The organism is Kribbella sp. C-35 (assembly GCF_046549195.1).
Lineage (GTDB): Bacteria > Actinomycetota > Actinomycetes > Propionibacteriales > Kribbellaceae > Kribbella.
Genome location: NZ_JAJPWG010000001.1, coordinates 722,164 through 777,072 on the forward strand (window position 1 = coordinate 722,164; position 54,909 = coordinate 777,072).

Below are 54,909 nucleotides of genomic sequence, written 5' to 3' on the forward strand. Positions count from 1 at the left end.
AACAGCGACGCGACCAGTACTGCGATCAATCGGCGCACGGCTACTGCTTCTCTCCAGCAACGGCGCGACGAGGCCGCAGCCCGAAAGCCAGACCGAGCAGCCCGACCAGCAGACCGGTACCGCCCAGCCAGCGCGCCACCGTGTCCGAAGAATCGGTGGCCGCGGCGACCGGCGTGACCGCCGCCGCCAGCTTCAATGTCGGCGCCGGATGCTCGGCCTCAGCGCCGTCCTTGGCGACGTCGGCCCACTTCACCACCTCACCGTCGCTGTACGTCTGATCCGCCGGGAAGCTCAACGCATCCACGCCCTCGGGCAGTTTCCCGACCGACAGCGAGAACTCGTCGAAGTCGTTCGGCGGGATCCCGGCCGCGGTCGCGGTCCAGGTGACCGTGGTGATCGCCTTGGTCAGCGTGACGTCACCGACCTTCACCGCGGCCGGCAATTTCTCTTCCTTCTTCTCCACCTTCCATCCGTCCTTCACCTGCGCACCCACGTGCGCGAACGGATGGTCCTTGGGCAACGAGACGACGAGCTTCGTGGTGCTGGTGTTGTCCGACTCGGTCGGCACCCGGAACACCAGCTTGGCGTACCCGCCGGGCTTGGCGTCCGGTGACGACACCGTGACGTGCGCCGACGCCGAACTCGCGGCGCCGATCACGACGAGCGCGGAGGCCGCGACGATCGCGCCGGCGCGCAGGACGAATCTCTTGGGCATGAGAGAACCTTTCAAGGCATACGAGTAGTCCGGCGCGATCGGCCGGCTCAGAAAGCTGCAGTTACTCGTACGCCGGGGGCCCGCGGCCGGAGGTGCTCGTGCCGAGTCGGGACCCGATCAGGATCCACGACGAGAAGATGCCGCTCGCGGTCGCAACGTGTCGCAGCGGACGCAGTACCGGTAGCTCCGGAAGCAGTCTCGCGAACACCCGCCGTACCCGATGGACCCAGCGGTGCGCCTGGCCGATCGCGAGGACGCCGGCCAGCAACGCACCCAGGTGGGTCGCCGTCATCAGCAGGCTGCTCGCGATCGACATCCCGTGGTGCATGGTCACCGAGTCCAACGCGACATGCACGAACAGCTGCACCCCGGCCAGCACCAACCCGGTCAGCAGCAGCTCCCCCGCCAGGTACTCGCCGAGCAGCCAGCAGACACCGGCCAACGCCACCAGCGGTGGTACGACGCCCAGGGGCACGCCGCCACCCCCGACGAGGGCGTGACCGACCACCGCCACCGCGACGCTCAGCGCCGCGACCGCGGACGTCGTCCGGCTCTCGGTCACGGGAAAAAGTGTGCCGTAGTCGTGCAACCATTCATGCAGCCCACCACGTTTCACTCGGCATGACTGGGGAGGGCCGCGGGTGAGACCCGAGACGGAGCAGGACTACGTCGAGTTCGTGACGCACCATGCCAACTCTCTGTGCCGGACCGCTTACCTTCTGTGCGGGGACTGGCGGCGCGCCGAGGACGCTACTCAGGAGGCCCTGATCCGGCTCTACCGGGTCTGGGGCAGGATCCAGCGCAAGGGCGCCGTCCGTGCGTATGCGCGGAAGGTCGTCGTCTCCACCACCCTCGACGGGCTCCGCCGGAAATCCAGCCAGGAGGTCGTCGGCGGCGACGAGTACTTCGCCAACGAGGCCGAGGCCGACGTGTTGGGCATCGTCGAAAACCGGCTGGTGATCACCAAGGCCCTCGCTGAGCTGCCGCCCCGCCAGCGAGCGTGCGTCGTACTGCGGTACTTCGACGAACTGTCCGTCGACGAGACCGCGATCGCCCTCGACTGCCGCCCCGGAACCGTGAAGAGCCAGACGCTGCGCGCCCTGGAGAAGCTGCGCGCCCATCCGTCCCTGGCCGAGCTCTCCGACCTGGTGGGGATCAGATGACGGGCGACCTGAAGACCTTGATGGACAAGGCGACCGAGCGCGGTACGTCGTTCGCGCCCGACGTGACCGAACTGGTCGCGGCCGGCCGACAGCGGACCCGGCGCCGTCGCGCCTTGCTGAGCACAGCCATGGCCGTAGGCACCGCGACTGCCGTGGTCGCCGTACTGCTGGTGGGCCGGATCGCAGACTCCCGGACGGACCCGCAGCCCGCGACCGTCGCCCAGCCCGCGGCGAGTACCGACCTGTGCGCGAAGTCCGACGCCTTCTTCGAGACCGTGAACAACGATGCCTGGCGGCGGCAGGTGGTCGCCAACTGGACCGACAAGGTCGTCGAGGTGACCGATGCCGACGGCGCGATGACGGTCCGCCGGTCGCCGGACGGGTCGCAGTACGCGTACTGCGTGGCGGGGGTGCCGATCCAAGGGCAACCGCTGGGTGGGTTCGGCTCGGTGCTGCTGAACGTCGGCATCGTCAGACGCGAGGACCAGATCCAGCGCTACTGGAGCATGGGGTGCGGCGACGCACCGGTGGACAGGAATCTCGATCAGCCAAGCTGCAGGGGTGTGCGCTACAGCTACGCGGGCCGGGTGCCGGAGGGAGTCACCCGGATCGCGTTCACCGGCCTCCTGCAGCGCGCCGACGCCACGATCAAGGGGGGCTACTGGGTACATCGCGTCTATACCGACGACATCCGGAAGGGAAACTCCGACCCGATCTACATCACCATGTACGACGCCACCGGAAAGCAGGTCTTCCAAGAGCGGTACTGACGTCCTGCGATGATGTGCGGATGGACGTAGCTGTGCTGGAGATCGGGGGAAGCCACGTCACGGCGGCCGTGGTGGCGCCCGGCACGTGGGACGTGACCGAGGTGGACCGGGCGAAGCTCGAGTCCCAGTTGGCGGCCGAGAGAGTGGTCGAGCAGCTCGCGGAGACGGCCCGGAAGTTGCCGCTGGCAAACGGTCTGGCGGTCGCGCTGCCCGGTCCGTTCGACTTCGCCACCGGGGTCGCGTGGTACCGCGGGCAGGGCAAGTTCGACCAGCTGTACGGGTTCAACCTCGGCGCTGCCCTGAGCAACGAACTGGGCATCGACCGGGTGCTGTTCATGAACGACGCGGAGGCGTTCGCGGTCGGCGAGTGGACCGCGGGCGAGGTCCGCGGGGTCGAACGCTGCGTCGGCGTCACGATCGGCACCGGCATCGGTACGGCGTTCCTCGCCGACGGCCGCGTGGTCCGCGAGGGCGACAGCGTCCCGCCGGGCGGTGAGCTCTACAAGACGACGTACGCCGGGAAACCGCTGGAGGACTCGATCTCCGCGCGCGCGATCCTCCGCCGGTACGCCGAGAGCACCGGAACCGATGCCCCCGGCGTCAAGGAGATCGCCGACCAGGCCCGCACCGGCGACACCGCCGCGCAGGAGGTCCTGACAGCGTGCTTCACCGACCTGGCCGCCGCCCTCCACCCGTGGCTGGACCGCTTCGGCGTAACGCAGACGGTCCTCGGCGGCTCGATCTCCGGCGCCTTCGACCTGGTCAAGTCAGTCCTCGACTTCCCCGCCTCCGCCACCCAGGACACCGAGCACTCGGCCCTCGTCGGGGCGGCCGCTCATTACCTCCGCTCCTCATGAACTGTCGGCGACCCCCGCTACGGTCGGTGGCGTGAAGATCGCCTCACCCCGCCTACGGGCGCAACTCGAGTCCAGCCTGCCCGACGAGATCGAGGATGAGGAGCGGTTGCTCGATCTGGGGGTGGAGGACGTGGATCTGAGCGATCTGGAGGCTGAGCACGTCGAGATCAGCGGCTGCCGGTTCACCCGGAGCAAGCTGGCCGGGTCCGACCTGGAGAAGCTGATCCTGGTCGACGCCGAGCTCACCCAGTGCGACCTGGCCAACTCCCGCTGGTCCGACGCGGCCCTGACCCGGGTCGCGATCACCGGCTCCCGGATGATCGGGTTCGCCGGACCGGGCGCGAACCTCCAGCACGTGACGGTCCAGGACACCGTGCTCGACTTCGCCTCGTTCCGGTTCGCGAAGTTCTTCAAGGTCGAGCTGACCGACTGCCGGCTGCAGAGCGCCGACTTCGTCTCGGCCGACCTGACCGGCGCCGTGTTCCGGCGCTGCGACCTCTCCGGCGTGGAGTTCTCCCAGGTCAAGGCGGCCAAAGCGGTGTTCGTCGACTGCACCTGGGACGGCGCCAAGGGCCTCGCCTCCCTGTCCGGGGCGACCGTGGCGGCATCCTCCCCCATCGACACACTGGCCTTCACCAGCGCGGTCACCGTCGCGGCAGGCATCACCCTGGCGCATCCGGACGACCTGTCCGGAGCGTGATCCGGCCCACGTAGGAGTACGACGTACGCCGGATAAGGTGGGCCCGTGACTGACTCGACGATCATCTACACCCACACCGACGAGGCTCCGGCGCTCGCCACGTACTCGTTCCTCCCTGTCGTCCAGGCGTACGCCGGCCAGGCCGGTGTCGGCGTGGAGACCCGGGACATCTCACTGGCCGGCCGGATCCTGGCGGTCTTCCCGGAGTACCTCAAGGACGACCAGCGGATCGCGGACGCGCTCGCCGAGCTCGGTGAGCTGGCCAAGACGCCCGCCGCGAACATCATCAAGCTGCCGAACGTCTCGGCCTCGGTCCCGCAACTGAAGGCCGCGATCGCCGAGCTGCAGTCCCAGGGCTACGCGCTGCCGGAGTACCCGGACGAGCCGAAGACCGACGAGGAGCGGGAGATCCAGGCCCGCTACGACAAGATCAAGGGCTCCGCGGTGAACCCGGTGCTGCGCGAGGGCAACTCCGACCGCCGCGCCCCGGCCTCGGTGAAGAACTACGCCAAGACCCACCCGCACCGGATGGGCGCCTGGACCGCCGACTCCAAGACCAATGTCGCCACGATGGAGAACGACGACTTCCGCGCCACGGAGAAGTCCGCCGTGATCGAGTCCGCGGGCTCGCTGCGGATCGAGCTGGCCGGTGACGACGGCACCACGACGGTGCTGCGCGACTCGGTCCCGGTCCTGGCGGGCGAGGTCGTCGACGCGTCCGTCCTGCACGTGGCCGCGCTGCGCGAGTTCCTGACCGCCCAGGTCGCCCGGGCCAAGGCCGAGGACGTGCTGTTCTCGGTGCACCTGAAGGCCACCATGATGAAGGTGTCGGACCCGATCATCTTCGGTCACGTCGTCCGCGCCTTCTTCCCGAAGACGTTCGCGCAGTACGGCGACGTACTCGCGAAGGCCGGCCTGACCCCGAACGACGGCCTCGGCGGCATCCTGCACGGGATCGCGAGCCTGCCGGAGGGCACCGAGATCAAGGCCTCCTTCGACGCCGAGCTGGCCGACGGCCCGAAGCTCGCGATGGTCGACTCGGACAAGGGCATCACCAACCTGCACGTCCCGTCCGACGTCATCGTCGACGCGTCGATGCCGGCCATGGTCCGTACGTCGGGGCACATGTGGGGCCCGGACGGCGCGGAGCACGACACCCTCGCCGTACTGCCGGACCACAGCTACTCCGGTATCTACCAGGTGGTCCTCGACGACTGCCGCGCGAACGGCGCGTTCGACCCGGCGACCATGGGCTCGGTGCCGAATGTCGGCCTGATGGCGCAGAAGGCCGAGGAGTACGGCTCGCACGACAAGACCTTCGAGGTCCAGACCACCGGCACCGTCCGGCTGGTGAACGAGGCCGGCGACGTCGTCCTCGAGCAGGCGGTCTCGGCCGGTGACATCTTCCGCGCCTGCCAGACCAAGGACGCCCCGATCCAGGACTGGGTCAAGCTGGCCGTCAACCGGGCCCGCGCCACCGGCGACCCGGCGGTGTTCTGGCTGGACGAGACCCGTGCGCACGACGCTCAGATCATCACGAAGGTGCAGAAGTACCTGTTCGACCACGACACCGAGGGTCTGGACATCCGGATCCTGGCGCCCGTCGACGCGATCAAGTTCTCGCTGGAGCGGATCCGCCGCGGCGAGAACACCATCTCGGTGACCGGCAACGTGCTGCGTGACTACCTGACCGACCTGTTCCCGATCCTCGAGCTGGGCACCAGCGCGAAGATGCTGTCGGTCGTCCCGTTGATGGCCGGCGGCGGCCTGTTCGAGACCGGCGCGGGCGGTTCGGCGCCGAAGCACGTGCAGCAGCTGGTCAAGGAGAACTACCTGCGCTGGGACAGCCTGGGCGAGTTCTTCGCACTGGCCGCGAGCTTCGAGCACCTGGCCCAGGCGACCGGCAACGCGCGGGCGCAGGTCCTGGCCGACACGCTCGACCGGGCGACCGCCACGTTCCTGAACGAGGACAAGTCGCCGACCCGTCGCGTCGGCGGGATCGACAACCGCGGCAGCCACTTCTACCTGTCCCTGTACTGGGCGCAGGAGCTGGCCAAGCAGACCGACGACGCGGACCTGGCCAAGGCCTTCGCCCCGCTCGCCGAAACCCTCGCCGCGAACGAGCAGACCATCGTCGCCGAGCTGATCGCAGTCCAGGGCACCCCAGCCGACCTCGGCGGCTACTACCAGCCCGACCCAGCCAAGGCCGCCGCAGTCATGCGCCCGTCCAAGACCTGGAACGACGCCCTGGCCACGCTCTAACTAACACCCTCCGCAGCTCCCGGTGCCCGCTAGGGCGCCGGGAGCTGCTTGTTGTGCTGAGGAAATGCGTGGCCGGACCACCGATCACCTTCCTACACTGGCGACCATGACAGCTTCCCGTTCCGTGCTTGCCGCGCAGGCGACGGACTTCCCCCGATGGTTCCAGGATGTGATTGCCAAGGCCGAGCTCGCTGACAACGGGCCGGTGCGGGGGACCATGGTGGTACGACCGTACGGGTACGGGATCTGGGAACTGTTGCAGGAGGCAATGAATCGGCGGATCAAGGCGACCGGCGCGCAGAACGCGTACTTTCCGTTGCTGATTCCGGAAAGCTACCTGCAGCGCGAGGCCGAACACGTCGAAGGTTTCAGCCCGGAGCTCGCAGTCGTGACGCATGCCGGCGGCAAGCAACTCGAGGAGCCCGCGGTCGTCCGGCCGACCTCGGAAACCGTGATCGGCGAGTATCTGGCCAAGTGGATCCAGAGCTACCGGGACCTCCCGCTCCTGCTGAACCAATGGGCGAACGTGGTCCGCTGGGAGCTCCGCCCGCGACTGTTCCTCCGCACCACCGAATTCCTTTGGCAGGAAGGGCATACCGCCCACGTCTCCGCCGAGGACGCCCGCGCCTACGCGACGAAGATCCTGTACGACGTCTACCGCGAGGTGATGGTCGACGTCCTGGCGATCCCGGTCGTCGTCGGCCGCAAGACGCGGCGGGAACGGTTCGCGGGCGCGGTGAACACGATGACGCTCGAAGCGATGACGGGTGACGGCAAGGCCCTGCAGATGGGTACGTCGCACGAGCTCGGGCAGAACTTCTCGCATGCGTTCGACATCGGATACCTGTCGAACGAGGGACGGCGTGAGCTCGCGTGGACCACGTCCTGGGGCAGCAGCACCCGGATGGTCGGCGGACTGATCATGGTGCACGGCGACGACGCAGGCCTCCGGGTCCCGCCCGCGGTCGCTCCGGTGCAGGTCGTCGTACTCGCGGTGAAGGATGAGGCGATCGCGGCGGCTCGCGGTATCGCCGACGAGCTGACGGCGGCCGGTCTGCGCGTCACCGTCGACGACCGCGCCGACCAGCCGTTCGGACGCCGCGCGGTGAACTGGGAGCTCAAGGGCGTCCCGATCCGCGTCGAGGTCGGCCCTCGCGACCTCGCCGCCGGCAGCGCCACCGTCGTACGACGATTGCGCGACTCGGCCAAGACCGCCGTCGATCTGACCGAACTCACCGCACACGTCGTCACCGGCCTCGAAGCGGACCAAGCACACCTCCTGGCCGAAGCAACCGCCCGCCAGACTGCCCGCATCACGACCGTCTCCACAGTCGACGAGGCAATCGACGCCGCCGCCACCGGCTGGGCGCGCATCCCGTACGACGCCGTCGGCGAGCAAGGCGAGGACCGCCTGGGCGAATCCGGCATCACCGTCCGCTGCCTACAACGCCCAGACGGCTCACTCCCGGTGAACGACGACGAACCCGACCTGGTGGCGTACGTGGCCCGCTCGTATTAACGGGCCAGGTATCTGCGGACGTCGTCGGCGACCTGGGAGCGGTAGCGGAAGCCGTATTTGCGGAGGATCGCGCTGAGGTGGGTCTTGACGGTGTTGAGGCTGACCCCGAGCTCGGCCGCCAACTGATCGTTGTCGAGGCCGTCAGTCAGCAGGACGGCGACGGCCTGCTGTGCCTTTGTCAGGCTGGTGAACCGGCGCTCGGGGCCCTCGTCGGTCTCCATCAGCATCTCGATCAGCTCGGACTGGATGTGCTCGGCGGCGTCGACGATCCGCTCGAGATGCGTCTGTACGGCGGCACTCACGTCCGGCTCGTCCAGCGCCTCGGCCGCGATCTCCCGGATCGACGCGACCCGGTGCGTCAGGTACTCCATCACGTGGTCTGACGTCAGCAAATTGGGGCCGACGTCACCCGCGGGCAGCCGACGCAACGACTCCCGGTCCTCGCCCTCACGGGTCAGTACCCGCTCCACCACCTCGCTCAGCCACTCGAACGCCCGCACCGCGTTGTCGTCGTACGACCCGCGCTCGTAGCTCTGCATCGAGAGCATCCCGAACAGCTGATCGGGCCCGTCCTTGGTCGGCCGGAAGATGGGCACCGTGACCGCGTCCTCGGACCGCCGCCGCAGGTCCCCGACCGGTACGCCGGCGTGCAGGGTGGAACCGTTGTCGTAAGCGAACCGGTACGTGTGCCGGTGCTTGATCAGCCAGGCGGTCTGCCCGTTCGGCCCGAAGATGTGGGTGTCCGGGTTCGCGTACTCGCCGTCGTCGTACCCGTACGGGAACCGCACCCGGCTACTGCCCTGCAAGAACCCGACGAAGAAGGCGTCGACGCGCGCGATCTTCCCGGCGACCACCCGGACGTAGTCGTACAGACCGTAGTGGTCGGACCGGAACAACGCTTCGATCTTGTGGTACGCCTCGCGCAGAATGATCGCGGTTTCCGCATCAACCCGCAGCGGGGCGCCTCTGTCTGCGTCCACGACGCGGGCTCCCCACACACATCTCTGCTGTATCGATCACTCGACTATCGCGCTGTACCCAGCGAATTGCCAGTGATGCAGCAGAACATGTGTGAAAACGGGGTCGCAGGTGGTGCCTCCGGGTTCCCGAGTCGCCCTCCCAAGCCTCGGCCGAACCCCTGCACCACCCGCGACCACGAGCAGGACACCTGTGACTGTTGAGCCCCCGCGTCGATCGGTCCCGCCGCCCCCGGCGCGACCCCGACCCCCCTACGGATGGTTCGGTGCCCTTCCTCCCCCTGTTGACTACACCGTGCCACCGATCGCGGTCCGTGACCATCGCCCGCCGCATGATCTTGCCGGGCCTGCGGTCTCATCCGCGGGATGAGGTTGTTGTATACGATTACAGCCAGCTGGTGTCGAGCGGTTTGCCCTCGGCGTACCCGGCGGCCGTCTGCAGGCCGACGACGGCGCGCTCGTGGTACTCGGTCAGGTTGGCCGCGCCGACGTACGTGCAGGAACTGCGGATGCCCGAGACGATCGAGTCCAGCAGGTCCTCGACGCTCGGGTTCTCCGGGTCCAGGTACATCCGGGCGGTCGAGATGCCCTCCTCGAAGATGCTCTTCCGGGCCCGCTGGAACGGCGAGTCCTCGGCGGTCCGGGACCGGACGGCGCGGGCCGACGCCATCCCGAAACTCTCCTTGTAGATCCGGCCCTGGCTGTCCCGGTGCGGGTCGCCGGGCGACTCGTACGTACCGGCGAACCAGGACCCGATCATCACGCTCGACGCCCCCGCGGCCAGCGCGAGCGCGACATCACGCGGATGCCGTACGCCGCCGTCCGCCCAGACGTGCTTGCCGAGCTCGCGCGCCCTGGTCGCGCACTCCAGTACCGCGGAGAACTGCGGACGCCCGACGGCCGTCTGCATCCGGGTCGTGCACATCGCGCCCGGTCCGACGCCGACCTTCACGATGTCCGCGCCGGCATTCACCAGGTCGGTGACACCTTCGGCGGTGACGACGTTCCCGGCCACGATCGGCACCTTCGGGCCGAGGGCGCGAACCCGTTCGACGACCTCGACCATCCGCTCCTGGTGACCGTGTGCGGTGTCGATGACGAGGACGTCGACACCGACGTCCAGCAACGCCTTCGCCTTCTGCTCGGCGTCGCCGTTGATCCCGATCGCGGCGGCGATACGGAGCTTGCCGCCGGCGTCGAGGGCCGGTTCGTACAGCGTGGCGCGGAGAGCGCGCTCACGGGTGAGGATGCCGACGATCCGGCCGTCCGTGTCGACGACCGGCGCGAGCCGGTGCCGACCGTCGTGCAGCTGGTCGAACGCCGTCTCGGGGTCGATGCCGTGGGGAACCGTCAGCAGCTCGCGGGACATGACCGCGTCCAGCTGGGTGAATCGGTCGACGCCGGAGCAGTCAGCCTCCGTCACCACGCCGACCGGCCGCCCCTGATCGACGACGATCACCGCGCCGTGGTTGCGCTTCGGCAACAGGTTCAGCGCCTCGCCGACGGTCCCGGTCGGCGGCAGGGTCAGGGCGGTGTCGTGGACCGGATCCCGTTCCTTGATCCAGGCAACCACGTCGGCGACGACATCGACCGGAATGTCCTGCGGAATCACCGCGAGACCACCGCACCGCGCGATCGTCTCGGCCATCCGCCGCCCCGACACCGCGGTCATATTCGCCGCAACCACCGGGATCGACGCCCCGGTCCCATCCGCGGTCGCCAGATCCACATCCAGCCGGGACGCCACCCGCGACCGGTTGGGCACCAGGAACACGTCGCTGAAGGTCAAGTCACCCGCCGGCTCCCGATCATGATGAAACCGCATACCAGACCCCTTCCGCCCGTGTACAAACCTGACCAGCCTAGCGCCGTCACAGCACGTGTTCGGCTGTGAACGCCAAGAGATCCTGGGCGGGTCGGAGATCGAGCGGAGTGGTGCGCCCTGGGAGTTCGGCCCGGATCTCGGTGGTGGGGTGGTAACGGCGCAAGAGGTCTTTGGTTGGGTACGGCGCCAGCGTGTGGGGGGCCGCGACATGCAAGGTGTGCGAGCCGCCCGGCACCTGCAACGCCAGTACTGCCGCGCGTGCGGCGTCTCTTGTCTCCAGGTAGGACCACAGGTCGCGAGCACCGAGCGCTGGGTCGACGGCGACCTTCTCGGCATGGTCGTTGAGGCGTTCGGTGAACCCGCCGACGAACGGGTAACGCAGCGCGACCACAGCCATGCCGTGGCGCCGGGACATCATCGCGGCGGTCTGCTCGTCGGCGAGCTTCGACAACGCGTACGGGTCCTCGGCCTGGCTCGGCACCCGCACGTCGAGCGGCACGTACGCCGGGCTGAGCGGCTCGGCCGCGAACGGCAACCCGTTCGCGGCCAGGCTGCTCGCGACCACAGCGTTCCGGACCCCGGCCCGGCCGGCCTCCTCCAGCACCGTGAACGTGCCGAGCGTGTTCTCCCCGAACACCTCGTACGGCGTTCCGCGGTGCGGCGCCGGCCGCGCGGCGAGGTGGATGACACCGTCGACCTCCGCCATCGCGGCCCGCACCGCGGCCACGTCGCACACGCTCCCCTCGACCACCCGATCCGCCTGGAACGCCGTACCTGGTAGGACGAGGGCGGTCACCGCGGTACGGCGTACGCGCAAAAGGTCCACCACCGCATGTCCGATCCGGCCGGCGGCTCCGGTGACGAGGACGCGGTTCACGCGAGCCGGAGCTGCTGTTCGGGCTGCGCCGACAGTCCGCGGTACAGCCTCGGGGCACCGTCGAGCGTGAGCTTGATCCGCGATCCGGTGAGCGTTCGGCAGCGGCCGATGCAGTCGATCTCGACCAGCTCACCACCGCGAACGACGACGTTCGTCTTGGTCGGCCAGTCGTCCTCCCAGACTTCCGGGTGCGGGTAGTACGCCTGGCCCTCGGTGTGATCGACGTTCAGCAGATACCCGTCCTTCCGGCTCCACAGCATCGAGAGCGGTCCGTCGGGCGTCATGAACAGCAGCCCCTGCAGGTGCCGCTCGATCTTCGAGAGGTCCAGCCAGCGCACGAACTCGGCGTCCTCGAGCACCCGTGTCCCGGTCGCGAACGCCAGCAGCGACGGTTTCGCCGACAGGTCCCGGTTCATCAGGCCGAAGTGGTACTCCGGGTTCGCCGGGTCGGCCTCCTGCGGATGGTGGATCGTGGTGTCGTGCAACTGGTACCAGTTCACGCCGTCCACACCCTCGGCCTTCGCCAGCGCCATCGTCAGCAGCACGTTCTCGGCCGCCTGCCGCATCGTGTCGTTCCACCATTGGTTGGGCCGGGTGCACGCGTACGCCTCGGTCAGCCACAGTTCCTTGTCGCCGCCGTACTCGCGGATCCGCCGCTTGGCCTCGCGGACGCCGCCGAGGAAGTTCCAGTAGCTGCCGTTGGACCCGGTGACCCACTCGTCCGGCGTCGGCGCGTAGTCCGGCGTGAAGTTGCCGCGGCCCGGGTGGAACGCGAACGCGTCGATCAGGTCCCAGCCGCCGTGCGCGTGGAAGCTGTCGACCCAGTTGACGTCCATGCCGCCGAGGCCGTTGTTCATCACCTTCACGTCGTACCCGACCTCGGCGAGCCGCTCGACCACGGGCCGCAGACCGTCGCGGATGTACTTGTCGGCGTACAGGCCGGACATCCACGGCTGGTTGCGCTCGTTGTCGACCTCGAAGTACCGGGCGCGGGCGTCCACGACGACGTCGACCAGCTCCGCGGCCCACGTCTTCGCCTGCTCGGGCGTCGCGTCGAACACCACGTCGCCGTGCTGGATGTTCGGCGTGATCCCCATCGCCTCCAGTTCGGCCGGCGGGATGCCGGGGGCGCCGTTGTAGGCGATCCGGACCGACGCGACACCGATCTTCTGCAGCAGGGTGGCGACGTCCGCTTTGCTGGGCTTGAGCAGCCAGGGGTAGTTCGCGATCCCGAACATGCCGCCGCCTCGGTAGGTGTACGACGGAAGCACTGCGAGCGTGGTGCGTGCGAAGGCTTCCGTGTTTGCTGTTGTCGCCTTCACCTCGATGAAGGCGACGCCCTGTTGACGCAGTGCCGGTACGACGATCTTGTGCTCGGCGCTCCGGCCGGGGGCCGGTGTGAGTACGGTCGATCCGCTCGTGAGCGTCGTACCGTCGAAGTCGCGCGCGAACCAGCTGAGTTTCACTGGTCCTCCTGCTACGACTTGGACGTTGACCGGCATCGCGTGGCCGGTCTCGTACCAGAGGTTGAACGGTTGGTCGGTCCAGATGTCGATGCCGACCGGGCGGCCGACGGCAGCAGCGTTCACCTCGCGGAGGTTGCCGAGTACGAGGTCCGCCTCGTGCCGCAGTACGCCGAGTGCGTCGTATGTGCCGACGATGTGCATCCAGGACGCGGTCGTCCAGTCCGGGCGGCTCGACGCGAGCCGGAAATACGCCTTCGTGTCGGCCCAGGTCTCGGTGTAGACGATGCCGTCGTTGGTCTCGTACGGCACGCCGCCGCCGGCGTCACGGTTCCACCGGGTGACGGCGGTCGGGTACTCCGCGGCGGTCGGGCTCACCACGGTGCGGCTGAACTGCGAGTTCAGGTACATCTGGTTCGAACTGGTCGCGTCCCAGCGCATGTGCAGGCGCCGCGCGGTGACGTCGAACGTGCCGGTCACCGTGATCGTCTTCGCGGCGGCACTCATCACGTAGTCCACCCGGATCGCCTGCCGGCCGTCCGGGAGCGTGACCAACGACGGCGTGCCGCCGAACGTGCGCTGGCCGCCGAGCACGGTGTCCTTGACCTGGAAGTGCGCGATCCGGATTCGTTCGGTCCCGTCACCGACGACAATGGTTCCGTCGGTGAGCGCGGTGACCGTGATGCCGTCCGCGGTGATCGTGTACGCCGTCGCGGCCTGGGCAATGCCCGTCGGGAGCAGGCCGCCGGCCACACCGGCTGCGACGAGCGATCCGGCGACGAAGGTCCGCCTGGTTGGTTTCATGGGATGACTCCAGTGGTCTTGAGAGGCAGGGCGAGACCGATGAAGATGCGCGCTGCACCGTCGAGGGTGACGGTGACCTGCGAGTTGCTCGCTTGATGGGTGGCGACGTCCATGCCGAGGCAGTTCAGCTCACGGACGGACGTGGTCGCGGCCGGCGTCGGGACGGTGACGTTCGTCTTCGTCGGCCACAGGTCTTCCCAGGGTTCGGGGCTGCGGTAGTAGGCGGGGCTCGTGTCGCTGCGGCGGTCCGCGTCGTCGTTGAGGATGTAGCCGTCTTTGCGCGACCAGAGCAGATTCACCTTGCCCGTCGGCGTGTTGAAGACGAGGCCGAACAAGTCCGGATCGCTCAGGTCCGCCGAACCGGCGAAGGTGGACTGGTCGAGCCAGCGGGCGGCGGTCGCGAACGCCAGCAGTGAGGGCTTCGCGCCGAGGTCACGGTGCAGCAGCCCGTGGTGGTACTCGACGCTGTCCGGATCCGCCTCCATCGGCTGCTGCTGGATCGAGTCGTTGAGCGTGTACCAGGTGACGCAGCTGACGCCGTACGCCTTGGCCAGCGCGAGCTGCAGTAGAACGTTTTCCGGCGCGTTCCGGTACGTGTCGGTCCACCAGCGGTTCGGCAGCGTTCCCGAGTACGCCTCGGTGAGCCAGAGTTCCTTGGTGCCTTTTATTGCGGTTGCCTTCTTCAGCGTGCCGAGGAAGTTCCAGCGGGTCTCGTTCGTCCACGGCTCCGTTGGCGCGTAGTCCGCGGTGTAGTTACCGCGACCCGGGTGGTACGCCAGTACGTCGACGTGATCCCAGCCGCCCGCGGCGACGAAGTCCTGCACCCATTGCTCGGGGTATCCGGCCAGGCCACACGTCATCACCTTGAACGTGGCGCCCTTGGCGGTCCTTGCCAACGTCAACGGCCCGAGCACCTCGTTGACGTACTGCGCGGGCGTCTTGCCCGCCGCGGTGAGATTCAGCTCGTTGCCGCACTCGTAGTACTTCGCGTCGGAGTAGGTGGCGCGACCGACCATGTCCTCGGCCCAGGCCGTGCCGTCCACGCCCCACGGCAGGTCCCGGGCGAGCTGCATGTTGTGCAGGAACCCTGCGCCCTCGAGCGCGGCGACGGTCGGACCGGGCGAGGCGGCGTACCCGTTGTAGGCCTTGTACGCCGTCCGGATCCACTTCATGCCGACGAGCTTCATCAGCCCGAGTACGCCGGCGCTCGACGGCTCCTCCAGATAGGCGAAGTTCCCCATTCCGAACATGCTCAGCTCGGTGTCGCCGTAGGTGTACGTCGACAGCACGGAAAGCGTTGTTCGGGCGAACGCGGCCTCGGTCGAACCGTCGTACACGACCGCCTCGACGAAGCGGATGTCCCGGGCGCCGAGCGTGACGGAGAAGGTGGCGTTCCACACGCCGCGGGCGCCGACCGAGCCACTCGTCGTACCGCTGGTCGACCCGCCGCTCCAGTCCCGTGCGACCCAGTCGACGCGCACGGTGCGAGTGGTCAGAGCCGCGTTGACGACCTGCAGATTGACGGTCTTGGAGCCGCCGGTGTTCCAGAGATTGAACGGCTGGTCCGTCCACAGGTCGATACCGAGATCACCGTCCCGGGCGATGACCCCGGCCGAGTGCGGCCGCATCACCCCGAGCACGACGGTGCTCTCCAGGAAACCGTCTTCGTCGCCGACCGCATGCACGTAGCCATTGTTGCTAAAAGCAACCGTGCTCTGCGGAAACCGTATGACTGCACGGTTGTCGGACCAGCTGTAGGAATAGCAGACGCCGTTGGTCGTCTCGAACGGTACGCCGCCGCGCAGCGCGCCGGTGTCCGGATCACGATCCCGGTTCCACAACGCCACCGGATCGAAGTGCTCGGTCGCCGTACCGGTCACAACCCGCGCGACCCGGAAACTGTCGACCCGCAGGCCCGCTACCCCGGTCACGTCCCAGCGGATCCGCGCTTTCCGCAGGCCGACCGTGAACGTGCCGACGACCTGGCCGAGCGGCGCGGTGTAGGTGATCACGAACTGCTGCGCGCTCTTCGGTTCGACGTTGGTGATCCCGGTGGTCCGCAGGACGACCTTGTCGTCGCCGGTCCCGTACGCGTACTCGAACGTCGTCAGGCTGAACCGCTGCACCCCGCCGCCGTCGAGCACCTTGACCTCACCGGTGTCAGGTGCCGCGATCAACGTGATGGTGTTCGCCGTATCGGTGATCTGAACGTCGGCGGCGTACGCAGGGCTCGTGGTGGCCCCGGCGGCGGCTGCGGCCACCGCGCCGCCGAGGACGGCTCGTCGGCTGATCATCCCTTCACCCCCGTGAAGCCGAGCCCGGCGACGACGTAGCGCTGCAGGACCAGGAACACGAGCACCGGCGGAGCGAGGGCCATCGCCATCGCGGCGATCAGTTCGTCGAGCGGCGCGGAGTCGACCAGATTCGCCAATGCGACACTGATCGGCTGCAGCTTCGGGTCGGAGATCACCACGAGCGGCCAGATGAACTCCTTCCAGGAGTGCATGATCGCCAGCAGGCTGATCACCGCGATCACCGGCCGGCTCATCGGCAGCACGATCTTCGTGAGCAACTGCCAGGTGCCGGCGCCGTCGACCTTCGCGGCGTCGTACAACTCCTGCGGGAGCGCCTCGAAGAACCGGGTCGCCAGCAGGACGTTGAACGCGTTCGCGCCGGCGGGCAGCCAGATCGCCCAGTAGGTGTCGAGCAGGCCGACGTCCAGCACGGTGAGGAACAGGCTGACCAGCGAGACGGTGTACGGCACGAACATGGTCGCGAGAATGGCGCCGTACACGTAGCGACCGATCCGCGGGCGGATCACCGCGAACGCGAACCCGGCGGTCATTGCCACCAGCAACTGCACCGCCCAGGAACCGATCACCACCGTCACGGTGTTGGCCAGGTAGCGCCCGACGTGGAGCTCGGTGAACGCCCGGGCGAAGTTGCCCAGCTCCGCCTCGGCCGGCCACAACCGGAGTGGATGCGTGATCATCTCGGTCGGCGGCGACACCGCACCCTTGACGGTCCAGTACAGCGGCCCCACCCCGATGGCCAGCAGGACCAGCAGCGTGAGTACCTGGACCGCCCGGAGCACGAACGCCGTACCCGGCCTGCGCAGGTCGTTGCTCGACGTGAACGTCGTCATCGGCTCGCTCACTTGGGACTCCAGCTTCTGGTCAGGCGGAGGTAGACCGCGGACAGCACAGCGAGAACGATGGCGAGCAGGACGGACAGCGCAGCGGCCTGCCCGTACTGGCCGTCCTGGAACGCGTACCGGAAGATCAGCAGCAGCACGGTCACCGTGGCCTCGTCCGGACCGCCTTGGGTGAAGATGTACGGCTCGGTGAAGACCTGGATCGTGCCGATCAGCTGCAACAGCAGGAGCAGGCCGATCACCGGACGCAGCTGGGGCAGCAGCACGTGCCAGATCCGCCGCCAGATCCCGGCGCCGTCGGTCTCGGCCGCTTCGTAGAGCTCGGCTGGTACGCCGGTCATCGCGGCCAGGTAGATGAGTGCGGCACCGCCCATCCCGGCCCACGTCGCCTCGAGCACCAGACTCAGCATCGCGGTCTGCGGCGACTGCAGCCACGGGTACGGGCCGAGTCCGACCAGACCGAGCAGCTGGTTGAACAGACCGGATCCGGGATCGTAGAACCACTTCCAGAGCAGGATCGCGACCACCGGCGGTACGACGACCGGCAGGTAGACGACGACGCGGTACACGCCGGCGAAGCGCCGTACGGTCGACATCACTGCCGCCAGCACGATCGGCGCCGGGAAGCCGATCACCAGACCGAGGCCGACGAACAGCAGGGTGTTCGTCATCGCCTTGCCGACCAGCGGATCGGTCAGGACCACCTGGAAGTTCTCCAGACCGACCCAGACCGCCGGGTCGACCAGGTTCGTTTCCTGGAACGAGATCAGCAGCCCGCGCAGGATCGGCCACCAGGAGAACAGCCCGAAGACGACCAGGGCGGGCGCGAGGAAGATCAGGCCCAGGAGTTCCCGGCGCAGGCCGGCCCTCCGCCGGGAAGCGGCCACCACCGGCTCGGCGGTGGAGGCCGGCCGCTCGAGCAATGCGGTCACTTCTGCTCCGCGGCGAGCATCTTGTCCGCGTCCGCCTGCGCCTTGGTGAGCAGTGCGTCCACGTTCGCGTCCTTCTTGGTGAGCACGGACTGCACCACGGTGTCGAGGATCGTGTAGAGCTTCTGCGCCGCGACCGGCGGCTCGGGCTTCAGCGTGAGCTTCGGCGTACCGTCCAGCCACGGCTTGAAGTGCTCGAGCTCGACGTTCACGTACGGCTTGACCGCCGCGTCGATCTTGGCCTGCTGCGCAGTGCTGAACATCGGCAGCGTCGGTACGCCGACCGCGGCCTTCGGGTCCTTGGCCAGCTCCTTCGCCCGCTCGGCCGCAATCGTCGGCTCGTACTGCGCCTCGGCCTGAGCGAACAGCAGCCACTTCACCGCCGCGTCGACCTTCTCCTTCGGCACCGACGCCGGGACCATGAACACCTCCGCGCCACCGAGCGTCGCGTTACCGCCGGCCTGCGGCAGCGACGTGACGCCGTAGTCGGCCGTGTCCTTCATCCCGAACTTCGTCTTGGCCAGCTTGTACGTGCCCGGCGTCCCCATGAACATCCCGACCTGACCGGCCGCGAACTGCTTGACCACGTCGTCCTGGTCCATCAACTGGTTCTGGCCCATGGAGTTGTCCGTCCAGCGCATCGCCTTGAGCAGCTCAAGTGACTGCTTCGTCGCCTGGTCGTTGACCGCGGCAACGACCTTGCCGTCCCGCTCGATCTCCATCGAGCCGCCATGCGTGTAGGTCAGCATCGTCAGCTGCCAGCCGCCGGTGTTGCCTTTGGACTCGTGGACGAACCCGGCCTTGCCGGTCTTCGTACTGATCTGCTTCGCGGCCGCGCGGACCTCGTCCCAGGTGGCCGGCGGCTTGTCCGGATCCAGCCCAGCCTGTGTGAACAGCTTCCGGTTGTAGACGAGCCCCTGCGCGAACGGCGCCTGCGGGATGCCGTACACCCGGCTCGAGCTGTCACTGAGCGGCTGCAGGACCTGCGGGTTGAACTCCTGGTAGTGAGCCCACTGCTTCAGCTGGTCGGTGATCGGCTGCACGTGCTTGCGGGCGATCAGGCCTTGCGGCTCGGTCAGCGGAACCTGGATGACGTCCTCGATCGTCTTGCCGGCGAGCTTGGCCGAGAACGTCAGCGGATCCCAGCGGTTCTCGGTCCCTTCGATCGTGATGCCGGGGTTCTTCGCCTGGAAGTCCTGCACCAGCCGATGGAACTGGGCCAGCGCGGCGGTGTCCGTCGGCGCCGGCATCCCCTGCACCCGCAGTACCACATCGCCGCCGCTCCGGGCGTCGTTCTTGGCAGGAGTGAGTCCCGCGCAGCCGGTCAGTACCAGCCCGGTCGCGGCCGCCACCAGGGCAGCACGAACACGCATGGGTGTAGCCATTGAATGTCTCCAGGAAGGATCGGTACGGCGGGGCGGCTCGCCGTACTGTGGTGGGTCCTGCTCGGGTCAGGCGCGAATCAGGCGCGGTGTGGCGCGGGACCTGTGGAGGCGCGCGGAATCAGCCGCGAGCCGACCTCGACGGACTGCGGCTCCGAGCCGTTGATGGTTTCGACGATCAGATCGGCGGCATGGGTGGCCACCGTCTGCGGCGAGATCCGGATCGTGGTGAGGGCCGGGATCGACATCGCGGCCAGCAGCGTGTCGTCGATACCGATCACGCTGACCTGACCGGGAACGTCCACCCCGGAATGGGCGAGTTGGTGCAGGACGCCGATCGCGACCAGATCGTTGTGCGCGAGGATCGCGGTCGCGCCGTTCGCGACGGCCAGGGTCGCCGCATGCAGACCGGTCTCGAAACGCGGCTCGTACGGACCGAGCTCGACGACCGAAAGCCCTTGCGCGTCGAAGGTCTCTCTTATCGACTTGCCCCGCAGGTGCTCCGGGCGCGAGCAGTTGACGAAGACACAACTGGTGTGACCGAGTGCCCGCAGGTGTTCGGCGGCCTGGCTGATCCCGGGCGTCAGTGAGATCTGCAGTTCGGGGATGCCCTCGACCTGCCGGTTGACCAGGACGAGCGGAACCTCCGCAGCCAGCTCCCGCAGCCGGCCGTCGGACAAGGTCGATGCCCAGAGCACCAATCCGTCGACCTTCTTCACGATCGCGTCGATGGTCTCCAACTCGTCGGCTTCCCGCTCGTCGCAGTCGGCGACCAGCAGCGTGTAACCGTGGTTGCGGGCCCGGGCCTGCATCGCCTTGACGATCGGCGGGAAGAACGGGTTCGCGATGTCCGGGACGACGAGCCCGAGCGACTCTGTCCGGCCGCTGCGCAGCGTCCGGGCCGCCGGGTCGGGCCGGTATCCGAGCTGCCGCGCGGCGTCGGCGACCCGCTGCCGGGTCGCCTCCTGCACCTGGTCGGGCGCGGTGAAGACCCGGGACACCGTCGACGGGGACACCCCCGCCAACTGCGCGACTTCCCTGACCGTGGCGGCCATCGCGGATCTCCGTTCTGTCCGGGGCTGGATGTTGAAACATGTTTGCAATCGATGCCGAACGTGTCAACAGCTTGTTTCAGACTGATCTCGACAGAGTCGTGCTTCACCGACTAGCTTCGGATGACAACGTTCCTGAAACAGATCAGAGGGCAGATGAAGATCACGGGCTGGGAAGTACTCACGCTCCCCGACCGGGGCGACGCGATGATGCTCGTCGCGGTCGACACCGACGAGGGCATCCACGGCATCGGCGAGGTCGGCCTCCGGTCCCGGCAACAGGCTGTGGCCGGCGCGCTCTCGCATCTGGGCAGCCTGGTGCTCGGCGAGGACCCGCTGCGAACCGAGCACCTGTGGCAGCTGATGTTCCGGTCCGGCTTCTACCCCGCCGACCGGGTGATCGCGTCGGCGATCGCGGCGATCGACGTCGCCTTGTGGGACATCCGCGGCAAGGCGTACGGCGTACCTGTGCACGAACTGCTCGGCGGGCAGGTGCGTGAGTACGTGCCCTGCTACGTCCACCTGGGCGACGGGACGGCGGACCGGCCGCGGTTCCTGGAACGGTGCCGGACGCTGGTGGCCGACGGTTGGACGCACCTACGATTCTCGGTACCGCACGACGGCGACGTCCTCGACGAGCGCCGTACGCTGCGGGAAGGGATCCGGTTGTTCCACGAGGTCCGGGACGTCGTCGGCGACTCCGTCGAACTGATCCTCGACGTACACACCCGGCTCGATCCGCCCGAGGCGGTCACCCTGTGCCGCGAGATCGAGTCCGCCCGCCCGTACTTCGTCGAGGACGCACTCCGCGCCGAGCACCCCGACTCCTACCGGATGCTGCGCGCGCGAACCGGCGTACCGCTCGCGGCCGGCGAACAGTTCGCCTCCAAGTGGGAGTTCGCCCCACTGATCGAGAACGAACTGATCGACTACGCCCGCGTCGACATCGCCATCGCCGCCGGCCTCACCGAGTCCCGCAAAATAGCCGCCGCCTGCGAAACCCACCACATCAAACTGGCAACCCACAACCCCTTGGGCCCGGTCACCGCGGCATCATCGCTGCACCTCAACCTCACGGCACCGGTCACCACCATCCAGGAACACCAATCAGACCCCGACCCCGAACTAGCGTCGTACTTCACCTTGCGCCCAGCCGTCGTCCCCGGCCGGGTCCTCCCGTCAACCACCCCCGGCCTGGGCGTAGACGTCGACCGCGACCGAGCCCGCGCCAACTCCATTCCACCCCGTCCTCTCCCCACCCTCCACCGCCCCGACGGCTCCTACACCAACTGGTGAAGGGCCTACGACGACCGGGCCGCAGACCAAGACCGCGGCGCTCGGTGGGGTGTCGATTACCGCGACCGGCACCGTCGACCGGATCGAGTGGTCGATGGGTGCGGGTGACACCGTCACATGTAAGGGCGCCGGCACCGCGTTCACCAGAGCGATGGCGGCCGGCAAGTCGCTCAAGGACATGCCGTCATCACCGACGTGCGGCTACAAGTACACCAAGTCCTCGCGCTGCGAGAAGTCCGGCAGCTACAACATCACGGCAACGGCGTGCTGGACCGTCCATTGGACCGGCGGCGGTATGCAAGGCGACATCCCACTCGACTTCAGCCGGTCCATCCCCCTCCAGGTCACCGACCTGCGACCGGTCCTCGTGGACCCGGACGGCGGGTCGGAGAAGCCGTCGACGCCACCCCGCACCTGCAGCAACTGAAGCGAAGGACAGGCAACTCGCCACCTAACGTCCTGTCGACGTGGACGACCGGGCTTCGGGTAGAAAACCTCCCCACGCCGGTCACACGGCCGAACCGGCTCCCCAGGAAGGGGAAGCCGGTTCGGTTGGTCTGGGTCAGCGGTGCAGATCGAAGCGGTCGAGTTCCATGACCTTGTGCCAGGCGGAGACGAACTCGTCGACGAACTTCTGCTTGGCGTCGTCGCTTGCGTAGACCTCGGCGAGGGCGCGGAGTTCGGAGTTCGAGCCGAAGACCAGGTCGGCGCGGGTGCCGGTCCACTTGACCTCACCGTTGACGGTGGCCTCGAACGTCTCCTGGCTCTCGTCGGCGGCGTGCCACTCGGTGCCGAGGTCGAGCAGGTTCACGAAGAAGTCGTTCGTGAGCGTGCCGGGGTTCTCGGTCAGTACGCCGTACTTCGAACCGTCGTAGTTCGCACCGAGAACGCGGAGGCCGCCGACCAGGACCGTCAGCTCCGGAGCGCTCAGCTTGAGCAGGTTCGCGCGGTCGAGCAGCAGGTACTCGGCCGGGAGCCGGTTGCCCTTGCCGTAGTAGTTGCGGAACCCGTCCGCGACCGGCTCGAGCGCGGCGAACGAGTCGGCGTCGGTCTGCTCCGCCGAAGCGTCCACCCGGCCAGGCGTGAACGGTACGACGACGTCGTACCCGGCGTTCTTCGCCGCGATCTCCACACCGACACCGCCGGCGAGGACGATCAGGTCGGCCAGCGAGACCGGCTTACCGAACGACTGCTGGATGCCCTCGAGCGTCCGCAGTACCTGCGCGAGCTCGTCGGGGTTGTTGACCTCCCAGCCACTCTGCGGCTGCAGGCGGATGCGGGCACCGTTGGCGCCACCGCGCTTGTCACTGCCACGGAACGTCGACGCCGACGCCCATGCGGTCGAGACCAGCTGCGCCACCGACAGACCGGACGCGGCGATCGCTGCCTTCAGCGCGGTCACATCGTCCTCGGTAACGAGCTCATGCGAGACGGCCGGCAGCGGGTCCTGCCAGATCAGCACCTCGCTCGGGACCTCGGAGCCGAGGTACCGGACGCTCGGACCCATGTCGCGGTGGGTCAGCTTGTACCAGGCACGCGCGAACGCGTCCGCGAACGCGTCCGGGTCCTCCTTGAACCGACGCGAGATCGGCTCGTAGATCGGGTCGAAGCGCAGCGACAGGTCGGTGGTCAGCATCGTCGGCAGCTTCTTCGGGCCGTCGTACGCGTCCGGGATGATCGCCTCGGCGTCCTTCGCGACCCACTGGTTCGCGCCGGCCGGGCTCGCGGACAGCTCCCACTCGTAGCCGAACAGGATGTCGAAGAAGTCGCTCGACCATTGCGTCGGCTTCGTGGTCCAGGTGACCTCGAGACCGCTGGTGATCGCGTCCTTGCCCTTGCCGGTGTTGTACGTGCTCTTCCAGCCCAGGCCCTGCGCCTCGATCGGCGCACCCTCGGGCTCCGCGCCGACGTTCTCCGCCGGGCCGGCGCCGTGCGTCTTGCCGAACGTGTGACCGCCGGCGATCAGCGCGACCGTCTCCTCGTCGTTCATCGCCATCCGGCCGAACGTCTCGCGGATGTCGCGAGCCGCCGCGATCGGGTCCGGGTTGCCGTTCGGGCCTTCCGGGTTCACGTAGATGAGACCCATCTGGACCGCACCGAGCGGGCGCTCGAGGTCGCGGTCACCGGAGTATCGCTTGTCCTCGAGCCAGGTGGTCTCCGGGCCCCAGTACACGTCGGTCTCCGGCTCCCACACGTCCTCGCGACCACCGGCGTACCCGAAGGTCTTGAAGCCCATGGTCTCCAGCGCGACGTTGCCGGTGAGGATCATCAGGTCGGCCCAGGAGATCTTCTGGCCGTACTTCTTCTTGACCGGCCAGAGCAGCCGGCGGGCCTTGTCCAGGTTGCCGTTGTCCGGCCAGCTGTTCAGCGGCGCGAACCGCTGCTGCCCGGCGCCCGCGCCACCGCGGCCGTCGTGGATCCGGTACGTGCCGGCGCTGTGCCAGGCCATCCGGATCATCAGCGGGCCGTAGTTCCCGAAGTCGGCCGGCCACCAGTCCTGCGAGGTGGTCAGTACCTCGGCGATGTCCGCCTTCACGGCGGCCAGGTCCAGGGTCTCGAACTCCGCGGCGTAGTCGAACTCCTCGCCGAGCGGGTTCCCGACGGCCGGGTTCTTGGCCAGGATCTTCAGGTTCAGCTGGTTCGGCCACCACTCGCGGTTGGCGTTCCCGCTGGTCGGGTGCACGCCCTGACCGTGGTTCACCGGGCAGCCACCGGTCTCGGTCTCGGCGCCGCGGCTCTCCGCGGTGGCCTCGCCGGGCAGGGGCTCATGGTTCTCGGACATCAGATTCCTTCCAGACTGGACGTTTTCAAAGGCTGGGTTTTTCTAAGGAAGGCAAGGTACGTCGTGCGCAGTCCGCGCACAGGCCCCAATAGATGACCTCGGCCTCGTCGATGACGAAACCGTGGTCCTCGGACGCGGTCAGGCAGGGCGCATGCCCGACCGCACAGTCGACGTCGGCGATCGCGCCGCACGACCGGCAGACAGCGTGGTGATGGTTGTCGCCGACGCGCGATTCGTACCGCGCCAGCGACCCCAACGGCTGGATCCGCCGTACCAGGCCCGCCGCCGTCAAGGTGTGCAGCGAGTCGTACACCGCCTGGTGCGACGCCTGGGGCAATTCGTTGCGCACGGCACCGATAATCGAGTCGGTATCCGCATGCGGGTGCCCGTACACCGCGGCCAGCACCGCCAGCCGCGGCCGAGTCACCCGCAGCGAAGCCCCACGCAACAGCCCCTGAAGCTCCTCCACCGTCGGCACGTCCCAGAGTCTTCCGCGTTTTCTGGAATGAGTCAAGATTAGCTGACGCGATTCTCAACCTGAGACATCAGCGCGCACCGCCACTCCCCCTGGTCTCGTCACTATGCTTGAGATCAGAGGTGATTTTCATGCCTGCGGTTGGGGTCAGGGGATTGAGGCTGGCGGTCCGCGTCGGCGTACTCGCTCTCGCCGCCGTCGTGGTCGCGCTGATCCTCACCCGCGGTCCGGAAGCTCCACAGACCTTCGGCCCGTGGTATCCGCTCACCAACCAGGCCGGCGCCCGCGCGTCCGCGGACTTCGAGAACCACGTCCCTTGCACCATCGACAATCCCCCCGTGGCCGACTGCCAACGAGTCAAGCTAGGAGTCGTCCTCTACGGCACGCCCGCCGCGCCGTCGACGTACCTCATCTCCATCGTCCGGGTAGGCACCGGCGACGACACCCGAGAAACCCACGAAGGCACCTGGACCGTCACCCGCGGCACCGCCCTCGACCCCGCGGCAACCGTCTACCAACTCGACATGTCGGCCCCGGCCCACCTCCGGGCCTTCTGGCCCGTAGGCGACGAAATCCTTTACCTGCTGGACAAAACCCGCATGCCCCGCCCCGGCGACGCCGCCTACGGCTACGCCCTCACCAACATCCCCATCGGCCAAACAGTCCAAGCCCCCCGCTGATCTCGAAGCTTGGCTTCCCCGGCTCGTTCCCCCCGAGCCACACCTAGCATCGAGCGGGGGTAACGCTCAGTCAACGGCCTTAGGGAGCGACCTGGGTCCCCCTACGCCGGGTCACGACCGACGCCGGCATTCAGGGCTTCTCGTGAGCTCAGGCCGCTGCTTTCGCCGGTGTCGATGACGCCGAGCGTGAACGCGACCACGGCGTCCGCGAACAGGCTGGCGTCGTCCGAGCTGTACGCCGCCATCTGTTCGTCCTGTACCCGCGAGCGCAGCAGGAACCCGTCCAGCATCGACTGGATCGTCAGTCCGTACCGCTCGATGGTCCAACCGGGTCGCATCCTGACGCCGAACGCCGCGAACAGTTGCCGGTAACCGTCGTACCACGGCGCCAGCGCCCGCAGCATGTCCTCGACGATCGCGGCCTTCAGTTTCGGATGCTGCTCCAGCAGAGGCCCGATGTGCAGCAGCAGGAACGACCGCGGATACGACAGCAGACTCGCAAGCATCGCGTCGCAGAACTGCGCAATCGCTTGAGCAACATTCTCGGCCTCCAGCAGGCCCGCCAGGTCGGCGAGCTGCAAGGCCGGATCGGCGTTCGGCGCGTCGCGGTACAGCATCGTGTGGATCACCGCGTCGTTGACGAAGTCCTCCTTGGACTCCCACCGGTTGTCGAACGACTTCCGGCTCACCCCGGGCTGCCCGCCGTCCCGGGCCAGCCGAACCACATCCTCCTTCCGCAGCCACTCCAAGGTCGCCGGGAAGTCGATCGCACTCAACCGCCGCGGTCGCTCGTCCGGCGAGGTCACGAACATCGCATCGATCAACTGCGCCGCAGCATCAAGAAACTGCTTGGCACTGGCATCGTCGGTAACGGCTTTTGGTCGTGGCACTAGGAACTCCTCCCGCAGATCTCACGCCCCACTACACCGCCCTCACCCCGCACTGTCCATCGTCCGCCCCTGCCCACCGAACGGCGGGTGAATGTGCGCCGCATCGCCGGCGAAGAGTTCACGCCTCGATGTTCTCCAGGTCCTCGAGCAGGCTCGGGTGCCGGGGGTGCCAGTTGAGGGCCTCGCGGGTGTAGGTGCTCGACGACGGCTGGTCGGTTGCGAAGATCGGGCCGAGCGGGCCGTACGTCGCCTCCGGGACCGCCTCGACCGGCAGACCGAGGCGTCGGCCGATCACGGCTGCGATATCACGTACGGCGTCACCCTCGTCATCCACCGCATGCCAGGCAGTTCCGGCCGGCGCGTTCTCCAGCACCAACCGGAACAGGACCGCTGCATCAAGTGCGTGTACGGCGGGCCAGCGCTGCGTGCCGTCACCGGGATACCCGGACACACCGGTCTGGCGCGCGATCTGCGTGAGCAAGCCGGCGAATCCGCCGTCGCCCTGATTGTGGACAGTGCGCGGCATGCGGACAGCCGCACTCCGGACGCCACGCGACGCCAACTCCAACGTCGCCATGACGGAACGGCCGCGACCGCCGACCGGTCCGTCGATCGGCACCGGGTCAGCTTCCGTAGACGCCCGGCCAGTCACCCACGGCGTACCCGACACCGTAACGAGCGGACGATCACTGCCCACCAACTCGTCCCCCAAGGTCTGCAACGCGGCGCCTTCCTCGGCGATCCCCGCCGCCAACGCTTCTGGGCTACTGAAGTCGTTGCTGAAGGCAAGATGAATCACGCCATCGGACTTGGAAGCGCCCGTACGCAGCACATCCAGATCGGCAAGACCACCACGAACGGTCGCAGCACCAACCTCCCGGAGCGCCGCCTCAGACGATTCAGAACGTGCGAGTGCGAGCACAGAATGCCCGTTGCCGAGCAACTCGCGGACGACGGCCGACCCGATCAGCCCAGTACCGCCGGTGATGAAGACCTGCATGAGACGCTCCTCAATGATGGGACCTTTGTCCCATCACCGTAGCACTCCGACGGGACAAAGGTCCCATCACCTAGAATGACCCCATGGCTAGATGGGAACCCGGCGCACGCGACCGACTGGTCCTGGCCGCGGTCGACCTGTTCGCCGACCAGGGCTACGACGCCACGACCGTCGCCCAGATCGCCGAACGCGCCGGCGTCACCAAGAGCACGTTCTTCCGCCACTTCCCCGACAAACGAGAACTCCTGGTAGCAGGCCAAGAAACCCTCTGCCGCCTCCTGGTCGAAGGCATCACCACAGCCCCCGAATCAGCCACCCCATTGGAGGCGGTAGCAGCAGGCCTGGAACGCGCCGCCAACACCATGGGCCCCCTGAACCGAGAACTGGCCCCCCGCCTAAAAGCAGCCATAGCCGCCAGCACAGAGCTACAGGAGCGCGACGCCCTAAAAACCGTAGGCCTAGCCAAAGCCATGACAGACGCCCTAAAAACCAGAGGCGTATCAGACCCACTGGCCCACCTCGCCGCAGAGTTGGGCGTCCTAGCCTTCAAACAGGGCTACGCAACCTGGACAGCCCTAGAACAAGACGAAGCAGGCCTAGCCCCCCACACCCTGGCCGCCCTCAAAGACCTAAGAGCAGCAACCACAGCCCTCAGCTAACAACACAACCCAACCCGCGCTGGTGAGCGAGCCGCCCAACCCAGCCACCGAAGCCGAGCGAAGCGAAGGCGCAAGGGGGTGCGGGTGGCGGAGCCCCCGCTTGCGGCAAGCGAAGCGCAGCCGCACAACACGACGAAGGCGAGGCGGTCAGCGCAAGTATTGCGCGACACACCTCGCCTATCGGCTTCGTGGAGCTGAGGGGATTCGAACCCCTGGCCTCTTCGTTGCGAACGAAGCGCGCTACCAACTGCGCCACAGCCCCAAAGCTGGTCGTCTGGTTTCCCTGGCGACCGCGAAACTCTAACACGGAGAGCCCCGCGAACTAAAACCGGATATCAGTCGCCGACGGCGCGCTTCACCTCGACCTCTTCGGCCGGCTGGGGGGCCGGCGCTTCGGCGGCTGCGGGCTTCTCGGACGGGTCCGTCGTACGGGCGCTGGAGAAGACTTCGTCGTCGGTGAGGGAGATGGTCCGGACCGTGCGGTCGGGTGCCTTTTCCTTCATGACGTACGTCGGAAGCGTGACCGGCACCGGGTCCCACAGGCCCTCGGCGGCCGGCTGATCCTTCTTCGCCGCGGCAGGCTTCGGGGCGGGCTCGGCGGGGAGCTTGACCTCGATGGTCATCTCCTCGTCGGGCGACGGCGCGGGCTTGCCGGCCGGGCCGCGGTCGTGGCGGGCTTGCGCGCGGGCACGACGTTCGGCAGCGGTCTGCGTCCGCGTACGGGCCTGCCTGCGCAGCTGCAGTCGGGTGAGTACGACGAAGCCGGCGATCAGCGTGCCCGGGACCGCCACGGTCCACCACGGCAGCATCGCCAGACCGGCGAGTGCGACGACGGACAGCAGTGAAAGGGTCAGGATCGACAGCACCCGTCGACGGCGCATGGCGGCCACCCGGCGGGCTCGGTTGGGGACGTACCGCTTGGGTGGCGACGAGTCGTCGGCGGCGGTGGTCCCGGCCGGGCGTACGACGTACCGGGTCCGCGACGAGTCGCGGGACAGTACGCGCGCCTCGTCGGACGACGGCACGACCGGACGGCGCCGCGCCTCTTCGCCCCGCTTCAGCCACATCGGGACGAGGTAGGCGGCCCACGCGGCGACGATCGCCACATAGATCAGCCCTGTCGTCCCCATGCGACGACGCTAAGGTGCGGATAGGGCCAGATGAGGTACGTGGGACGGTGTGTCGCAAGAAGACTCGTGTGACTGATGTGAATAGCACGCAGGGTAGTCAGGTCAGTCGCGCTACGAGACCGGGTCCGACCTCTTCGACGTTGAGCGCGAAGATGCGGTGATCGCGCCAGTCGCCGTCGATGTGCAGGAACCGCGGGCGCTCGCCTTCGAACCGGAAGCCGAGCTTCTCGACGACGCGCAGACTTGCCTTGTTCTCCGGGCGGATCGCGACTTCGATCCTATGCAGGCCAAGGGTGAACCAGCAGTGGTCGGCGGCCATCGCGACGGCCGTCGGCACGATGCCGCGACCGGCGTACTGCTCGTCGACCCAATAGCCCAGGTTCGCCCAGCGCGCCGATCCGTAGGTGATTCCGGACACGGTGAGCTGTCCGACCAGCGGCCATTTCGATCGGGCGCCGGCGCCCGCAGCACCGCCGTACGTGATGACGAACGGAAGCATCCGTCCGTAGCGCGCCTGCCGGTTCCAGTCGCGTGCCATCGCGCGGAACGTCCGTGCGCCGTCCTCCGCACCGGGTGGCTGGGTCGCGTCCCAAGGTCGTAGCCAACTGACGTTCCGCTGGCGCGCGGCGGCCCACTCGCTTCCGTCGCCGGCCCGCAACGGCCGCAACCCGACCTGCCCGTGCTTCAGCTCCACAGGCCACTGCACGACCGCCATCAGTCGACGTCCGTCCGCACATGGTCCCCACCGTGCACTTGCTCGACCGCATGCCGCAGCAGCGGCTCCAGTACGGCGAGACCGTCCTTCACACCGCCCCGCGAACCAGGCAGGTTGACGATGACCGTCGTACCCGCGACGCCGGCCAGCCCACGTGACAGAGCCGCCGTCGGTATGCCCTTGGCCACGCCATACGCCCGGATGGCTTCAGCAATCCCCGGCACAACCTTCGACAGCACAGCAGCCGTCTGCTCGGGTGTCTCGTCGGTCGGCGAGATCCCCGTACCACCTGTTGTCAGCACTACGTCGTACGACGCCTCGACCGCGGCCCGCAACGCTTCCCCCACCGGTGCACCGTCCGGGACCACCTGAGGTCCTGAGACGTCGAAGCCCCACTCAGCCAGCCGCGACGCGATCAGCGGACCTGTGGTGTCGGAGTAGACCCCAGCGGCCGCACGGTTGGAGACGCTGACGACGAGAGCCCTCACGGCCGCTCCCAGTGCCCGGTCTTACCGCCTTCTTTCAGCTCCACCCGTACGTCAGTCAGCACCGCAGCCGGATCCAGCGCTTTCACCATGTCGATCACGGCCAGCCCGGCAATGGCAACCGCTGTCAGGGCCTCCATCTCGACACCGGTCCGGTCGGTGGTCTTCACCTGGGCCTGGATCAGTACGGCGTCGTCGGCGACCTCCAGGTCGACCTTGGCCCCGGTGATCGCGATCGGATGGCACAGCGGCACCAGGTCCGGTGTCCGCTTCGCGCCCATGATCCCGGCAATCCGGGCGACGCCGAGCGCGTCCCCCTTCGGTACGCCGTCACCGCGCAGCGCCGCCACCACCTCGGCCGAGACCAGAACCTTGCCGCTGGCAACAGCTCGCCGGACCGTTGTGTCCTTCGCGGACACGTCGACCATCCGCGCGGCCCCGGTCTCGTCGACGTGGGTCAGCCCACCGGCCCCCGGCGTACCGGAGCCGGTGGGAGTCCCGCCCGGGTCTTGCGTCATCCGGTCTCCTTGTCCAGCAGCATCAGCTCGACCTGATCGCCGGCCCGGACGGAGGTCACGTCCTCGGGCACCACGATCAGTGCGTTCGCCCGGCTCAACCCGCCGAGCAGGTGCGAGCCGTGCCCGCCGACTGTACTGGCCATCCAGCCCTCGTCGCCGGACGTGGCCGCAGCGCGGACGAACTGCCGCCGCCCCGCGGGCGAGCTGAACCCGTCCAGCGTCACGCCGGGCACCAGGGCGCGCCGGTACGGCATCTGCCCCATCATCTTGCGCAGCGCGGGCCGCACGAAGACCTCGAACGAGATGTACGCCGAGACTGGGTTGCCGGGCAGCGTGAAGATCGGCACCTCGTCCTCACCGATCACGCCGAACCCCTGTGGCTTGCCCGGCTGCATCGCGACCTGTGGGAAGTCCACCGTGCCGAGTTTGGAGAGCTCCTCCTTCACGATGTCGTACGCACCCATGCTGACGCCGCCGGTGGTGATGACCAGGTCGGCACGCACCAGCTGGTCGGACAGCGTGTCCATGATCCGCTTCGGGTCGTCGTCGACGATGCCGACGCGGTACACCACTGCCCCGGCGTCCCGCGCGCACGCCGCCAGGGTGTAGCTGTTCGAGTCGTAGATCTGCCCGTCGCCCAGCCGGCTCCCCGGCTCCCGCAGCTCGGCTCCGGTCGAGATCACCACGACCCGTGGTCGCGGACGCGCCTTCACCCGGGCCCGCCCGACCGCGGCGAGTACGGCGATCTGCCGCGGACCGAGGACCGTGTCGCTGTCGAGCACCTGCGCCCCGGCCGTCACGTCTTCACCCGCGCGCCGCACCGAGCCGCCGAGCGGCGGCTGCTGCGTGATCCGCACGGTGACCGTCCCACCGTCGGTCCACTCGACCGGCACGACACTGTCCGCCCCACGCGGCATCGGCGCACCGGTCATGATCCGCACACAGGTCCCGGGGGTCACCACGATCGGCTCACTGCGCCCGGCCCGGAACTCCCCGACCACCGGCAGGCTGATCGGATTCTCGTCCGAGGCCCCGGCCAGGTCCCCCGCCTGAACGGCGTACCCGTCCATGGCGGAGTTGTCGAACCCCGGCAGGCTCACCCCCGAGACGATGTCCTCACAGAGCACCAACCCGATCGCGTCCATCAACGGCTGGTCGAACGCCGGCAGGGCCGCCACCCGTCCGAGTACGACCTCTAGATGCTCATCCACACTCCGTCTCACGAGCTCGACCCTAATCCACGGCTCAGGCGTTTCGACGCCAAGTTCCGGACGGGTGCGTGAAGAAGTCCGGTTGAGTTCTAGGCGGGGTCCGATTCCGGGTGATTGCCCCAGACCATGCGGACGTCCGGGGCGCGTTCCTCGTTCGCCGACCCGTCCGTACGGCGTACCTCGCGGAAGTCGTGCCGCCGGTAGAAGTCCTGTGCGCGTGTGTTGGTCTGGAAGGTCCACAACGCCAGACCGCCGGGGCGAAGATCCTTGGCGAGGTCGACGAGGGCGGACCCGATGCCCTGACCGGCGGCGTCCGGGGCGACGTACAGCTGATCGAGGTCGTCGCCGTCGAGGGTGAGGACCGCGACGATCCGGCCGTCGTCGAGCGCGACCCAGGTCTGCGCGTCCGGGAGCAGTACGTCGGCGAACCAGGTGGCGACCTGCTCCGCGGTGTGGATCGCGGGCGGCAGCTGAGAGTCCTCGGTGTGCCGTGAGCGCCACCAGACCGCAGCGGCCTCGTCGGTGTCGTAGGGCTCGAGCGGCCGGACGAGCAGGTCGCCCACGCTCAACGCAGTTCGGTCCCGTCCGGGACCACCAGGCGCTCACCGTCCGGCGCCGTCACCTCGACGTCCCCGATCACCACGACATCCTTGCCGAAGGCAACATCGCCGCGCACCGCCAGCCGGTCGGCCCGGACCAGGGACGGCGACCCGGCCGGGAACCGCGCGTCGAAGTCGGCGAGGATCTTGTAGTACTCCGGGTCCAGGTCGACGTACGGCTCGTCGCCCTCGTGGGTCGTGGTCAGGTCGCCGGTCTCGTCGAGCTCGTACACGTCCGAGCGCAGCACCAGCAGGTCGTTCGTCGTCTTCACCGGCTTGAACCGGCTGCGGTCCACGATCACCGCCTGGGACCCGTCGAAGGTCTCGATCGCGGTCCCCATCCCGGTCTCCAGCTGGATCACCTTCGGCGACGACGGGTCGGCCGGATCGACGGTCTTGCGGTTCACGAGGATCGGCAGCCCGAGGATCCCGTCGTGCCCGTCCATCAGTTCGGCGAGCCGGTCCAGATCGATCCACAGGTTGTTCGTGTTGAACATCCGGTGCCGGGTGACGTCCTGGAAGTACTGCGTGTCCTCGTCGGCCACCTGCGCGCTGTCCCGCAGGATCAGCCGCCCGCCGGACTTCCGCACCGCGACGTGCCCGCCCTTGCGGTCGGACCGCGTCCGCCGGCAGACCTCCATCCCGAACGGTACGTCGTGCTCCGCCATCCAGGCCGCGATCCGCGGGTCCGCGGTGGCGCCGAGGTTGTCCGCGTTCGAGATGAACGCGTGCCGGAAACCGTGCTCCCGCAGCGCGTCGAGGGTGCCCGAGGCAACCAACGCGGTGAACAGGTCGCCGTGCCCGGGCGGGCACCAGGCGAGCTCCGGGTCCGGCTCCCACTCGGCCGGCGTCAGGTTGTCGGCGAGCAGCTTCGGCTCCATGTTCTGCAGGAAGTCGAGCGGCAGGCCGTCCACCGCGAGTCCGTCGTACTCGCTGAGGATCTGCAGTGACTCGGTCTTGGTGCGGAACGAGTTCATCAGCACCAGCGGCAGCGGTACGTCGTACGCGCGCCGGGTGCTCAGGATCTGGCGGGCGATGATGTCCAGGAAGCTCAGCCCGTCCTTGACCGGCAGCGCGGACTTCGGGCCGGTGACGCCCATCGACGTACCGAGGCCGCCGTTGAGCTTGATGACCACCGTCTCGGCCAGCGCCGCGCGGAGCGCCTCCGGGTCGGTATCAAGGTGGTCCAGGTGCGGCAGGTCGCCCACCGGCTCGATGTCGTCCTCGCGGATCTTTCCCTGCTGTCCGGACTCGAGCAGCCGGTAGTAGTGCGTGAAGACACGTATCGCGACGTCGGCAGCACCGGCCGCGCGCATCTTCTCCTGCGCTTGTCTGAGACCCACCTCACCCATGCACCAACCCTAGGGGACGGCAGGTAATCCCAGTGTTGCGCGCGTCACGCTCTTACGATCAGAACGTGTTCCAGACGAAGGCCGTGGCGCGGCAGCACTTCCTGGAGGCGCGCAGGCTGCGGCCGCACGCGGACGGACTGCTGGCGAGCGCCCAACAGGTGCTGCCCGAGGTGTACCGCGTCGCTCTCTACGTGTCCATGGGACCTGAACCTCAGACCGGTGCACTGATCGACTGGCTGCTCGCGACGCGCCGGGAGGTGCTGTTGCCGATCCTGTACGCCGACAACGACCTGGGCTGGGGTGTTGCACCCGGTGCGGCCGACCTCGTGCCTGGCCGGCTCGGTCTGTCCGAGCCGCCGACCGACCTGGGCTCCGACGCGATCGCCACCGCCGACCTGGTCATCTGCCCGGCCGTGGCTGTCACCCACGACGGCGTACGCCTCGGCCGCGGCGGCGGCTCGTACGACCGTGCCCTCGCCCGCGTCCGCCCTGGTACGCCGGTCTGGGCCGCCGTGTACGACTCAGAGATCGTCGACGCCCTACCGTCCGACCCCCACGACAGGCCGGTGGACGCAGCACTGACCCCAAACCACTTGATCCCACTGCGAGGATCGGCGGATGACTGAGACCGCGATCCAAGCCGCAGCGACGGCCGCACGCTCACCGACCCGACTGGGTCCCGCAGTTTCCAGCCCTGGCCGACGGCATCCGCATGTTCGCCACCCAGTGGCGCGCCATGCCGTTCGCAGGTGGCCGCCGCTAGCGGTCCGGCTTGGTGAAGGTCAGGGAGTGTTTGCGGGTGGCCTCCACGGCGCCCTTGGTGTAGGCCCACTGGAGGGTTTCGCCCTTGACCCACAGCTCGGTCTGGTCGGTGTAGTTCGACGAGAACGCGTGGCCGGACACACCGGTCAGGTTGACCCAGCGGGACTTGTCGAAGTCCGACAGGTCCACGACCATCCGCATCGACGGGGTCGCGGTCACCTCGTACCCCTCGGCGGCGTCCCAGCCGGTGGCGTCGACGATCGACGTACCGCCGCCGAGCTCGTACGGGCCGCGGTTGAAGATCTTCTCGACCGCTCCGATCCCGGACTTGCCCAGGGTCTGGTTGGTCAGCGTCAGCCTGTGCAACCGGCCCCACTGCCAGTTGGACGGCTCCCGGGCCATCTTCTGCGTGATCTCGGTCCGCGCGTTGACCAGGGCCTCGCGCAGGATGTCGTCCCGGCTCTCCCGTTGCGGCGTCCCGATGTTGTCCCACCAGCCGCTGTTCTGCTGCCCGATCAGCGTGTGGATCACCTCGAACCAGCGTGAGCCGCCGTCCGGCCAGGTGCCTTCTGGCAGCTGGTCGTGGAACGTCAGGGCGAGCAGGTTGCGCCAGACCACGTTGAAGTACGCCGCGGCCGCCGAGTCCGGCGGCTGGGTGAAGTCCCAGTTCCGCAGGACGTCCTGGCCCTGCTTGTCGAACGCGTCGTCGATGCTGATCCGCAGCAGGTACGGCACCAGCATCTCGGCGGCCTTGCTCTTGGTGTCCAGCTGGATCGACGCCATCGCGTTCGCGTCCAGCTTTCCCGCCTCCTTGATCCGGTCGAGGATCTGCTGCGAGCGGTAGCCGTAATCCCAGGAGTTGGTCAGGTAGTACGGGTACGTGTTCGGCACGACCGCCTGGTTCGCGGTGACAATGATGCCGTCCGCCGGGTCGAACTCACTCGGCAACGCGTCGAAGGGGACATAGCCCTTCCAGGCGTACTTCGGATCCCAGCCCGGCACCGGCCAGTCGCCGCGACCGGTGGTGCGGATCGGGATGAGTCCTGGCGCCTGGTAGCCGATGTGGCCGTCGGTGTCGGCGTACACCAGGTTCTGCGAGGGCACCTGGAACTGCTGCGCGGCGGCGCGGAACTGGGTCCAGTTCTGCGCGGTGTTGATCGCGAACAGCGCGTCGGCGGTCCGGCCCGGGTTCAGCGCGGTCCACTGCAGCGCGACGCCGTACGCCGTCGGGTACTTCGCCTGCGCCGCAGCCGACTCACCCACCTTGCGGTCGTCCTCGTCGACGTCCGAGATGAGCGGACCGTGCCGGGTCTCGCGGACGGTGATCTTCACCGGCTCGTCCTGGCCGGCCACCTTGAACGTCTCCTCGCGGGTGGCCATCGCGCGCCACTTGTTGTTGTAGAGGACGTTGTTGCCCTCGATCCGCTCCAGGTACAGGTCCTGGACGTCCGGGTCGAGGTTGGTGAAGCCCCAGGAGATCGCGTTGTTGTGGCCGATCACCACACCGGGCAGACCGGAGAAGCTGAAGCCGGAGACGTCGAACGGACACTCCTTGCCGACGTTGTTGCAGTGCAGGCCGACCTGCGTCCAGATCCCCGGCATGGTCGCGCCGAGGTGCGGGTCGTTGGCCAGCAGCGGCTTGCCGGTGGTGGTGTGGTCGCCGGAGACCACCCAGGAGTTCGACCCGACGCCGTCCCCTTGGCCGAGCAGCTCGGGCAGACCCTTCGCGACCTTCTGCACCGAGTCAAGGGACTTGAGCAGGTCCTGCGTGAGCATGCCCCGCCGGAGCTCGGTGCTGACCTGAGCGGTGGTGAACTTGCCGTCCTTGCCGATCGAGCCGGCAGAGAGGATCGGCTGGTTCCGGTCGTACGGGTACTGCGGGTAAAGGCTCTCGACGTTGCGCGCCGGCATCGCAGCCAGCAGCTTCGTCCGAGTGACCTCCTCGTCCAGGTTGCCGCCTAGGTCCCACGCCATCGCCTTCAGCCAGGACAACGAGTCGGCCGCGGTCCACGGCTCCGGCGTGTAGTTCTTCGGCCCGCCGGGCTGGAGCGACAGGACGCCGTACTCGAGGCTGAGGCCGGAGCCGCTGTGCGTGGAAAGGTATGCGTTGACGCCGCGCGCGTAGTCGTCGAGGTACTGCCGGGTGGTCGGGCTGAGCAGCGGCAGTTCCTTCTCCGCCACCCGCCGCCAGCCGAGGGTCCGGACGAACTTGTCGGTCTCGAGCGCGGTCTTGCCGAACAGCTCGCTCAACCGGCCCGACGTGACGTGCCGGCGGAAGTCCATCTCGAAGAACCGGTCCTGCGCGTGCACGTACCCCTGCGCCGCGAACAGGTCGGCCGGGGTGTCGGCGTAGATCTGCGGGATTCCGTTGGTGTCCCGGACCACGCTGACCTCGGCGTCCAGGCCGTTCAGCTCGATCGTTCCGTCGTACGTCGGGAACGAGTGGCGGACGACGAAGACGACGGTACCGGCGATCACCAGGAGGACCGTGGCGAGGGCGATTCCGCTGATGACGACGACTCGAAGCAGGCGTGGCACGGACCAACCGTAGAGAATCCCCCCGCCCACCCCAAATGGGGTCCCTCACAACTTTGCGTTGCTCTGCGTCGGCTGGACAGGGACGCAGAGTTGAGGTAGGCGAGGGCGGGTTTGGAATACTTCGGTCCGCTGGCGCATTATTAGCAGTCGGGTAGTAGGAGTGCCAGCGGCTTTGAAGGGAACCGACCGTGCCGACGTACCAGTACCAGTGCACCGACTGTGGCGAAGCGCTCGAGGTGCGCCAGAGCTTCACGGACGATGCGCTGACCGTGTGCCCGAACTGCCAGGGCAACCTGCGCAAGGTCTTCAACGCCGTGGGCGTCGTGTTCAAGGGTTCCGGTTTCTACCGGAACGACAGCCGGTCGTCCGGCAAGAGCTCGGTGCCGGCGAAGTCCGAGTCGTCGTCCGGGTCGTCCCCGTCCTCGTCGGGCTCCACGTCCTCCGGGTCGTCGTCCAACGGCTCGTCCGGGTCGTCGTCCTCGGGTTCGTCCTCTTCGGGTACGTCGTCGAGCAGCTCGTCGTCGGGCACCAGCGCGGCCTGACCGCGCACCCTGTGGATAACTGAAGGGCGGCTGCCGGAAAAACTCGTACCTTCTCCGGCATGAAAATCCCTTCCCTGCTTCGTGACCTGCTGCGTGCCGCCCGGTGGCACCGTCGGCTTCTCGCCGGCGTCGCCGCCGCGGCCGCCGTGTACTTCGGACTTCTCGCCCTCTCCCCCGCACCGCCACCGACGGTCGCGGTGCTGGCCGCCGCGCGCGACCTCACCGGCGGCGTCGCCCCGACGCGCGCCGACCTGCGGACCGTCGACTTGCCGCCCGGATCCGTGCCCGCCGGTGCGCTCAGACCCGGTAGCGAACTGACAAGTCGCGTGCTCAGCGGGCCGGTCAGAGCCGGCGAACCACTCACCGACGCCAGATTCCTGGCGCCACCCGCTGTGCCGCCCGGCTCGCTCGCCTACCCGTTCCGCGTCGACGACGCCGACATCACCGCGCTCCTCCGGGTCGGCGACCGCATCAATCTGTACGCCGCCGACAGCACGACCGCCGGTGCCGCGAGCCAACTCGCCCGCGCCGTGCCCGTGGTCGCCCTGCCAACGCCTCGATCGACCACGTCCGGCGCGCTGATCGTGGTCGCGACCACACCCGAAGTCGCGACCCGACTGGCCCAGGCCAGTTCGAACTCACGGATCACCGTGGCCCTGACGCCGGACACGAGCTGATCACTCTTCGAGATTGTGTCGGCACGATGTGTCGCCTTCCGGCGCGGTCCCTCGCCCTGACAAGGGTGCAGCCCTACGTTGTCCGGGTACAACCACCCGCTTCGTGGAGGCACCACATGCTCAAGGGCTTCAAGGAATTCGTGATGCGCGGCAACGTCGTCGACCTCGCCGTCGCCGTCGTCATCGGCGCAGCATTCGGGAAGATCGTCACCGCGTTGGTGGACGGTCTGATCAACCCGCTGATCGCGGCGATCTTCGGCAAGACGAATCTGGCCGGAGTGTGGGCTTTCGAGATCAACAAGGCGAAGTTCTCGATCGGCCTGGTCCTGGACGCGGCGCTGAACTTCCTGTTCGTGGCCGCTGCCATCTACTTCTTCATCGTGATGCCGCTGAACAAGCTGGCCGAGCGCCGCAAGCGCGGGCAGGAGCCGGAGCCGGACCCGCTGACCACCGAACAGGAACTGCTGACCGAGATCCGGGACCTGCTGAGCACCCGCCAGTCGTAACCGCCTCAGCAGGTGGGCGCACAACCTCAGCCCCTGAGCTCGGCGGCGCCCACCTGCTCACCGGCATAACGCATCCAGCGGTACGGAACCGGCTGGCCGTCGTTCCACTCCTCCATCAAGGCGGCGGGGACGTCGACGAAGCCACTGCGGTGGTAGGCCCGGATCGCCGGAGCGTTCTCCGGACGGACCCGCACGAACACTTCTGAATAACCGGCCTCCAGGGCAGGCCCGAGCAGTGCCCGCACGAGTTCACCACCCACCCCACGACCACGGACCTTCGGATCCACGATGATCCGGGCGAGTTCTACCTCGTCCTCCTCGTCGTCGAGCCAGACCTCGCCGTACCCGACCGGCCGATCGCCGTCGAACAGCAGATAGGAGTGGATGTCCGAGTCGACCTTCCGCCAACTCGCCCGCAGTTCCTCCGGGAACGGGTAGACCACCCGCCCGGACAGCAAGGCCACTTCCATCGCGTTCCCTGCCCAGCCCGCGACCTGCACGCCGTACTCGTCGTCGAACCCCCGAAGCTCCACGCTCATCCCCTCAGTTGACGAACTCCACGATCGTTCGCAGCAGCTGATCCAGGTACGGCGGGTCGTTGTTCGTACGGAAGGCGGGCGTCGGCGGTTCGGGACACCCGGCCAGCTCTCGACTCCCCCGGATCGACCGCAGCAAGGCGTCGACCGTCTTCCGCTGATGCGACGGATTCTCCGGTACCGACGGCAGGACCGCCACCGGAATTCGGGTCAGCGACGCCACCTGTTCGTCCGTCACGCCCCGCAGGATGCCGCCCGCGAGCAGTTCGTCCGCGGCCGCCGGCGGGCACCCGCGATGCACCATCCCGGCGTGCGCACGCTCGTTCGCGGCGGCGTCGTCGCCGGTCGCGGGCCAGGCGAGGACGAGGCGATCGACCAACTCCGGAAACCTCAACGTCAGCAGGACCGCGACCGTACATCCATTGGAGGCTCCAACGATTCTTACCGGTCCGGAACGTTTCGCCACCTGTTCACCCAGCGCCGCGACCTCGATGTCCCACGCGGTGGCTCGCTGCGGCCGGTCCGGCGCCAGCACCTCGATGCCGTCCGGCGCGAGCGCCGCGGACAGGCCGTCGGTGATTCCCGTCGTACCCCAGAACGCTTCGGCGTCCATGGCGTCCCAGAGGCCGCCGTGGACAAGGAACACCGACGCGGTCATCCGTGGTGCGGGGGGACCTCGTTCAGGATGCGCTCGTCGTCGTCGCTGCCGAAGTCGTTGTCACCCCAGGTCCGCGGGTCGTCGTCGCGGGTCTGCTCCGGCAACAGCGGCTCGTCGTCTTCGTACGGGCTCGTCATACCTCCAGATTACCGACTCGACGGGGTTCGCCAGTAGATCGGCAGCCGCACGGAGGGCGGGGCGAACAGTGCGCGCACGTTACAGCTGTGCCACGGTTGGGGATCGATCCCGCGGCGTGACCGGATAGACGCGCCGCCGTGATGTTCCGGCACGCGCGGTGTGACCCCGTTCCACCATGATGGTGGACCTTGCCAACCCGGAAGGACCGAGTCGTGAGTGCACAACGGACACGGGGCCTGATCGGTGCGACGCTTGTCGTGGTTGTGCTCGGAGTTGCCGCCGCCTGCGGCACCGAGGACGCCTCGTCCCCGCCCGCCGCCCAGCCCACCCAGTCGCCGACCACCCCGTCGCCGACCCCGTCAGCCAGCCCCAGCGGTACGCCGAGCATGGACTGCCCCGAGACCATCACGGCCGTCCGCGCCGCCACCGACAAGGCGGTGTGGGGACAGGGCGCGGCCACCTCGAAGTTCAACCCCGTCAGCGTGACGATCTGCCAGTACGACGCACAGGCGACCGGGCAGAACTACGCGACGACCACCACCAAGCGCATGGGCAAGCAGGCGACCGACCTGTTCGCCCTGGTCAACGCGGCGAAACCCGTCGCGAAGAAGCCGAGCATGTGCACCAAGGAACTCGGTCCCACGTACGTGCTGCGGTTCACCGACAACGACCGCGGCGTACTGTCCTTCACCGCTGAATCCTTCGGTTGCCACCGTCTGGTGGCGACCTCGCTGGAAGGTCAGGGCAAGCCCGGCGCACTGCCGGCGCCGCGCCAGGTGACCGCCGAGCTGACGAAGTCGCTCGGCCTGCGCTGACCCCGCGCCGGACGCGCACCCCGAAGCCGTCCGAAGTGGGGTCAATCCGCGCCTGCCTTGCGGGTCCCTTTCGAGGTCGACCCGCGAGGCAGGTTGCGGCAGCCGCCGCGTGTGCCGCACCCTCGCACTGAGGGAGGGCGCATGCGAACGATCCGGCTGCTGTGCACACTCGCACTCGCCTGCACCGCCTGCTCGGCTCCGGCAGCCGACAAGAACACACCCTGCACGCCGGGCTTCACCTGCAGCACGCTGCACGTCCCGCTCGACCGGCAACGCCCGGACGGCCCGTCGCTCGACCTCGCCGTCATCGCCGCCGACAACGTCGACGCGTCCCGCGGCGTCCTCCTGCTACTCACCGGCGGCCCCGGCCAGCCCGGCGTACCGCTCCTCCCCAACCTGCGGCGCAACGTGCACCCTGATGTGTTGCGCGAGTACCGACTTGTCATGTTCGACCAGCGCGGCACAGGTCCCGACGGCATCAATTGCTCTTCTCTACAAGAGACTGTGGGCGGTTCGGACTTCCTGACTCCACCGTCCACGGCCGTGGACGAGTGCGCCCAGAAGATCGGTTCCAGTGCCGGGTACTACGGAACGCCTGACACCGTCGACGACATCGAGCAGCTGCGTCAGTTCCTCAAGGTTGATCGGCTGACGCTCGACGGGACGTCGTACGGCAGCTTCACTGCGGCGCAGTACGGGCTGAAGTACCCCGGCCACGTGCAGGCGCTCGTGCTGGACTCCGTCGTACCGCACAAGGGATTCGACCCGATGGGTGTGGATCTGATGGCCGCGAGCGCCGGTGTCCTCAAGGCCGCCTGCGGCCAGGATCCGGCGTGTACGACGGATCCTGTTGCGGACCTGGCGTGGCTGGTGCAGCACGGCGTCAGCGGCACCGACCTGATGGAGACGTTGGCAGTCGCGAGCCTCAACTCGGTGAACCCGTCCCTCAAGGGAATCCCAGCCATCCTGCACTCCGCGCGCAACGGCGACGACACCGGTCTGAAGGAGCTGCTCCAGAGGACCACCAGCAAGGGCCTGTCCTACGACACGCTGTCGGCGGGCCTGCACATGGCCACGCTCTGCTCGGACCTCCGCTTCCCCTGGTCCGGCAAGCCCGACCGCAAGACCGCCCTCGACGACGCGGTACGCCGACTGGACCCGAAGCAGCTGTATCCGTACGACCTGGCGACCGCACGCGACCAGCTGATGATCCAGGGCTGTCTACGCTGGCCGGCCGACCGCGTGTCGACGTACCCGGCCGGACAGGAGTTGACGCCGCGCACACTGATCCTGCACGGGAGCAACGACCTGTTCTGCCCACTCGACTGGGCCAGGTGGGAGAAGGCGCACGCACGGGACGCCGAGTTGGTCGTCGTACCGGGAAGCGGACACAGCGTGCAGCGCGACCCACGCGGAAAGGCGGCGGTGCGGGAGTTCCTGCTGGAGTAGGGGGTGTCTGATGGTTCCACGCCGTCGCGAGGAGGTGCTCGGTGCGGTGCATCGGCGCGCGGGGGCGAAGGTCTCGATGCGGAGCATCGTGGCCTTTGCCCCCGTGCGGCGAGGTGCCGTGCCGAGTGCCCCGCAGTAGGCGTGGAACCATCAGACACCCCCTAGAGATCGAACTGTGTGGGAACGGTTGCAGCACGTGGGCGACTGGATGCGTCTAATAGGTGTGAGGAGTTGTACGCCCAGCCAGGGAGTGGCGAGTGGAGTTCGAGGAGTACGTGTCCGCCCGTGGACAGGAACTGGTGCGGCTCGGGTTCACGGTCTCCGGCGACTACCAGCGCGCGGAGGACTTGGCGCAGATCGCGCTGATGCAGGCGTTCCGGTCCTGGCGGAAGGTGCGCAACGCGGACGATCCGCATCACTACGTCCGGCGGATCCTGGTGAACGAGTACCTGTCGATGACGCGCCGGCGCTCGTTCACCGAGGCGCCGACGGCCGACCTCGAACCGCAGCGCACCGTGCCCGACCACGCCACGCATGTCGCCAACTCAGACGACCTGTGGCGCGCGCTGGCGACGCTGTCCGCCCGGGAACGGGTCGTTCTGGTCCTGCGCTACTACCAGGACCTGGACGACCAGACGATCGCCGAGGTGCTCGGCATCAAACCGTCCTCCGTGCGCGCGACCGCGAGCCGGGCGCTCGCCTCGCTCCGGCGGCGGCCGGCCTACTCAGGGGCCGGCGAATCCAACCGTGTTGATGAGAGGTTGTCGTGAGCAACACCGATCTCGAGGATGACCTGCGAGGTACCTTCGAACGCGCCGCGGCCTCGGTGCCGGAGGCCGTGGACCTGACCGAGCGCGCCACCACGGGCGCCCGTCGCGCGCAGCGGCGTACCTGGATCGTCTCCGGCGCTGCCGCCGTCGCGGTGGCTGCGATCGCGGTCGCCGGGTTCGGGCTGGCCGGGTCGCGGAACCAGCCGACGCAACCGCCGGTCGCCTCCGGGCAGACAACCCCCTCGGCGAGTGCGACACCACAGGTGGTCTCGGCCCAGACCGTGGCCGGCACCTGGCGACCGACGCAGATGGTCGGCGCCAAGACACTCCAGGCCGCCCGGCCGGACGACCCGGTGCTGGTGTTCAAGGCGGACGGGACGTGGACGGGCTCCGACGGCTGCAACGGGCTCCAGGGGACGTACAGCATCGGTCAGCGTGGCGCCTTCAGCGCGACGTCCGGACCGCAACACCTGGTCGGCTGCGAGAACGTGCCGCACACCGGCGTACTGCACGCCACCAAGCGGATCGCGATCAGCGCCGACACGCTGCAGTTCTTCGGGGCCGACGGGCGTCAACTTGCGAGTTACGCTCGCGCACGGTAGTCAAATCTGTTCGCGGACGGTGACCAGGTCTTGACGGAACGGAGTTCTTGAACGGACCATCTAGTGGTTTGGTCCACCGATCTGGGGAGCTTTGTGCGACTCTCTGTCACCGTCCCGCTAGTCACACTCGGCTCCATCTCGCTCTTCGCAGTCGCCCTCACCGCACCCTCCTCGGGTGCCGTGACGGGTGCCGCGGCGTGTTCCCACGCGCAACCGAGCATGAGTTCGACCGACGCGACGCGGCTGGCGCAGCCGACGTCCGCGTCCGACGCGCGACCGCTCGGTGAGTCGCTCGGCGACGGCATCTCCGCCGCGGTCCGTTCCCTCGAACCGCTGGACGCGACCGGTCGGCCAAAGTCCGGCCTGCCGTACGGGCTCAGCCAGGGCGTCATCGGCGTCGTCGGCTCGGCCACGACCGGCTACAAGGTGGTTGTGGACTCCGCGAAGCTGGACGCGAAGAAGTACCAGTCCGCGATGAGCCGCAACCTGCCCGCGGCCGGCAAGCCGTTGGTGAAGGTGGAACGCAGCTGCCGTTCGGCGCAGTCGATCGCCGACGCCTGGAACGCAGTCGGCGACCGCTCGTGGTCCTCGGACGCGTCGCGTACGACGTACGCCGTCGATCTCGACCCGGTGAGTGAGAACGTCGTCGTCGAGTACGACCAGGCCACCACCTCCCCCGCGTCGTTGGCCGGGCTCCGCGACCTGCCCGGCGTACAGCTCGTCGCCGGCTCGCTCGCACGCACCTCCCGGCTGAGCGACACCCCGAAGGGCGGCCACTGGGGCGGTGCGCGGATCACGTCCGCGCTCAAGAACTGCTCCGCCGGCTTCTCCGTCGTACGGCGCTCCAACGGCCAGCGCGGCTCGGTCACCGCAGGCCACTGCGGCGGCCCCGGCACGGTCTGGAAGTCGGGCACCAACTACTACGGCACCACAACGGTGCGCACCAATTACCCGGACTACGACCAGTCGCTGGTCACCGGCAGCGCGTACGGCGCCAAGATCTGGACCGACGGCCCCGGTGACACCGCCAACACGCGCACCGTCACCGGCGGCGGCGACCCTGGCGTCGGAACGGTGATCTGCCAGTCCGGCAGCTTCAGTACGTCGCTCTGCAGCCTCACAGTCCGCTCGACGTCGGCGAAGTACTGCGACACCGACGGGTGCACGACGTACGTCATCCGCGCCACCCGCGGCGGCCTGGTCGCGATCGTCGGCGGCGACTCCGGCGGCCCCGTCTACTCCCGCCGCGGCACCAGCTCTGCCACCATCCGAGGCATAGCCTTCGCCGGCGCCGGCTGCGCCGCCTCCCGCTGCACCACCCTCTACGCCGAGCGCTACAACTCCATCACCGGCCACCTCGGCGTCACCGCCCTGACCGGCTGACCCACCCCCCAACTCCGCTAAGCTGTCCCCGCGTGCGCCCCCGTAGCTCAGGGGATAGAGCGTCGGTTTCCTAAACCGTGCGTCGCAGGTTCGAATCCTGCCGGGGGCACTCTGGTCGTCAGGTGGCTGGGAAGTAGTGGCCGTTGTCCAGATCGGCGAGCAGGCTGGGCTGGGCGGGTTGCCAGCCGAGGGTCTGGCGGGTGGTGAGGTTGGATGCCGGGTAGGTCTGCGTGACGATGTTCGCGAGGAACCCGAAGTGTCCCGGCAGCATCAGTTCGTCCAGGGGTACGCTCACGGCGGGCAGGCCGAGGCGGTTGCCGATGGCCTCGGCGATCTCGCGGAGCGGGATGGCCCCGTCCCCGACCGCGTGCCAATACTTGCCAGCCGGGCCCTTCTCCAGCGCCAGGCGGAACAAGGACGCGACATCGCGGGCGTGTACGGCGTTCCACAGGTTCGCGCCGTCTCCGGGGTAGCCGGCGAAGCCCTTCTGCTTCGCTAGTGCGATCAGCGTGGGGAGGAAGCCGGCACGATCGGTCGTGCTGTGCGCGATGTTGGCGATCCGCACGACTGAGGATCGCACTCCCCGCTCGGCCAGGCCGACTACGGCGGTTTCCACGACATTGCGAGCCCGGAGGGTGCCCTTGTGCTCATCGCCGACGGCAAGGGCCGGGTCCGCCTCGGTGGCCGGTCGGCCCAGGTTCCCGGGCGAGCCGATGCTCCCCGCTACGACCAGCGGCTTTCCGGTCTCCGCGAGTGCCTCGCCGTACGCGAGCATGATCGGGAGCTCCGCAGCGGCCACGGCGTCGATCCCGCCGGACGGAAGCAGGTCTTGCCTGTGCGCGACGTGGATGACGCCGTCGGAATCCGCGGCCGCCTCCTTGAGCCCGTCGAGATCCTCGAGGTCGCCACGACGCACCTTCGCGCCGAGCGCGGACAGCGCCGCCGCGGCCGTGTCCGACCGGGCCAGGCCGGTGACCTCGTGCCCGGCGGCGATGAGCTCGGGGATGATGTACGAACCGGAATGGCCGGTCCCGCCAGTGACGAAAACGCGCACGCTACTGCTCCTTGTGATTGATGTGGTGCGGGTGCGCTCAGCCTGTGAATTCGTTGACGCCGAGGGCGAAGTCCCAGTGGCCAACCCCGTTGCCGGCGAGGCCCATAGTGACCAGGCCCATTCCTTCGAGCCAGTGCGCCATCTTCAGGCCGCCGACGTCGAGCGGGCGCAGACCGAGGCTCTCGATGAATTCCGCCACACCTTCTTTGGCCTGCGCATTGTCGCCGGCCATGAAGACGTTGGGCCGGCCGTTCTCCAGGACATTGCGGAAGATGGTGTTGAACGCCTTCACCACGCTGGTGCCGGCCGGTGCCACCTTGGCGGCTTCCTGCGCGACCGAGGTTTCTTCGCTGTAGGCCAGTCCGTCGAACGTGGCGTTGAACGGGTTGCTGATGTCGACGATGACCTTGCCCGCGAGGGCGTCTCCGTACTCCGCGACGACCGGAACGACACCGTCGTACAGCAGGGCCGTGATGACGATGTCCCCGGCCGGTACGGCGCCCCACTTGCCCGTCGTCGCACCGCCGCCCAGAGCCTTGGCCACGTCCTCGGCCTTGGACTGATCGCGTCCCATGACCTCGACGGAGTTGCCGCCGGTCACTGCGAGCGTGCCGATGGTGCGGGCCATGTTCCCCGTACCGATGAGGGTGATGCTGCTCATGAGGTGTGCCTTTCAGATAGCGGTGGTGCCGCCGTCGGCGACGAGTTCCAGGCCGTTGACGTAGCTGGAGTCGTCGGAGGCGAGGAACAGGGCGACGGTGGCGATTTCTTCAGGCCGGCCCATAGCTCCCCGCGGGATGAGCGACTCGAATGCGGCCTTGGTGGCCTCGTCGAACAGTTCTTCCTGTTTGGCGGTGGCGACCTGGCCGGGGGTCAGGACGTTCACCCGGATCTTGCGGTCGCGTAGTTCGTTGAGCCAGACGCGGGCCCAGGCCTGCTGGACGGCTTTGCTTCCCGCGTAAAGGCTCCAGCCAGGGAAGGCACCGAGGGAGGCGTTGGATCCGGTCATGAGGATCGAGCCGTTGTCGTTGATCAGCGGCAGTGCCTTCTGCACGGTGAACAGGGTGCCGCGCGCGTTGAGCCAGAAGGCGCGGTGGAACTGTTCCTCGGTGATCTCGCCGAGGGCGGCGGGTTCGCCCATCCCGGCGCTGGCCCACAGCACGTCGATCGAGCCCTTCTCCCGCTTGACGGTGTCGTACAAGCGGTCCAGGTCGTCCAGTTCGGCCGCGTCACCCTGGACGGCGGTGACGTTGCGGCCGATCAGCTCGACGGCGTCGTTCAGTGCTTCCTGCCGCCGGGCCTGGATGAAGACATGCGCTCCTTCCTCGACGAACAGTTTGGCGCCGGCCAGTGCCATTCCGGTGGATCCGCCGGTGATCACCGCGACCTTGCCATCGAGCTTTCCCACGATCACTCCGTTGAATTAATGGATATCAAATACCGATTGCCGAATTCATTCGACCCTTTGAACAATGCCATTGGTTTGAACGACTGTCCAAGACCCATTTCAGCCGTGGTGATAACTTGGAGGCATCACCGGACCGGGAGGCGCCATGGATCTCGACCTGCGCAAACTGCGGTACTTCGTCGCCGTGGCCGACCGGTTGCACTTCGGCCGCGCCGCTGAAGAGCTGCATATCGCGCAGCCGGCGCTCAGCCGCCAGATCCGCGCGCTGGAGCAGGATCTCGGTGCCTCGCTGTTCATCAGGAATCGCCACGGCGTGGCGCTGACCGACGCGGGCCGACAACTGCTGGCCGACGCTGGTCCGATGCTGGCCTCCGCGGACGCGGTCCGCCGCCGGGTGTCCGTGGCCGCCCGTGGCAGCCGGCGGCTGGTGGTCGGCTTCCGGACCGGCATCCCGGTCATCCCGGCGACGCGGGCGTTCGAGACCCGGCACCCGGACGTGGCCGTCGACGTACAGCGGATGGAATGGGACGACCAGGCCGCGATGCTGCTCGACGGCCGCGTCGACGTCGGCTATGTGCGGCTGCCGATCGACGAGACGGGTCTGCGCTTGACTCCGCTGTACGCCGAGCCGCTCATGGTGGTGCTGCCCGCAGACCACCGGTTGGCCGGCAAGGAGGAGGTCACTGAGGCCGACCTGGCCGGTGAGCCGCTGGTCTGGCATGCCGACCCGAGCACGCTCCCCACGAGGCGCCCGCACCCCGACTCCGGACTCCGGGTGCGCGGGGTGGAGGAGAAACTCGAGCACGTCGCGGCCGGCCGGGGCATCTCGTTCGTGGGGCGCTCGGAGACCGTGTTCTACTCGCGTCCGGACATCAGCTACGTACCCATCCCGGAACTCGCGCCCGACCAGGTATGCCTCGCAATGGCGGCATCACGCACCTCGCCGCTGGCCGACGACTTCTTCGCCGCGGCGCAGGCGACAGCCGAGATCACGGCAGCCTGTGGGACCTATGATTCGGGTGCGGTGTTTCCGGGCTAATCGAGGTAGCCGGTCTCGGCATTGATGCCGGAGAGAAACGCGCGAATGGATCGTTCGTGGTCCGCGTGCGTCCTGGTGAAATCAGACGCCATCGATACCTCCCATAGACCGGTGTGTCCCTGAGCGATGGTACGCAGCGCGGATCTGGAGTCGGCTCCAGGAAGGCTGTTAGGTTCGTTGGATGACGACCTACTCGCCGGCCGAGGCGGCCGCACAGTCCGGGTTCAGCATCGATACGCTGCGCTACTACGAGCGCGAAGGCATTCTGCCGCGGATCGAGCGCAGCGCTGGTGGGCGGCGCGTGTACAGCGACGGCGATCTCTGGATGCTCGGATTCCTGCGGTGCCTGCGGGACACAGGTATGTCGATCGAGCAGTTGCGTCGGTACGGCGAGTTGAGCCGTGACGACACCACGATGCCGGAGCGAGTCGCGTTGCTCGAGGAGCACGCCGCCTCGATCCGGGCACGGATCGCCGAGCTGGATGCGACCCTCGTGCGCGTTGAGGAGAAGGTGGACTGGTACCGCGGGGAACTCCGCCGTACGGAGGCTGCGAAGTCCTGACCCACTCCGACATCGCGTCGTCGCCTATGCGCCGTCCAGCTCCGCCAGTTCATCCTCGGTGAGGATCGTGGACGCGCCGACCACCGCCTCCTCGACCTGTTCGACGCTGCTGGCTCCGACGATCGGGGTCAGCGCCGGGCTCCCGGAGGCCAGCCACGCGAGCACCACCTGGCCCGGTCGGAGTCCGCGCGCAGTGGCGACGCGGGTCAGCGACGCCAGCCGCCGCTCGGTGCCGGGGTGGCGGTACTCGGTCTCGAGTGGGCGGTCGTTGCGGTCGTATCGGCCCTGGAGGGTGGCGGTGTAGACCCAGCCGTCGAACGACGGGTTGCGTCGCAGGAAGTCGAGGCCGTCCGGTGACAGCATTCCCAGCGGGATCGGCTGGCCCTCCACGTCCATGCCGCCGGCGGGCTGAAGGTAGGAGTAGCGCTCCTGGTACGCGGCTGGTTGCGGGTGGCCGGCGCGTTCGGCGGTCGCCCGGATCCGCTCGAGCAGCCAGGACGGGTGGTTTGACAGGCCCCACCGAGCGGTCAGGCCGTCACGGACCAGGCCGCCGAACGTCTCGACCAGGTCCTCCAGCGGAACGGTCGGGTCTTCGACGTGCGCCCAGTACAGGTCCACACCGTCCACGCCCAGCCGCTCCAGGCTCTTTGCCATGGCGCCGCGCACGACGTCCTCGCGCAACCCTTCGAGGTGGTCGGGGAACCCGCCGACCCGCGTGGGCTGGGCGCCGACCTTGGTACTGAGGCGGACGCGGACCCCGGGGTTGGACGCCAGCCAGCGGCCCAGCAGCGCCTCGCTCTGGCCGCCGAAGCCGGTCTCGGAGGTCCAGAAGCTGTAGTTGTCGGAGGTGTCGATGAAGGCTCCGCCCAGTTCGGTGTACCGGTCGAGGATCGAGAACGCGGTCCGTTCGTCCACCCTCGTGCCGAAGTACATCGCCCCGAGGGCCATCGTGGGTGTGTTCATGGCACCAGCCTTGTTACTGGAGCGCACTCCAGGTCAAGCCCCAGTACTCACCGTGCAGCAGCACACTCCACCGACCCCGGTGGAGCCGTACGCTGGAATGCATGTCTGCGTCGCCGTACTCCGATCTGCCGTCCATTGCCGACGTTGCTGCTGACATCGCCGGTGTGGTCGGGCGATTCACGCACGGTGAGACCCATGCGTTCGCTTTCGGCGACGGTGGTGTCCCCGAGGCCGTGATCGCGAGCTACGACCAGTACGACGATCTTGGCGGCGAAGAGACCCTCGGCAGGTACCGGACTGTGGTCGCTCCCGAGGTGCTCGGCCGGCAACTGCCGGAGATGGTCGAGGCGATCCGCCGCGGAACCTTCGGCCCTCCGGTACTCGTGGGCACAGGCACCGAACCCGTTCTGGTGCTGATGTCGACCCAGCAGTACCGCACCCTGCGCGGCGACGACGAGCCGCCGCCAGGCGTGATCGACGACCCGACCGTCCGCACCTACGACTCGTCGCCGACACCGGGCAGCGTCCCGTTCAGCGTGGACGAGTGGGCCAAGGACGACCCGTTCACCCAGCAGATGCTCGAAGAGATCCGCCAGGAACGCGGCGATGGCTGAGGACCAGCCGGAACGGCCGTTCCAGGTCCTGCTCGGCGAGGGCGCCGTTCAGGACCTCAACCGGATGCGCGACGCGGCTGCCGCGGAAGCCAAGCAATATCCCGGCGACAAGTCGCCCGCGAACAACGCGAACCGCACGCTCTACAAGGGCGTCCTCCGGGAGTTGCAGGATCTCGAGAGGGGAGCGTCGAAGGGCCACCATGTGCTCGGCGCGCACCGAGGTCTCGGTGACGGGCGGGACATCGTCGTGTCCAAGATCGGCGACGGCACCGGAAAACCCAACCACCGCCTGACGTTCCGCGAGATCCCCGGCCGGAACGCCGGCGGGAAGGATGCACGCGACGTCATCGCGATCGGTCCTCGTCACGCCAGTGAGAACAACGCCTACCAGCAGACGGCGATGCGGCTCGGACGATCGGCCGACCAGAGCCTCCCGGACCTCGACCGGTTCGGTGAGGCGCAGGTCGGCAGTGGCGGCAAGGCACATCAGCGCAACCCCGTCCTGGACGCGAACCGCGCCATCGCGCACGCCTTCGACGGCCAGACGCCCTTGTCCGGTTCGCGGCCGCTCAGCGAGACCGCGTTCGGGAGCCGGGGATCTTCGGGCGGCGCCAAACAGGCCGGCAAGCAGGCGGGCAAGCAGACCAACCCACAGCGCGGCGAGTAGTGCCTGCTGAGGGAGACTTGGCTTGTGAAGAAGACCGAGGCCGAGCCTGTTGTTGCGCGTAACCGTAAGGCTGCGCATGACTATCACCTGGGTGAGGCCTGGGAGGCGGGGATTGTTTTGCAGGGGCCTGAGGTCAAGGCGCTTCGGGCTGGGCGGGCTTCTCTGGTTGGCGGGTTCGCTGTTGTCGAAGAGCGGGAGATCTGGTTGCACGGAGTACATATCCCGCAGTACTCGCAGTCTCGCTGGTTCAACGGCGGTTCGCGGCGTAAGAGGAAGTTGCTGTTGCATCGGGCTCAGATCGACAAGATCGAGCGCAAGGTGAACGAGGGCGGGCTGACGATCGTCCCGGTGAGCCTTTATTTCAAGGACGGTCGGGCGAAGGTGGAGATCGTCCTGGCGCGCGGCAAGAAGACCTGGGACAAGCGGCATACGCTCGCCGAGCGCGAGGCGACTCGGGAGGTCGAGCGTGCGGTGAGCCGCCGGCTGAAGGGGCGACGGGACTAGCTCTTCAGGTAGAGGTCGACCTCGGGCAGTACGTCGGACAGCGGGCGGTGCATGTCCAGCTGGAGGTAGTTGTCCGCGGGGCGTTGGACGCGGTCCGACGCCCCGCTGAACAGCGACTCTCCGTCGTCCGGCTGGTCGCCGAGGTCCACCGGCGGAGTGCTTACGCCGCGACGCTGGCTCCGCAGCCGCGGCCGCCGGCGGAGCCTCTCGTCGACGACGTTCCAATCGTGAACCTGGCACTCGATGTACCGGTAGGTCGCATCGTGCGAGCGGGCGATTTCCATGCCCTCATTGAGGATCCGCGGCCAGAAACACGGGCTGTCGACGACCACGGAACGCCCCTGGCCGAGCACGCTGCGCGTGACGGCGTACAGGACCTCGTACGCCGCTTTGGAACAACCCGCGACGTCGACGCCCCCGTCGAGAACAGCGGTCAGAATCACGTCGTAGTCGACGGCAACCGCACCGAACGAGTCGACGACGTGGGCGGCGACCGTGGACTTCCCGGAACCGGGAACGCCCGACATCTGCAGCAGGAACATCCCTCTCCAAGCCTCCACCCGTTGCTCGTGCGGATAGACTGGCAGCATTCCGGAGCGATGACATACCAGGCGGCGTGTCGGGAACCCGCGGGCCCTATGAGGCGATGCCGATGTCGAGGCCAACTGCCGTCCTTGCCGATGTCGGCCGCCGTTCGGTCGTGAACGACGATCTCTCGCACCTGTTCGCGGAGGTCGTGTCGGCCCGCGCCGCCGAGCGCCTGGCGCGCGGTCCGCGGCGTCAGGGCGAGACTGCCCGCAGCGACTCCGGCCGTCTGGCCATGTCGCTGCGTGCCTACGCAAGGGCGTTGGAGAAGTACCGGCTGCCTGTACCACCCGTGATCCGCGACGAGCTTCGCCTGCGCAGCGGTCTGCCGTCGTGAACGACCCGACGCCCCCGGGATACTGAGGACTTCGTCGAGTCAAAGGGGTCACGCGTGCAGGTTGTCGTCGGAGCTGGGGCCGTGGGGAGCGTGGTTGCCCGGCTGTTGGTGGCACGGGGTGAGCAGGTCCGAGTGATCACGAGGTCCGGGACCGGGCCGGACGGGGCGGAGCGGATTGCCGCTGATGCCATGACCGGGCTGACGGACTACGTCGCGGGCGCGACGGCGATCTACTCGTGCGCAGGCCCGCCGTATAACAAGTGGACTACCGAATGGCCGCGGCTCGGTGCGGCCCTGGTGGCGGCGGCCGAGGCGTCCGGGGCGGTGCTGGTGAGCACCGGGAACCTGTACGGGTACGGCGCGGTGGACGGGCCGATGAGCGAGGACCTTCCGTTGCTGCCGAACACCGTGAAGGGCCAGGTACGGGCGAAGGTCTGGACCGCCGCCCTGGCCGCGCATCAGGCGGGGCGGATCCGGACCGCGGAGGTACGCGGGTCCGACTACCTGGGTGCGGGCGCGGTGTCGCCGTTCAGTGTCACGGTGTTGCCGAAGGTGATCGCCGGGAAGCGCGGGATGATGCCAGGTGATCTCGACGTACCGCACAGCTGGACGTACGTCGGTGACGTCGCACGGCTACTGATCGCGGTCGCCGACGACGAGAGCGCGTGGGGACGCGCGTGGCATGTACCGACGCCGGAGCCGCTGTCGGTGCGCCAGCTGGCGACCCTCGCCGCCGAACTAGCGGGTGCGCCGTCGGCGAAGGTTGCGTCGATGCCTACCTTGGTACTGCGGCTTGCGGGACTCGTCGACCCGGCCGCCCGGGAGATGGTGGAGATGCTGTATCAGTGGCAGCGGCCGTTCGTGGTCGACTCGACCGCCGCGACTGTTGCCTTTGGCATCAAACCCGTCCCGGTCGCCGACGCGCTCCGGGAAATGATCGGAAAGGGCAGGGATGAGCTCTAGGAGACCGCGCCGGTGGTTGCGCCGCCTCGTCGTCACGCTGGTGGTGCTGGCGGTCCTCGCGATCGTCGTCGACCGCGTCGCCGCGTACGTGGCGGAGAACCAGCTCGCGTCGATGGCCGAGAAGGAGGCCAAGCAGTACGACGTACGCTCGGCCGGCACCTCGGTGAAGATCGGGGGCTTCGGGTTCCTGCCGCAGCTGGTCAACGAGGACTTCTCGAAGGTCACGCTGACGATGGAGAAGCCGACGTTCTCGGGCGTACCGGGTGAGGATCTGAAGGTCGAGCTGCAGAACGTGCACGTGCCGCGATCGCTGCTGACGCAGCAGTCCGGCGCCGTGACCGTCGACGCGACCGATCTGCAGCTGCAGTTGTCGCCGCGTGAGCTGGCTCGGCTCGCGGTGCGCAGTACCGGGCTCGAGGGGCTGACGATGTCGGTCGTCAACGGTCAGCTGCAGGTGAAGGCGACGGTGCGCGGCATCAGCATCGACGTACCGATCACGCCCCAGGTCACGGACGGTCGAGTCGCGCTGACGCTCGGGCAGATGTCCGATTCGATCCCGTCGGCCGTGCAGAGCGCGATCCGCAGCCAGCTCGCCA

Annotated in this window: 59 protein-coding genes, 2 tRNA genes and 2 pseudogenes (2 of these 63 cut by a window edge); 28 read left to right on the plus strand and 35 right to left on the minus strand. The window is 68.1% G+C overall.

Annotated features, from left to right (window positions below):
- From ACLJOO_RS03715 to ACLJOO_RS03725, 3 genes are all read right to left on the minus strand, one after another.
- A protein-coding gene (locus tag ACLJOO_RS03715) for a copper resistance protein CopC (RefSeq protein ID WP_410785386.1) crosses the window boundary here: on the minus strand, window positions 1-38 show its start. It extends 469 nt beyond the left edge of the window; the window shows 38 of its 507 coding nt (coding positions 1-38); it begins with the start codon at window positions 36-38; the stop codon falls past the left edge of the window.
- A 2-nt stretch (window positions 39-40) separates the two neighbouring features.
- The gene (locus tag ACLJOO_RS03720) at window positions 41-715 is read right to left on the minus strand and encodes a YcnI family protein (protein ID WP_410785387.1); all 675 of its coding nucleotides are present in this window, start codon (window positions 713-715) and stop codon (window positions 41-43) included.
- Window positions 716-776: 61 nt separating this feature from the next.
- Window positions 777-1,277 (minus strand): hypothetical protein, encoded by a 501-nt coding sequence (locus tag ACLJOO_RS03725; protein ID WP_410785388.1) that lies wholly within the window; start codon window positions 1,275-1,277, stop codon window positions 777-779.
- A gap of 79 nt (window positions 1,278-1,356) precedes the next feature.
- Between ACLJOO_RS03725 and ACLJOO_RS03730 the strand changes: the two genes are divergently transcribed.
- The 6 genes from ACLJOO_RS03730 (at window position 1,357) to proS (ending at window position 7,986) form a co-directional block, all read left to right on the plus strand.
- Entirely contained in the window at window positions 1,357-1,878 is a 522-nt protein-coding gene (locus tag ACLJOO_RS03730; protein ID WP_410785389.1) for a SigE family RNA polymerase sigma factor, read from the plus strand.
- Window positions 1,875-2,648 (plus strand): hypothetical protein, encoded by a 774-nt coding sequence (locus tag ACLJOO_RS03735; protein WP_410785390.1) that lies wholly within the window; start codon window positions 1,875-1,877, stop codon window positions 2,646-2,648. Before ACLJOO_RS03730 ends, ACLJOO_RS03735 begins: the two co-directional genes overlap by 4 nt.
- Before the next feature lie 20 nt (window positions 2,649-2,668).
- On the plus strand, window positions 2,669-3,505 hold the full coding sequence (locus tag ACLJOO_RS03740; protein ID WP_410785391.1) for an ROK family protein: 837 nt from the start codon (window positions 2,669-2,671) through the stop codon (window positions 3,503-3,505).
- 31 nt (window positions 3,506-3,536) lie between these two features.
- Window positions 3,537-4,205, plus strand: coding sequence for a pentapeptide repeat-containing protein (locus tag ACLJOO_RS03745; protein WP_410785393.1), 669 nt, complete (start codon window positions 3,537-3,539; stop codon window positions 4,203-4,205).
- Window positions 4,206-4,250: 45 nt separating this feature from the next.
- Window positions 4,251-6,467, plus strand: coding sequence for an NADP-dependent isocitrate dehydrogenase (locus tag ACLJOO_RS03750; protein ID WP_410785394.1), 2,217 nt, complete (start codon window positions 4,251-4,253; stop codon window positions 6,465-6,467).
- Window positions 6,468-6,573: 106 nt separating this feature from the next.
- A complete protein-coding gene (proS, locus tag ACLJOO_RS03755) occupies window positions 6,574-7,986 on the plus strand; it encodes a proline--tRNA ligase (protein WP_410785395.1) in 1,413 nt (470 codons plus the stop codon).
- Here proS and ACLJOO_RS03760 read toward each other — a convergent pair.
- The 9 genes from ACLJOO_RS03760 to ACLJOO_RS03800 form a co-directional block, all read right to left on the minus strand.
- Window positions 7,983-8,966, minus strand: a complete 984-nt coding sequence (locus ACLJOO_RS03760) for a response regulator transcription factor (RefSeq protein WP_410785396.1) — start codon at window positions 8,964-8,966, stop codon at window positions 7,983-7,985. The two genes, proS and ACLJOO_RS03760, sit on opposite strands and share 4 nt — an antisense overlap.
- A 382-nt stretch (window positions 8,967-9,348) precedes the next feature.
- Window positions 9,349-10,788: a GuaB1 family IMP dehydrogenase-related protein gene (locus tag ACLJOO_RS03765; protein ID WP_410785397.1), complete on the minus strand. Its 1,440-nt coding sequence runs from the start codon at window positions 10,786-10,788 to the stop codon at window positions 9,349-9,351.
- 46 nt (window positions 10,789-10,834) lie between these two features.
- Window positions 10,835-11,665 (minus strand): NAD-dependent epimerase/dehydratase family protein, encoded by an 831-nt coding sequence (locus ACLJOO_RS03770; protein ID WP_410785398.1) that lies wholly within the window; start codon window positions 11,663-11,665, stop codon window positions 10,835-10,837.
- Entirely contained in the window at window positions 11,662-13,932 is a 2,271-nt protein-coding gene (locus tag ACLJOO_RS03775) for a hypothetical protein (RefSeq protein WP_410785399.1), read from the minus strand. Before ACLJOO_RS03775 ends, ACLJOO_RS03770 begins: the two co-directional genes overlap by 4 nt.
- On the minus strand, window positions 13,929-16,226 hold the full coding sequence (locus tag ACLJOO_RS03780) for a hypothetical protein (RefSeq protein WP_410785400.1): 2,298 nt from the start codon (window positions 16,224-16,226) through the stop codon (window positions 13,929-13,931). The genes ACLJOO_RS03775 and ACLJOO_RS03780 overlap by 4 nt, the downstream gene beginning before the upstream one ends.
- Window positions 16,223-17,089, minus strand: a complete 867-nt coding sequence (locus ACLJOO_RS03785; RefSeq protein ID WP_410785401.1) for a carbohydrate ABC transporter permease — start codon at window positions 17,087-17,089, stop codon at window positions 16,223-16,225. Before ACLJOO_RS03785 ends, ACLJOO_RS03780 begins: the two co-directional genes overlap by 4 nt.
- Window positions 17,086-18,018 carry a carbohydrate ABC transporter permease gene (locus ACLJOO_RS03790; protein WP_410785402.1) on the minus strand — a complete coding sequence of 311 codons (933 nt, stop codon included), beginning with the start codon at window positions 18,016-18,018 and terminating at the stop codon, window positions 17,086-17,088. Before ACLJOO_RS03790 ends, ACLJOO_RS03785 begins: the two co-directional genes overlap by 4 nt.
- Window positions 18,015-19,388 carry an ABC transporter substrate-binding protein gene (locus ACLJOO_RS03795; RefSeq protein WP_410785403.1) on the minus strand — a complete coding sequence of 458 codons (1,374 nt, stop codon included), beginning with the start codon at window positions 19,386-19,388 and terminating at the stop codon, window positions 18,015-18,017. Before ACLJOO_RS03795 ends, ACLJOO_RS03790 begins: the two co-directional genes overlap by 4 nt.
- 89 nt (window positions 19,389-19,477) lie before the next feature.
- On the minus strand, window positions 19,478-20,452 hold the full coding sequence (locus tag ACLJOO_RS03800) for a LacI family DNA-binding transcriptional regulator (protein ID WP_410785404.1): 975 nt from the start codon (window positions 20,450-20,452) through the stop codon (window positions 19,478-19,480).
- A 153-nt stretch (window positions 20,453-20,605) separates the two neighbouring features.
- Between ACLJOO_RS03800 and ACLJOO_RS03805 the strand changes: the two genes are divergently transcribed.
- On the plus strand, window positions 20,606-21,745 hold the full coding sequence (locus ACLJOO_RS03805) for a mandelate racemase/muconate lactonizing enzyme family protein (protein ID WP_410785405.1): 1,140 nt from the start codon (window positions 20,606-20,608) through the stop codon (window positions 21,743-21,745).
- Window positions 21,746-21,794: 49 nt separating this feature from the next.
- A complete protein-coding gene (locus ACLJOO_RS03810; protein WP_410785406.1) occupies window positions 21,795-22,172 on the plus strand; it encodes a hypothetical protein in 378 nt (125 codons plus the stop codon).
- A gap of 135 nt (window positions 22,173-22,307) precedes the next feature.
- On the opposite strand, the gene katG is transcribed toward ACLJOO_RS03810, so the two are convergent.
- Together katG and ACLJOO_RS03820 are read right to left on the minus strand one after the other, a co-directional pair.
- Window positions 22,308-24,527, minus strand: a complete 2,220-nt coding sequence (gene katG / locus ACLJOO_RS03815) for a catalase/peroxidase HPI (protein ID WP_410785407.1) — start codon at window positions 24,525-24,527, stop codon at window positions 22,308-22,310.
- A 25-nt stretch (window positions 24,528-24,552) separates the two neighbouring features.
- Window positions 24,553-24,996: a Fur family transcriptional regulator gene (locus ACLJOO_RS03820; RefSeq protein ID WP_410785408.1), complete on the minus strand. Its 444-nt coding sequence runs from the start codon at window positions 24,994-24,996 to the stop codon at window positions 24,553-24,555.
- Window positions 24,997-25,133: 137 nt separating this feature from the next.
- Here ACLJOO_RS03820 and ACLJOO_RS03825 point away from each other — a divergent pair, with 137 nt between their 5' ends.
- Window positions 25,134-25,682, plus strand: coding sequence for a hypothetical protein (locus ACLJOO_RS03825; protein WP_410785409.1), 549 nt, complete (start codon window positions 25,134-25,136; stop codon window positions 25,680-25,682).
- A 101-nt stretch (window positions 25,683-25,783) separates the two neighbouring features.
- On the opposite strand, the gene ACLJOO_RS03830 is transcribed toward ACLJOO_RS03825, so the two are convergent.
- From ACLJOO_RS03830 to ACLJOO_RS03840, 3 genes and pseudogenes are all read right to left on the minus strand, one after another.
- Complete coding sequence (locus tag ACLJOO_RS03830; protein ID WP_410785410.1) at window positions 25,784-26,572, minus strand: hypothetical protein; 789 nt, start codon at window positions 26,570-26,572, stop codon at window positions 25,784-25,786.
- A 42-nt stretch (window positions 26,573-26,614) separates the two neighbouring features.
- Window positions 26,615-26,689: pseudogene (locus ACLJOO_RS03835) on the minus strand (FAD-dependent monooxygenase); the annotation flags it as partial.
- Between the two features lies 1 nt (window position 26,690).
- Window positions 26,691-27,572, minus strand: a complete 882-nt coding sequence (locus ACLJOO_RS03840; RefSeq protein ID WP_410785411.1) for an SDR family oxidoreductase — start codon at window positions 27,570-27,572, stop codon at window positions 26,691-26,693.
- 83 nt (window positions 27,573-27,655) lie between these two features.
- Here ACLJOO_RS03840 and ACLJOO_RS03845 point away from each other — a divergent pair, with 83 nt between their 5' ends.
- Window positions 27,656-28,231: a TetR/AcrR family transcriptional regulator gene (locus ACLJOO_RS03845; protein WP_410785412.1), complete on the plus strand. Its 576-nt coding sequence runs from the start codon at window positions 27,656-27,658 to the stop codon at window positions 28,229-28,231.
- Between the two features lie 189 nt (window positions 28,232-28,420).
- On the opposite strand, the gene ACLJOO_RS03850 is transcribed toward ACLJOO_RS03845, so the two are convergent.
- The 8 genes from ACLJOO_RS03850 to ACLJOO_RS03885 form a co-directional block, all read right to left on the minus strand.
- Window positions 28,421-28,493: transfer RNA gene (locus ACLJOO_RS03850), tRNA-Ala, on the minus strand.
- A gap of 73 nt (window positions 28,494-28,566) precedes the next feature.
- Complete coding sequence (locus ACLJOO_RS03855; RefSeq protein ID WP_410785413.1) at window positions 28,567-29,361, minus strand: hypothetical protein; 795 nt, start codon at window positions 29,359-29,361, stop codon at window positions 28,567-28,569.
- Between the two features lie 97 nt (window positions 29,362-29,458).
- The gene (locus tag ACLJOO_RS03860) at window positions 29,459-30,076 is read right to left on the minus strand and encodes a GNAT family N-acetyltransferase (protein ID WP_410785414.1); all 618 of its coding nucleotides are present in this window, start codon (window positions 30,074-30,076) and stop codon (window positions 29,459-29,461) included.
- Entirely contained in the window at window positions 30,076-30,564 is a 489-nt protein-coding gene (locus ACLJOO_RS03865; protein WP_410785415.1) for a molybdenum cofactor biosynthesis protein B, read from the minus strand. Before ACLJOO_RS03865 ends, ACLJOO_RS03860 begins: the two co-directional genes overlap by 1 nt.
- Window positions 30,561-31,079, minus strand: coding sequence for a cyclic pyranopterin monophosphate synthase MoaC (gene moaC, locus ACLJOO_RS03870; protein ID WP_410785416.1), 519 nt, complete (start codon window positions 31,077-31,079; stop codon window positions 30,561-30,563). Before moaC ends, ACLJOO_RS03865 begins: the two co-directional genes overlap by 4 nt.
- Window positions 31,076-32,302, minus strand: coding sequence for a gephyrin-like molybdotransferase Glp (glp, locus tag ACLJOO_RS03875; RefSeq protein ID WP_410785417.1), 1,227 nt, complete (start codon window positions 32,300-32,302; stop codon window positions 31,076-31,078). The genes moaC and glp overlap by 4 nt, the downstream gene beginning before the upstream one ends.
- Before the next feature lie 77 nt (window positions 32,303-32,379).
- Window positions 32,380-32,853, minus strand: coding sequence for a GNAT family N-acetyltransferase (locus ACLJOO_RS03880; RefSeq protein WP_410787115.1), 474 nt, complete (start codon window positions 32,851-32,853; stop codon window positions 32,380-32,382).
- Window positions 32,854-32,855: 2 nt separating this feature from the next.
- Entirely contained in the window at window positions 32,856-34,241 is a 1,386-nt protein-coding gene (locus ACLJOO_RS03885; protein WP_410785418.1) for a UTP--glucose-1-phosphate uridylyltransferase, read from the minus strand.
- 65 nt (window positions 34,242-34,306) lie between these two features.
- Here ACLJOO_RS03885 and ACLJOO_RS03890 point away from each other — a divergent pair, with 65 nt between their 5' ends.
- The gene (locus ACLJOO_RS03890; RefSeq protein ID WP_410785419.1) at window positions 34,307-34,867 is read left to right on the plus strand and encodes a 5-formyltetrahydrofolate cyclo-ligase; all 561 of its coding nucleotides are present in this window, start codon (window positions 34,307-34,309) and stop codon (window positions 34,865-34,867) included.
- Window positions 34,868-35,000: 133 nt separating this feature from the next.
- Here the strand turns inward: ACLJOO_RS03890 and ACLJOO_RS03895 are convergent, their stop codons facing one another.
- Window positions 35,001-37,541 carry a penicillin acylase family protein gene (locus ACLJOO_RS03895; RefSeq protein ID WP_410785420.1) on the minus strand — a complete coding sequence of 847 codons (2,541 nt, stop codon included), beginning with the start codon at window positions 37,539-37,541 and terminating at the stop codon, window positions 35,001-35,003.
- A gap of 188 nt (window positions 37,542-37,729) precedes the next feature.
- Between ACLJOO_RS03895 and ACLJOO_RS03900 the strand changes: the two are divergent.
- A pseudogene (locus ACLJOO_RS03900) lies at window positions 37,730-37,870 on the plus strand (FmdB family zinc ribbon protein); the annotation flags it as partial.
- 14 nt (window positions 37,871-37,884) lie between these two features.
- Here the strand turns inward: ACLJOO_RS03900 and ACLJOO_RS03905 are convergent.
- Complete coding sequence (locus tag ACLJOO_RS03905) at window positions 37,885-38,091, minus strand: hypothetical protein (protein ID WP_410787154.1); 207 nt, start codon at window positions 38,089-38,091, stop codon at window positions 37,885-37,887.
- A gap of 51 nt (window positions 38,092-38,142) precedes the next feature.
- Here ACLJOO_RS03905 and ACLJOO_RS03910 point away from each other — a divergent pair, with 51 nt between their 5' ends.
- Together ACLJOO_RS03910 and mscL are read left to right on the plus strand one after the other, a co-directional pair.
- Window positions 38,143-38,760 carry an SAF domain-containing protein gene (locus ACLJOO_RS03910; protein WP_410785421.1) on the plus strand — a complete coding sequence of 206 codons (618 nt, stop codon included), beginning with the start codon at window positions 38,143-38,145 and terminating at the stop codon, window positions 38,758-38,760.
- 116 nt (window positions 38,761-38,876) lie between these two features.
- The gene (mscL, locus tag ACLJOO_RS03915) at window positions 38,877-39,266 is read left to right on the plus strand and encodes a large conductance mechanosensitive channel protein MscL (protein WP_410785422.1); all 390 of its coding nucleotides are present in this window, start codon (window positions 38,877-38,879) and stop codon (window positions 39,264-39,266) included.
- Between the two features lie 26 nt (window positions 39,267-39,292).
- Here the strand turns inward: mscL and ACLJOO_RS03920 are convergent, their stop codons facing one another.
- Genes ACLJOO_RS03920 through ACLJOO_RS03930 form a run of 3 tightly spaced genes read right to left on the minus strand, consistent with a single transcriptional unit; the run spans window position 39,293 to window position 40,597 of the window.
- On the minus strand, window positions 39,293-39,805 hold the full coding sequence (locus ACLJOO_RS03920) for a GNAT family N-acetyltransferase (protein WP_410785423.1): 513 nt from the start codon (window positions 39,803-39,805) through the stop codon (window positions 39,293-39,295).
- A gap of 4 nt (window positions 39,806-39,809) precedes the next feature.
- Window positions 39,810-40,460 (minus strand): hypothetical protein, encoded by a 651-nt coding sequence (locus ACLJOO_RS03925; protein ID WP_410785425.1) that lies wholly within the window; start codon window positions 40,458-40,460, stop codon window positions 39,810-39,812.
- Window positions 40,457-40,597, minus strand: a complete 141-nt coding sequence (locus ACLJOO_RS03930; protein WP_165546350.1) for a hypothetical protein — start codon at window positions 40,595-40,597, stop codon at window positions 40,457-40,459. The genes ACLJOO_RS03925 and ACLJOO_RS03930 overlap by 4 nt, the downstream gene beginning before the upstream one ends.
- Before the next feature lie 213 nt (window positions 40,598-40,810).
- Between ACLJOO_RS03930 and ACLJOO_RS03935 the strand changes: the two genes are divergently transcribed.
- From ACLJOO_RS03935 to ACLJOO_RS03960, 6 genes are all read left to right on the plus strand, one after another.
- Window positions 40,811-41,413 carry a hypothetical protein gene (locus ACLJOO_RS03935; RefSeq protein WP_410785426.1) on the plus strand — a complete coding sequence of 201 codons (603 nt, stop codon included), beginning with the start codon at window positions 40,811-40,813 and terminating at the stop codon, window positions 41,411-41,413.
- 141 nt (window positions 41,414-41,554) lie between these two features.
- The gene (locus ACLJOO_RS03940; protein WP_410785427.1) at window positions 41,555-42,862 is read left to right on the plus strand and encodes an alpha/beta hydrolase; all 1,308 of its coding nucleotides are present in this window, start codon (window positions 41,555-41,557) and stop codon (window positions 42,860-42,862) included.
- Between the two features lie 257 nt (window positions 42,863-43,119).
- A complete protein-coding gene (locus ACLJOO_RS03945) occupies window positions 43,120-43,632 on the plus strand; it encodes a SigE family RNA polymerase sigma factor (protein WP_410785428.1) in 513 nt (170 codons plus the stop codon).
- Complete coding sequence (locus tag ACLJOO_RS03950; protein WP_410785429.1) at window positions 43,629-44,234, plus strand: META domain-containing protein; 606 nt, start codon at window positions 43,629-43,631, stop codon at window positions 44,232-44,234. Before ACLJOO_RS03945 ends, ACLJOO_RS03950 begins: the two co-directional genes overlap by 4 nt.
- Before the next feature lie 219 nt (window positions 44,235-44,453).
- Complete coding sequence (locus tag ACLJOO_RS03955; RefSeq protein ID WP_410785430.1) at window positions 44,454-45,617, plus strand: hypothetical protein; 1,164 nt, start codon at window positions 44,454-44,456, stop codon at window positions 45,615-45,617.
- 36 nt (window positions 45,618-45,653) lie between these two features.
- A tRNA-Arg gene (locus tag ACLJOO_RS03960) sits at window positions 45,654-45,726 on the plus strand.
- Window positions 45,727-45,735: 9 nt separating this feature from the next.
- On the opposite strand, the gene ACLJOO_RS03965 is transcribed toward ACLJOO_RS03960, so the two are convergent.
- The 3 genes from ACLJOO_RS03965 to ACLJOO_RS03975 are packed head-to-tail and all read right to left on the minus strand — an operon-like array spanning window position 45,736 to window position 48,079.
- On the minus strand, window positions 45,736-46,671 hold the full coding sequence (locus ACLJOO_RS03965) for an SDR family oxidoreductase (protein WP_410785431.1): 936 nt from the start codon (window positions 46,669-46,671) through the stop codon (window positions 45,736-45,738).
- Window positions 46,672-46,708: 37 nt separating this feature from the next.
- On the minus strand, window positions 46,709-47,332 hold the full coding sequence (locus tag ACLJOO_RS03970; RefSeq protein ID WP_410785432.1) for an NADPH-dependent F420 reductase: 624 nt from the start codon (window positions 47,330-47,332) through the stop codon (window positions 46,709-46,711).
- A 12-nt stretch (window positions 47,333-47,344) separates the two neighbouring features.
- The gene (locus tag ACLJOO_RS03975) at window positions 47,345-48,079 is read right to left on the minus strand and encodes an SDR family NAD(P)-dependent oxidoreductase (RefSeq protein ID WP_410785433.1); all 735 of its coding nucleotides are present in this window, start codon (window positions 48,077-48,079) and stop codon (window positions 47,345-47,347) included.
- 145 nt (window positions 48,080-48,224) lie between these two features.
- On the opposite strand from ACLJOO_RS03975, the gene ACLJOO_RS03980 reads away from it, so the two are divergent.
- Together ACLJOO_RS03980 and ACLJOO_RS03985 are read left to right on the plus strand one after the other, a co-directional pair.
- The gene (locus ACLJOO_RS03980) at window positions 48,225-49,118 is read left to right on the plus strand and encodes a LysR substrate-binding domain-containing protein (RefSeq protein ID WP_410785434.1); all 894 of its coding nucleotides are present in this window, start codon (window positions 48,225-48,227) and stop codon (window positions 49,116-49,118) included.
- A 181-nt stretch (window positions 49,119-49,299) separates the two neighbouring features.
- Window positions 49,300-49,680 carry a MerR family transcriptional regulator gene (locus ACLJOO_RS03985; protein WP_410785435.1) on the plus strand — a complete coding sequence of 127 codons (381 nt, stop codon included), beginning with the start codon at window positions 49,300-49,302 and terminating at the stop codon, window positions 49,678-49,680.
- Between the two features lie 24 nt (window positions 49,681-49,704).
- Here the strand turns inward: ACLJOO_RS03985 and ACLJOO_RS03990 are convergent, their stop codons facing one another.
- On the minus strand, window positions 49,705-50,643 hold the full coding sequence (locus tag ACLJOO_RS03990) for an aldo/keto reductase (protein WP_410785436.1): 939 nt from the start codon (window positions 50,641-50,643) through the stop codon (window positions 49,705-49,707).
- Between the two features lie 101 nt (window positions 50,644-50,744).
- On the opposite strand from ACLJOO_RS03990, the gene ACLJOO_RS03995 reads away from it, so the two are divergent.
- From ACLJOO_RS03995 to smpB, 3 genes are read left to right on the plus strand one after another with little or no spacing between them, the layout of a single operon-like run.
- A complete protein-coding gene (locus ACLJOO_RS03995; RefSeq protein WP_410785437.1) occupies window positions 50,745-51,257 on the plus strand; it encodes a hypothetical protein in 513 nt (170 codons plus the stop codon).
- Window positions 51,250-51,924 carry a hypothetical protein gene (locus tag ACLJOO_RS04000; protein ID WP_410785438.1) on the plus strand — a complete coding sequence of 225 codons (675 nt, stop codon included), beginning with the start codon at window positions 51,250-51,252 and terminating at the stop codon, window positions 51,922-51,924. Before ACLJOO_RS03995 ends, ACLJOO_RS04000 begins: the two co-directional genes overlap by 8 nt.
- A 24-nt stretch (window positions 51,925-51,948) precedes the next feature.
- Window positions 51,949-52,428, plus strand: a complete 480-nt coding sequence (gene smpB, locus ACLJOO_RS04005; protein ID WP_410785439.1) for an SsrA-binding protein SmpB — start codon at window positions 51,949-51,951, stop codon at window positions 52,426-52,428.
- Here the strand turns inward: smpB and ACLJOO_RS04010 are convergent.
- Entirely contained in the window at window positions 52,425-52,988 is a 564-nt protein-coding gene (locus tag ACLJOO_RS04010; RefSeq protein WP_410785440.1) for an AAA family ATPase, read from the minus strand. The two genes, smpB and ACLJOO_RS04010, sit on opposite strands and share 4 nt — an antisense overlap.
- Window positions 52,989-53,080: 92 nt before the next feature.
- Between ACLJOO_RS04010 and ACLJOO_RS04015 the strand changes: the two genes are divergently transcribed.
- The 3 genes in view from ACLJOO_RS04015 to ACLJOO_RS04025 are tightly spaced (at most 54 nt apart) and all read left to right on the plus strand, a layout consistent with a single transcriptional unit that may run on beyond the window.
- Window positions 53,081-53,350, plus strand: a complete 270-nt coding sequence (locus ACLJOO_RS04015) for a hypothetical protein (RefSeq protein WP_410785441.1) — start codon at window positions 53,081-53,083, stop codon at window positions 53,348-53,350.
- Window positions 53,351-53,404: 54 nt separating this feature from the next.
- Window positions 53,405-54,313: an NAD-dependent epimerase/dehydratase family protein gene (locus ACLJOO_RS04020; protein WP_410785442.1), complete on the plus strand. Its 909-nt coding sequence runs from the start codon at window positions 53,405-53,407 to the stop codon at window positions 54,311-54,313.
- Window positions 54,303-54,909: the 5' portion of a DUF2993 domain-containing protein gene (locus ACLJOO_RS04025; protein WP_410785443.1), read on the plus strand. The gene runs 113 nt beyond the window's last position; the window shows 607 of its 720 coding nt (coding positions 1-607); its start codon is at window positions 54,303-54,305; its stop codon lies off the right edge, out of view. Before ACLJOO_RS04020 ends, ACLJOO_RS04025 begins: the two co-directional genes overlap by 11 nt.

Excerpts from the sequence above, each read along its gene's own strand:
- ACLJOO_RS03720 (WP_410785387.1), bottom strand. The coding sequence starts at position 715 with ATGCCCAAGAGATTCGTCCTGCGCGCCGGCGCGATCGTCGCGGCCTCC.
- ACLJOO_RS03735 (WP_410785390.1), top strand. The coding sequence starts at position 1,875 with ATGACGGGCGACCTGAAGACCTTGATGGACAAGGCGACCGAGCGCGGT.
- ACLJOO_RS03740 (WP_410785391.1), top strand. The coding sequence starts at position 2,669 with ATGGACGTAGCTGTGCTGGAGATCGGGGGAAGCCACGTCACGGCGGCC.
- proS (WP_410785395.1), top strand. The coding sequence starts at position 6,574 with ATGACAGCTTCCCGTTCCGTGCTTGCCGCGCAGGCGACGGACTTCCCC.
- ACLJOO_RS03765 (WP_410785397.1), bottom strand. The coding sequence starts at position 10,788 with ATGCGGTTTCATCATGATCGGGAGCCGGCGGGTGACTTGACCTTCAGC.
- ACLJOO_RS03775 (WP_410785399.1), bottom strand. The coding sequence starts at position 13,932 with ATGAAACCAACCAGGCGGACCTTCGTCGCCGGATCGCTCGTCGCAGCC.
- ACLJOO_RS03780 (WP_410785400.1), bottom strand. The coding sequence starts at position 16,226 with ATGATCAGCCGACGAGCCGTCCTCGGCGGCGCGGTGGCCGCAGCCGCC.
- ACLJOO_RS03795 (WP_410785403.1), bottom strand. The coding sequence starts at position 19,388 with ATGCGTGTTCGTGCTGCCCTGGTGGCGGCCGCGACCGGGCTGGTACTG.
- ACLJOO_RS03800 (WP_410785404.1), bottom strand. The coding sequence starts at position 20,452 with ATGGCCGCCACGGTCAGGGAAGTCGCGCAGTTGGCGGGGGTGTCCCCG.
- ACLJOO_RS03805 (WP_410785405.1), top strand. The coding sequence starts at position 20,606 with ATGAAGATCACGGGCTGGGAAGTACTCACGCTCCCCGACCGGGGCGAC.
- katG (WP_410785407.1), bottom strand. The coding sequence starts at position 24,527 with ATGTCCGAGAACCATGAGCCCCTGCCCGGCGAGGCCACCGCGGAGAGC.
- ACLJOO_RS03825 (WP_410785409.1), top strand. The coding sequence starts at position 25,134 with ATGCCTGCGGTTGGGGTCAGGGGATTGAGGCTGGCGGTCCGCGTCGGC.
- ACLJOO_RS03840 (WP_410785411.1), bottom strand. The coding sequence starts at position 27,572 with ATGCAGGTCTTCATCACCGGCGGTACTGGGCTGATCGGGTCGGCCGTC.
- ACLJOO_RS03845 (WP_410785412.1), top strand. The coding sequence starts at position 27,656 with ATGGCTAGATGGGAACCCGGCGCACGCGACCGACTGGTCCTGGCCGCG.
- ACLJOO_RS03855 (WP_410785413.1), bottom strand. The coding sequence starts at position 29,361 with ATGGGGACGACAGGGCTGATCTATGTGGCGATCGTCGCCGCGTGGGCC.
- ACLJOO_RS03860 (WP_410785414.1), bottom strand. The coding sequence starts at position 30,076 with ATGGCGGTCGTGCAGTGGCCTGTGGAGCTGAAGCACGGGCAGGTCGGG.
- moaC (WP_410785416.1), bottom strand. The coding sequence starts at position 31,079 with ATGACGCAAGACCCGGGCGGGACTCCCACCGGCTCCGGTACGCCGGGG.
- ACLJOO_RS03885 (WP_410785418.1), bottom strand. The coding sequence starts at position 34,241 with ATGGGTGAGGTGGGTCTCAGACAAGCGCAGGAGAAGATGCGCGCGGCC.
- ACLJOO_RS03910 (WP_410785421.1), top strand. The coding sequence starts at position 38,143 with ATGAAAATCCCTTCCCTGCTTCGTGACCTGCTGCGTGCCGCCCGGTGG.
- mscL (WP_410785422.1), top strand. The coding sequence starts at position 38,877 with ATGCTCAAGGGCTTCAAGGAATTCGTGATGCGCGGCAACGTCGTCGAC.
- ACLJOO_RS03920 (WP_410785423.1), bottom strand. The coding sequence starts at position 39,805 with ATGAGCGTGGAGCTTCGGGGGTTCGACGACGAGTACGGCGTGCAGGTC.
- ACLJOO_RS03925 (WP_410785425.1), bottom strand. The coding sequence starts at position 40,460 with ATGACCGCGTCGGTGTTCCTTGTCCACGGCGGCCTCTGGGACGCCATG.
- ACLJOO_RS03930 (WP_165546350.1), bottom strand. The coding sequence starts at position 40,597 with ATGACGAGCCCGTACGAAGACGACGAGCCGCTGTTGCCGGAGCAGACC.
- ACLJOO_RS03940 (WP_410785427.1), top strand. The coding sequence starts at position 41,555 with ATGCGAACGATCCGGCTGCTGTGCACACTCGCACTCGCCTGCACCGCC.
- ACLJOO_RS03955 (WP_410785430.1), top strand. The coding sequence starts at position 44,454 with ATGAGTTCGACCGACGCGACGCGGCTGGCGCAGCCGACGTCCGCGTCC.
- ACLJOO_RS03970 (WP_410785432.1), bottom strand. The coding sequence starts at position 47,332 with ATGAGCAGCATCACCCTCATCGGTACGGGGAACATGGCCCGCACCATC.
- ACLJOO_RS03980 (WP_410785434.1), top strand. The coding sequence starts at position 48,225 with ATGGATCTCGACCTGCGCAAACTGCGGTACTTCGTCGCCGTGGCCGAC.
- ACLJOO_RS03985 (WP_410785435.1), top strand. The coding sequence starts at position 49,300 with ATGACGACCTACTCGCCGGCCGAGGCGGCCGCACAGTCCGGGTTCAGC.
- ACLJOO_RS03990 (WP_410785436.1), bottom strand. The coding sequence starts at position 50,643 with ATGAACACACCCACGATGGCCCTCGGGGCGATGTACTTCGGCACGAGG.
- ACLJOO_RS03995 (WP_410785437.1), top strand. The coding sequence starts at position 50,745 with ATGTCTGCGTCGCCGTACTCCGATCTGCCGTCCATTGCCGACGTTGCT.
- ACLJOO_RS04000 (WP_410785438.1), top strand. The coding sequence starts at position 51,250 with ATGGCTGAGGACCAGCCGGAACGGCCGTTCCAGGTCCTGCTCGGCGAG.
- ACLJOO_RS04015 (WP_410785441.1), top strand. The coding sequence starts at position 53,081 with ATGTCGAGGCCAACTGCCGTCCTTGCCGATGTCGGCCGCCGTTCGGTC.